Origin of the sequence: Chelativorans petroleitrophicus, from assembly GCF_025398195.1 — a bacterium.
Classification (GTDB): Bacteria; Pseudomonadota; Alphaproteobacteria; order Rhizobiales; family Rhizobiaceae; genus Chelativorans; species Chelativorans petroleitrophicus.
Window position 1 is genome coordinate 1 of the sequence record NZ_JAODNV010000018.1, and the last position, 57,404, is coordinate 57,404.

Sequence of the window (57,404 nt, forward strand, 5' to 3'; positions counted from 1 at the left end):
CTCAACCAGCGCCTCGCCGCCCTTGCCGCGGCCCTCGACGATCTACCGGGGCAGGCCCGCCGCTTCGCCCGCTGGAAGGCGCGCCGCGATGCGCGGCTCACCCGCCGCGTCTCGCCGCTGAGGCTCGGTCGGCCGCCAGGCGTCCGCGCCGCCGCCTTCGCGGCCGAGCTGCGGCAGCGGTCGTGGCGGCCTGGGCGGCGGGGGAAACATGAGGTGATCGAGATCCTCGCCGAGGCGCACGGCCTGGCGCTCTATGCGCTCGAACGCCCGGACACGTCATGACGCGTCGGCGCGAACTGCCTTCCGGCGGACCATTCCGATAGCCCTTTGCGGGAGCGCCGATGCGGCCGCTTCAGACCTTGGCGCGCGCCCGCTGGCATTGCATCTTCCCCTTATCCCGCGAGCTTCTTCCGCTCCGTCCGGCGGAAGGCGCCGGGCGTCATTCCCGTCGCCCGCTTGAAGAAGCGGTTGAAATAGGCCGGGTCCTGAAAACCCAGAGAATAGGCGATCGCCTGAATGGGGCTGGGCGTGAAGACGAGATCGCGCCGCGCCGCGCGCAGGAGATGCCGCGCGGCCAGCTCCTGGACGCTCGCCCCCGTCTCCCGGCGGGCGATGCGGTTGAGATGCGCCGCGGAAACGCCCAGCCTCTCGGCATAGAAGCCCACCGGCCGGTGCTCGCGGCAATGGGCGGCGATCAGTTCCCCGAGCGCGCCAATGCGCTGGCGGTCGCGCTCCCGTCCGGCCTCCTGCCCCGCCGGACCGGCCGCGCGCGCGCCGAGCCGCCCGAGCCGCAGCAGGAGCTCCGTCACCATCGCATCGAGCAGGATGTCCCGGCCCGGCGCGTTGCCGTGCAGCTCCTCGTGGATGCGCCGCGCAAGATCGGCCACCAGCGGACCGTCCGGCCTCGCCTCCGCGTCCAGCGGCGCTGCCCGCACCCCGGCGAGGAAGGCCGCGATGGCCGGATCGGCCGCCCGGACGGCAGGCAGCCGGTCCGCCAGCACCGTCAGCACCAGCCCGTCCGCATCGCGCGAGAAGCGGAAGCCATGCGTGGCACCCGGCGCGATGTAGAGCGCCGCAGGCGCCCGGAAGGGCCGCGTCCCGGCCTCTCCCAGCAACTCCCCCTCACCCGCTGTCACCAGGAAAACCTGCAGGAGGGCCGGGTGCCGGTGAAGGGAAATCTCCCAATTGTGCAGGCGGCTGCGCAGCGGCAGCGTTTCGCTGTGAAGCCAGAAATCCCCGGACTCTCCTGTTTTTTCTCGATAAAGCCGGTAATTCGGAACCTGCCTGATATTCATAAAGCCTCCCGTCCGTGCGCGGAAAGTGCAATAATTGGCGATAAAAGTCCATTGCCTGCGATGCTCTGGCGGCCCAATCTCCTGAACGAGAGGAGAAGCTCCATTGCGTACACAGGTCGTCATCATCGGTTCAGGCCCGGCTGGATTGCTGCTCGGTCAGTTGCTCACCAATGCCGGGATCGACAACGTCATCCTCGAAAGAGCCTCGAAAGCTCACGTGCTGGAGCGCATCCGCGCGGGGGTGCTCGAGGAAGGCACCGTCCACATGCTGGAACAGGCCGGCGCGGCGGACCGGCTGCACCGCGAGGGCCTTCCGCATGACGGCTTCGACATCGCCTTCGACGGCAGGCGGCACCGCGTCGATCTGTTCGGCCTTACAGGCAAGCGCGTGATGGTCTACGGCCAGACGGAGGTCACGCGCGACCTGATGACGGCGCGCGAGGCTGCGGGTGCCCTTTCCGTTTACGAGGCGGAGGACGTCCAGCCGCACGATTTCGACAGCCAACGCCCCTTCGTCACCTATCGCAGCGCGGGCGAGAGTCACCGCATCGACTGCGACTTCATCGCCGGCTGCGACGGCTATCACGGCGTCTGCCGCCGCTCCGTGCCGGAGCGGTCGATAGCGGTCTACGAGAAAATCTATCCCTTCGCCTGGCTCGGCATCATCGCGGACGTTCCGCCCGTCAGTCACGAGCTCATCTATGCCAATCATCCTCGCGGCTTTGCGCTTTGCTCCATGCGCTCGCCCACGCGCAGCCGCTACTATGTCCAGGTGCCGCCAGACGAAAAGATTGAGAACTGGCCGGACGACCGCTTCTGGGACGAAATCCGCCACCGCCTGCCCCCTGCCACCGCGGAGGCCATGACCACCGCACATACGGTGGAAAAATCCATTGCCCTGATGCGGTCCTTCGTCGCCGAGCCTCTGCGCTTCGGGCGACTGTTCCTGGCGGGTGATGCGGGCCACATCGTGCCGGCCACGGGCGCCAAGGGCTTGAATCTGGCTGTGAGCGACGTTCACTACCTCTTTGAAGGCCTTAGGGAATATTATTCCGAAGGGTCCGGTGCGGGGCTCGACGCCTATTCGGAAAGGGCGCTTGCCCGCGTATGGAAGGCTGAGCGCTTTTCATGGTGGATGACTCACACGCTCCACCGCTTCCCCGATCAGGGTGCCTTCGGCCAGAAGATCCAGCATGCCGAGCTGGACTATCTTTTCAGCTCCCGGGCCGCCCTTACCATGCTGGCGGAAAACTATGTCGGCCTGCCCTTCTGAGCAGGCATGGAGGAACGATGAGCGAGAAGTCCAGACGATACACCGAAGGTATGGCAACGCGCCGTTCGGTGCTCGGAGATGCCTGGGTGGACCGGGCCGAGGCGAACAAGACGGAATTCGATGACGCTTTTCAGGAGCTGATCACCGAGGCCGCTTGGGGCCATGTGTGGTCACGGCCGAACTGGACCAAGCGCTTGCGCTCCGTCGTCACCATCGCGCTTCTCGCCGCCCTCGGGCACGATGAGGAGCTTGCCATGCATGTGCGCGCCACCGCCCGTACAGGTGCCACCGCCGACGATCTGCGCGAGGCCATGCTGCATGTGGCGATCTACGCAGGCGTGCCCGCTGCCAATCGCGCAATCAGGATCGTCAAGCAAACGCTTGCCGCAATGCAATCGGGAGAGACGCAATGAGAAACATAAAGCCGGAACTTGGCGGCTTCTTCCAGCGGGACAGGAGCTGGCATCCCCCGGCCTTCGCGCCGGGATACAAAAGCACCGTCGTGCGCTCACCGCAGCGCGCGCCGATCGCCTTTTCGCACACGCTCTCGGAAATTACCGGACCGGTTTTCGGGCATTCGATGCTGGGTGAGCTCGACAACGATCTGACGGTGAATTTCGCGCGGCCCGGCGAGAGCGCCATCGGACCGCGCATCATCGTCTACGGCAAGGTTCTGGACGAGAACGCGCGGCCGGTGCCGAACGTGCTGGTCGAATTCTGGCAGGCCAATGCCGGAGGCCGCTACCGGCACAAGAAGGACGGCTATTTGGCGCCGCTCGATCCCAATTTCGGCGGCTGCGGGCGCACGGTCACCGACGAGGACGGAAACTACTGGTTCCGCACCGTTCAGCCGGGCGCCTATCCCTGGCCGAACGGCATCAATGACTGGCGCCCCGCGCACATCCACTTCTCCATCTTCGGACATGGCTTCGTGCAGAGGCTGATCACACAGATGTATTTCGAGGGCGACCCCATGATCTGGCGGTGCCCGATTGTGCGCACGATTCCGGACAAGCGCGCCATCGAGACGCTGATCGCGAAACTTGATATGGAATCGACGGTGCCGATGGATGCGCGCGCCTACAAGTTCGATATCGTGCTGCGCGGGCGGCGCCAGACAATGTTTGAAAACAAGCTGGAGGGCAACTGATATGGTGCAGCCACTGCCAAGACTTAAGGAAACTCCCTCCCAGACGGCCGGCCCGTATGTCCATATCGGCCTGACGCCCAATTACTGCGAGATTGGAGGGGTTTATCCCGAGGATCTCGGCATCCGCATGGTCAACGAGAAGACCAAGGGCGAGCGCATCACGGTGAAGATGCGGATCTTTGACGGCACCGGATCCGTCATCAAGGATGCCGTGATCGAGATCTGGCAGGCGGATGCGGACGGGCTTTACAACTCGCCTTCCGAACCGCGCGGGAAGGCCGATCCGAACTTCACCGGCTGGGGCCGTCAGGCCTCCGACGAGGAAGGCGTGTTCACCTTCGAAACCATCAAGCCGGGCCGTGTGCCCTTCCCCGATGGCCGCCTTCAGGCGCCGCATATCTCGCTCTGGATCGTGGCTCGCGGCATCAATCTGGGCCTCCAGACGCGCATGTATTTCGGCGATGAAGAGAAGGCGAACGCAGAAGACCCGATCCTCACGCGGCTGGAACACCAGAACCGGGTACCGACGCTGATCGCGCCGCGCTCGGGCAACACCTACCATTTCGATATCCACCTTCAGGGCGAGAAGGAAACGGTGTTTTTCGACGTGTGAAGACGTTGAAGCGGCCCTGCAGGCCAGCGGCCTTTTCGCCGACCCTTGCGAGGCGGGGTGTGCAAGTCCCGACTCGCTTTTTTATATCCTGCCTCCGAGGCTGAGGACGGGCACACAAGCCTCTGCTAGAACCGGAAGTGAATGAGGCGTCAGGGCGAGCTATGACCATCTCTGTCTTCGACCATCCTTTCCTTTCCGGCCTGCTGGGCGACGAGGAGCTGGCGGAGCTCTTCTCCGCCCGGTCCGCCATCCAGGCCATGCTGCGCTTCGAGGCCGCCCTTGCCGAGGCGGAGGCGGAGGAAGGCGTGATCCCGAAGGAATCCGCCAGCGCCATTACCAGGGAGCTTGCCGACTTCACGCCGGATATGGCCGGACTCAAGGCCGGGGTGGCCAAGGACAGCCTCGTCGTTCCGGTGCTCATTTCGCAGCTACGCGAGACTCTCGGCTCCGAGCACGGGAAATACGTTCATTTCGGCGCTACAAGCCAGGATGCGATCGATACGGGACTGGCACTGCAGCTGGCCGAAGCAGCCGGTCTGCTCGGTCAGCGGCTGGACCGGGCGGTGGCCGCCCTCGACCTTTTGGAACGGCGCGACGGCGCCATTGAAGTGATGGCGCATACGCGCATGCAGGCCGCCATTCCGGTGACGGCTTCGCGCAAGATCCGCTCCTGGCGCGAGCCTTTGATGCGCCACCGCGCCCGGCTGGAGACGGCGCGCAAATCGGTGGCCATCCTCACCTTCGGCGGCGCCGCCGGCACGCTCGACAAGTTGGGCGAGAAAGGTCCGGCCGTCGCGGCCCGGCTTGCCAGAACACTCGGCCTCGGCCTTGTGGCCCATGCGCGCCACTCCGAGCGGGACTGGATCGCCGACTTCGCTTCCCTCCTGTCACTCATCACGGGAAGCCTGGGCAAGATGGGGCAGGACGTCGCCCTGATGGCGCAAAGCGAGATGGGCGAAGTGAAGCTTTCCGAAGGTGGCGGCTCGTCCGCCATGCCGCATAAGCAGAACCCGGTGAAGGCCGAAATGCTGGTCACGTTCGCCCGCTTCAACGCCACGCTCGTCTCCGGCATGCATCAAGCGCTGGTTCACGAAAACGAGCGGTCAGGCGCGGCATGGACGCTGGAATGGATGCTTCTGCCGCAGATGGTCGTCGCGGCAGGAGCCGCACTCAGAATTGCGGCAGAGCTTGCGGGAGAAATTTCCTTCGTGGGCCGGAAAAGCTGAAAGCCCCCGCGGATGGCCTGCAATCCCCTGCTATTGGGTTGATATCCGGAGCGCTGTCTCCCCGACGGCGCTCCGGATAGGCCTTATGCGGCGGCCAGCGCCCTGACTGGATGAATGGCCTGGAACGGCACGCAAAGCCGGTTCCACACATTGATCATGCCGATAGCGACGGAAAGCTTCACCAGCTCTTCTTCGCTGAAATGTTCGCGGGCGGCCTCGTAGTCCTCGTCCTCCACCATGCCGGTTTCGGAAAGCTTGGTCAGCTTCTCCGTCCAGGCAAGAGCGGCGCGCTCACGCTCGGAAAAGAGCGGCGACTCCTTCCACGCCGAAACAAGAAGCACGCGCTGCAGGCGGTCGCCATCCTCGAGGGCCTCTCGGCTGTGCATGTCCACGCAATAGGAGCAGCCATTGATTTGGGAGGCGCGGAGCTTGATCAGATGCAACAGGCTCTTTTCGAGACCGCAAGTCTCGACCGCCTGATTGAGAGTTCGCACGGCGGCGATGATTTCCGGCGCGGCCTGATAGAAATTGAGACGCGGCTGCATTCACTTTCTCCTTTCTTCTACTTGCACATGAAACGGATTCAGCCCTGCGGCCGCTGATGACGGGCCACGAAGGCGCAGGTGAAGGCGATGGCGCGGGGATCCGCGTCCGCCTGGTATCCCTCGAGAATGTCGGAAAGCTTGGTCTCGGCGAGCACGGCACGCCAGGCCTTCTCAGCCTTAAGCATGGCCACCTTGATGCCGCACGGCTTCACATAGGCGGCTGGCTCAAGCGCGCCGGGTCCGCGCTGCCTGATCTCTGCGCAGCGGAAGGCCGGTTCGGGCCCTTCCACGGCGAGCACAATATCGAGAAGACTGATGCGCTCCGGCGCCCGGGCGAGCCGGTAGCCGCCGTGCGGGCCCGGCACGGACTCCAGCACCTTGGCGGCCGCCAGCGCCTGCAGATGCTTGAGCAGATAGCTCTGCGAAAGGCCGTGCAGCTCCGCGAGCGCGCTCGCCGGCAGCGTCCGCCCTTTTTCCAGTTGCGCCAGAATGGCGGCACAGTGAATCGCCGCCTCAACCCCTTCGCTCAGTCTCATTTCCAACCTCAATCATGGATAAAGAATATCATGGATATTATGTATCTACAATATGCGGAATGCGCAGTCTGCGATCAACGCCATCTCGCCCCGGAAGCCGCATCCATCTCGTCATCCCGCGAGCCGCGTAGCGGCTATCCGGGACCCAGTTGCTGCCATTTCCTTATCTTCCTGGTCCCGGAACTCGCTTCGCTTGCCCGGAAACGGCAGGCATCGTTGTACGGGCATAGAGATGAGCGCTTGAATGAAGAAGCGGAAATGCCGGCGGCGTCGGATGGCAGCGCTGCCTCCTCTCTTTTTCCTCCTCGCAAGCCAACGCGCCCAATACGGCATCATCTGCAAGCCACGGCGCTCAATGTCGTGTGATCCGGAAGCCCCTCACCAAACCAGCGTCATCCCCGGAAGCCGCGAAGCGGATATTCGGGACCCGGTAGCGTCACCTCGACCGCATCCCTGGGTCCCGGGTCTCGCTTCGCTCGCCCGGGATAATGGCCGGTGGGTGCGAGATTACGGTAAGTTGTGATCCGAAAGGATGACGGAGGTGGGCCGGCGGGAAGCCCCCTACTCCGCCGCCTCTTCAAGCTGAATGACGGGCTCCATGCGCTTGAGCACGTCCTCCCCCAGCCAGCACAGGCTGCGATGGCCGTCGCCAAGATCGACAAAGGGCGGCAGTTCGCGCTCGCACTTTCCATCCGGCACCAGTTGCTTGTAGCGGCAACGTGTCTGGAACGGGCAGCCGCTTGGCGGGTTCATGGCCGAGGGTATGTCCCCTTCCAGAACGATGTGCCGCTTGCGGACGGACGTGTCGGCAATGGGAATCGCCGAAAGCAGCGCCTCCGTATAGGGATGGTAGGGCGGCGCGAAGATCTGGTCCGTCGTGCCGCATTCGACGATGTGGCCGAGATACATGACCACCACCCGGTCGGCGAGATAGCGCACTACCGAAAGGTCGTGGCTGATGAAGAGCATGGTGGTCCTGTTCCGGCGCTGGATGTCCATCAGGAGCTCAGTGACCGCCGCCTGAACCGAGACATCGAGCGCGGAAACCGGCTCGTCGGCCACCACCACCTTCGCGTTGCCGGCAAAGGCACGGGCCACACCGATGCGCTGCTTCTGCCCGCCCGAAAGCTGGCGCGGCATGCGATCGGCAAAGGCACGCGGCAGCTTCACCAGATCGAGCAGCTCGTACATCCGGTTGCGGCGCTCCTCCACCGTGTTGCCGACCTTGAACTTCTCCAGCGTGCGCATGATCTGCGCGCCGACCGAATGGCTGGGGTTGAGCGTGTCGAACGGGTTCTGGAACACCATCTGGATCCCGGCCACGGTCTCCGTGTCGCGCTCTTCGACCGGCGTGTCCTGAATCTCCGTGTTGCCCAGGGTGACGATGCCTTCCGTCGCCGTCTCGAGGCCCAGCAGCACCTTGGCGAGCGTGGACTTTCCGCAGCCCGATTCACCGACGATCGCGACCGTCTCGCTCTCGCGCGCCTCGAAGCTGATGGATTCATTCGCCTTGACGGTGCGCTTCTCCCCTCCGCCGAACACGGCGTTGGCGGCGATCTGGTAGTGCTTCTTCAGCCCGTCGATCTTGAGCACCGGTGCTCCGGGCTCGATGGGCGCGCGTGCGGTCTGCGCCCCCTCAGGAAGTTTCGCCCAGTCGATCTCGTCGAAGCGCACGCAGCGTGAGAAATGGTTCTCGTGCCCCTTCACGCTGATCATCGGAATGTCGGCGGCATTGCACACGCCATCCACGAAATGCTGGCAGCGCGGGCCGAAATTGCAGCCCATGGGCCGTTCGTGCGGCAGCGGTAGCTGGCCGGGGATCGCGATCAGCGGGCGGGCATTCTTATCCGCCCCCGGCAGCGGGATCGAGCGGAAAAGCCCCTGCGTGTAGGGATGGCGCATGCGGTCGAATACGTCCTTGACGCTGCCGGTCTCCACCGCCTCGCCCGAATACATGACCGTGATACGGTCGCACGTCTCCAGGATGAGCCCCAGATTGTGCGACACGAAGATCATCGACGTGCCGTATTCCTTGCCGAGCCCCTTCACCAGCTCCACGATGCCGGCCTCGACCGTCACGTCGAGCGCGGTGGTCGGCTCGTCAAGAAGCAGCAGAGAGGGCTTCGACAGAAGCGCAATGGCGATGACGATGCGCTGCTGCTGGCCGCCGGAAAGCTGATGCGGATAGGAGCGCATGATGCGCTCGGGGTCGGGAAGGCGCACGGAGCGTACCATCTCCAGCGCCCTGTCCCAGGCCTCCTGTTTGGAAACCTTCTCATGGATGAGCGGCACTTCCATGAGCTGCTTGCCGATCTTCATCGCGGGATTCAGGCTCGCCATCGGCTCCTGATAGATCATGGCGATTTCGTTGCCGCGTATCCGGCGCAGCTCCTCCTCGCTCATCTCGGCCATGTCGCGGCCCTTGAACTTGATCCGGCCGCCGACGATCTTGCCGACATTGGAGAGGTCGCGCATGATGCCGAGCGAGACGGTGGATTTTCCGCAGCCGGATTCACCCACAATACCCATGGCTTCGCCCGGCATGACGGTGCAGGAAAAATCCATCACCGCCGGGATCTCGCCCGCCCGCGTGAAGAAGGAGATGGATAGGTTCTCTATCTCCAATATGGGTTCCACCGCCTTCTGAACCCGCTCGTTGCCGATGGCTTCGTTCATGGCGTTCACCCTCAATCCTTCAGCGATTGCTCGCGCAGCGCATCGGCAAGCAGATTGAGCCCCAGCACGAATGACATCAGCGCCACAACCGGCGGCAGGGCCGGATGGATATATAGCCTGAGCAGCCTGCTCGATTCCTTGATGCCAGTGCCCCAGTCGGGGCTTTCGGGCGCCAGCCCTAGGCCGAAATAGCCGAGCGTGCCAAGCAGGATGGTCGTGTAGCCGATCCTCAGGCACACATCGACAATGAGCGGTCCGCGCGCGTTGGGCAGCACCTCCCACAGCATGATGTACCAAGGGCCTTCGCCGCGCGTCTGTGCCGCCGCCACATAGTCGCGCGTCTTGATGTCCATGACGAGCCCCCGCACGATACGGAAAACACCGGGGCTCGACGCGAAGACGACGGCGACAAAGATGTTGAGTTCGTTGGGGCGGATGGAGATGATGCCGAGCGGGTCAGCGTCAAAGACGAGCCCGATATAGATCCAGCCGCCGATCAGCAACGTGGCGGCAAGTTGTACCGCGAACAGCCGCGGCCGCCCGCCATAGCGGGTGTAGAACAGGGTCGAGAAAAAGATGATGGGGAAGATGAAGAAGATGCCCGCAAGCCATTGCGGTATCGAGGTTTCGCGGATTCCGGGAGTCACCAGCAGGTAGAAGAGCAGGATGACCGGAAAGGCGAGCACGAGATTCGCCAAGAAGGACAGGACGCTGTCGATCCTACCACCGTAATAGCCGGCAGGCAGGCCCAGCGTGGTGCCCACCATCAGGGCGAAGAGCGTCGCCGCGGGCGCGATCACGAGCACGATCTGGCTGCCGAAGACCATCCGGCTGAAGACGTCCCGCGCGAGCCGGTCGCCGCCGAAAAGAAAAGCCATGCCCGATTCCGGCTCGATCGAGCCGGGCATGGCATCCTTCATGACTGGAAACTGCCGCAGCGGATCGAAGGGCGCGATGGTGTCGGCGAAGATCGCCGTGAACAGCCAGAACAGGCAGATCGTCAATCCGGCAATTCCGACGCCGGAATCGTACAGATGCCCGTAGAGCCCCAGGCGCTTCTTGTAACGCATGCTGAGCGCAAGCACGACGGCGAGCGCTGCCCATACGGGCCAGAAGCGCTCGATAACGCCGAAAAGGATGCCGAAGAAACCGATCGTTTCGAGTTGCATCCGCCCTCCTTCTATCGGACCCGTATGCGCGGGTTGAGCAGCGCATACCCGACATCGGAGATGAGCTGCGTGGAAAGCACGACGAAGACGGAAATCAGCGAGCAGGCGAGCAGCAGATCGATGTCATTGTTGGCCGCCGCCTCGACCAGCGCGAAGCCGAAGCCCTGGTAGCGGAACATCACCTCCACAATGACTACGCCGGTCAGCAGCCACGGAAATTGCAGCATGATGACCGTGAACGGCGCGATCAGCGCGTTCCTGAGTGCGTGCTTGATGACGACGGCATTGAAGCTCAGGCCTTTCAGCCTCGCCGTGCGGATATATTGCTGCGTCATGACCTCGACCATGGACGCGCGGGTCATGCGCGCGATGTAGCCGGTTCCGTAAATCGCCATGGTCATGACAGGCAGGGTGAAGTTGTAGAAGGTCACGCCCTGATTGGTGGCCGAGGCGGCCGATCCGTTAAGCCAGCCGAGCCAAGACGCGAAGATGACGGTGAAGATGACGCCCGAGACGTATTCAGGCGTGGCCGTCGTCGTGATGGAGGCGACCGAGAGCGTCCGATCCAGCCGGCTCCCCTCGCGCATTCCGGCAAGAACGCCCACGATCAGCGAGACGGGCACCATGACGGCCATGACCCAGAACATGAGAATGCCCGTGGCCCCGAGCGCGGGTAGCAGCTTCTCGGCCACGGGCACCTTGAACTTGGTCGAACAGCCCAAATCCCCTTGAAGGACACCCGAATAGCGCACCGTGGCCGGCTCATCGCAAAAGGAAAAGCGCGGTACGGCCCTACCCGTGTTGGGGTCGATATTGGGCTGCTTGGGCAGCACGCCGAGCCATTGCCCGTAGCGCACGAAGAAATTCTGGCGGTAGCCGTTGCGCTGCAGCCAGCGTTCCTGGTCCTCGACGGAGGCTCGCATGTCGAGCTGGCTGATCGCCAGCTTCCGGAGATTCGGTTCCAGATTGATGAGGAAGAACACCACCAGCGTCAGACACAGCATGGTCAGTGCCATGACGCCCAGGCGTCGGATGATGAAACTCAGCACCGTTTCCCCTCCCCCTTTGTTTTTTGGGGGTGTGTTTTTCATTGGATGCGAGGGGTCCGCCGACCCCTCGCATCATTCTACTGCAACTCAGGCTTCGAGCCACACGTCGTGCAGATCGATCTCGAAGGTTTGATGCATGCCGTAGTTCTTTACCTCCGGAGACGCATGATTGACGAGCTTGCGCCAGTAGGGCTGGATGATGATGCCCGCATCCTGGATGTGCTTTTCGATCTTGGCCATCACGTCGCGGCGCTGGTCGGGATCGGGCATCGTCAGCGCCTGGTCGATCATCGCGTCGAGTTCCTCGTTGGAATAGGCGGACTCGTTCCACGACGATCCGGTGCGATAGGCGAGCGCGATCACCTGGATGCCCAGCGGGCGCATGTTCCAGTTGGTCATGGAGAAGGGATATTTCGTCCAGTCGTTCCAGAAGGTGGAGCCGGGCAGAACCTCGCGCCGCACCTTGAAGCCGGCCTCGCGGATCTGAGCCGCGATGGCATCGCCCGTGTTCTTATGCCAATCCTCATCCACGGTGATCAGCACATGCTCGAAATCCGACTGGCCGGCCTCCTCCATCATCGCCTTGGCCGCGTCCACATCGCGCGAGATCGGCGGAAGCTCCGCATATTCAGGATGGATCGGGCAGACATGGTGGTTCTCGGCCACCTCGCCCGCACCGCCATAGCCGAGGGCCAGCACTGTCGCATTGTCGACCGCAAGCTGCAGCGCCTTGCGCACCTTCTGGTCGTCATAGGGTTTGTTGTCGACATTCATCCGCGCCACCAGCGTAGTGGCCGTCATCACCTCGGACTTCACCAGGCCAAGGCTGTCGAGAATGTCCACGTAGTCGGCGGACGTCTCGTAATTGGCGTGCACCTCGCCCGCCTCGAACATGCTGACCATGGCGGATGGATCGGGGCCGTAATCGATGAACTCGATGCCGTCGAGATAGGGCTCGCCGCCCCACCACTTGCCGTCCTCACGGCGCTTGTAGACCACGCGGTTACCCACTTCGTAGGAAACCAGCTCGAAAGGCCCGGTGCCGATGGGATTGGCAACGAAATCGCGACCCGTCTCGTCAAAGCTCGGATGCACGAGAAGGCCCGGATAGTCGGCGAAGCCCGCGATGATCGAGATGTCGGGCGAAAGCAGGTGCAGGCGGACCGTATAGTCGTCCACCTTCTCGATGGCGCCCTCACGCGCCTTGTTCGTATCCGGATCGATCAGCGCGGCAAGGCGCGTGGCCATGGAGTTGCCTTCGATCGATCGGTCGCACCAGCGGGTCAGGTTGTAGATGACGTCATCGGCGGAGAAGGAATCGCCGTTGTTCCACGTCACGCCCTGCCGGACTTTCAGAATATATTCGGTTGCGTCCTCATTGATCTCCCAGCCTTCCAGAAGCCGGCCCTCAAAGGTGAAGTCGCGCGTGTATTTGACGAGCGGCTCCAGCGTCTGGCGCATCGCGTTGGCGATTTCTGACCAGTCGGCGGTCATCGGGTCTTTCGGATCCTTGATCCACATGGCGATGCGGAGGATGCCGCCTTTGACAGGCTCCTGGGCGAGAGCGCGCTTCGGCGCGGCCAGCCCCGCCATGGCGTAGGCGCCCGCCGTCGTCGCGCCAAAAGCACTTGCCAGCGCGAGAAACTCGCGACGGTCCATTTTCCCGGCGCGCGCCTTTTCGGCCAAAGCCGCGATCCGTGCCGGCACGCGGTCGCTGTTGCTTTTGAAGAATCTCATGGACGCACTCCCATTTTTTCCGTTTCCCTTTTTCACCCGTCTGGTGGTCTCCACTAAAAGACCGCATTCTCAGCGCCATGTCAAAAACGCCGAGCCAGATGCCCCTCCGAGGTGCCGGAAATTAATTTGCTGGTTCAGGCAGGCGGATAATGCCGGAAACGCGACAAATTTGTCGCAATTCCGATAGAGCCGGATATTTTTGCGCGACTTGGCAATGCCAGCAACCGGGTCCCGGATAGCCGCTCTGCGGCTTCCGGAATGACGGAGTGTTGAGCGCCGCGGCGTCTGGATGACGGGCATTGGACGCCCGGGCTATGCCGCGGGCTGATCCTCCGGCTTGAAGCTCCGTCGCTGACGCTCGAGATAATGGCGGTCGATGTCAGGCAGAGGCTCGCCCCTGATGCTCGCCTCGAACGCCTTCAGGCGCTTGTAGATCGACATCAGCTCCACGATCGTCGTCCACGAATTCACCAGATACTGGAACGAGCTTTCCACGCGGGTGAACGCCCGGATGATCTGCTGCATGACGCCAAGCGTGATTGCCCCGCCGACGATCGATGGCCCCAGCGCGATGTAGGGCACCAGATTTCCGATCTGCAGATAGAAGATGCGCACGAGATTGAAATACATGTAATTGAGGTAGAGACGGAAATAGTTCCGGCGCACATCATCGAAGAGCTCGCGGACCGTGGGCGGCTGCGCGCGGTCGGGATGGTCCTCGCCATAGACCAGTTCCTTGCGGTAGGCCGCCTCCACGCGCTGGTTGCGGAATTCGAGACCGGGCAGGTGAACACCTGCGATCGCCACCAGCGCAGTTCCCAGCACCGACCAGAGGATCGCGACGAAAACGAGACCCTGGCTCACTTCCCCGACGATCGGCAGTTCCCGCACATGCGCCGACAGCCCCCACAAAAGCGGCAGGAAAGCGATCAGCGTCATGAGCGAATCGATCAGGCTGATGCCCAGGCTTTCGGCAATCGAGGCAAAGCGCATGGTGTCTTCCTGCACGCGCTGTGCGGCGCCCTCGATGTGGCGCAGCTTCTGCCATTGAGACATGTAATAGCCGTTCATCGCCGTACGCCAGCGGAAGATGAAGTGGCTGACGAAGAAGCGGAACAGCGTGCCGAAGAAGACGTAGACGAGCGCAATGCGCAGGAAGGCAACGATCTGCCAGTAGAAGTCTCCGGCCTCCACCGCCCCCGGGGTGCCGAGTGCAGTCTGCACCATGTCGTAGAAGGTGCCGAACCACTCGTTGATCATCACGTCAAGCTGGACGAGGAACCAGTTGACGAAGAGGATGAGCGCGGAGCCCGCCACCGACCAGATCGCCCAAGGATGCGGGGAGAACCACATCCAGCCACCCGCGAAGATCGCGATCACGGCAATGAAGTACTGGTAGAACCAGAAGCCTTCCGCCGACGACAGAGCCTCGGCCGCCACCGAGCGCGCCGCCTCATCGGCTTCCGCGCCAAGAGCGGCCGGATACTCGTAGCCGAAAAAGCCGCCGAGACTGAGCGAGGGTCCGAGACCCTTGATGAATCCGTACCAAAGGACAATGCAAAGAAGCGTCCACACGACGAAGCTGGCAAAGAAGAGGCGCGGTCGGGGAAAGAAGGAGACGAACATGATGCACCCTTGAGGCCGGGTGTGGCACAACCCGGAAAGCGTTGTCGGTCACGCGGCATCCGCAAGCCGGCGCGTGCTGCACATTAAGGATGCGGACGATTCATCACAACATACGATTCTGTAAGGTATGCGCATGCCAAAGAAGCGGTGCGCCAATGGACCTTTCGTGCCGGCGGCGCTTATCCAAGACGAAATGGCACACGGCAAGGTGAAAATGGCGGCGAGGTGGTGAAAATATGAACGAAATGCGGACTGTCCGAAAAGATTTACGCCGGTTAACGGTCTGTTGGTTGACGAAGCAAACACTTGCGTAGAGGATCGCCACCGCCGCTCTCGGGAACAAATCGCCATATTTGCGAATTTGTCCCCGGCGCAGTGCCATATTGGAGAGACCCATGAAGAAGCTTGTTCTTTTGACTCCGTTGCTGATCGCCATCGCTGCCTGCACGCCCACCCAGCAGGGGGCAGCCGTCGGCGGACTAGGCGGCGCGGCGATCGGTGCAGCCGTGGCTGGTAATGAAGTGGAAGGCGCGATTATCGGCGGTGCCGCGGGCGCAATCGCCGGCGCTCTGATCGGACGTGCGGCCGAAGGCAGCAATCAGTGCGTGTACCGCGACCAGTATGGCCGCAGATACACCGCCGCCTGCCCGAGAGGTTACTGACCGGAAATTCTTCGGACCCGGCCCGCCGGGTCCCCGCTGCGATCGAGGCTGGAGCTGCCCGCTCCAGCCTTTTCTTTATTTCAGCCTTCTATTCCTTGCTCTCCAAGACGGGATCGAGAATTGACTTTTGTCAATCGTGGCGAATAATGTCTAGCTGGAGGAGACAGATGACACCTCGCCCGGCAGATCAGATCGTGCACAAGGCCGCATGGCTCTATTATACCCACGGGCTGCGCCAGGACGAGGTGGCGCAGCGGCTCAACATCTCGCGCGCCTCGGTGGCGCTCTATCTTCGCCGGGCGCGGGAGGCCGGAATCGTCAACATCTCCACCTCGACGCACCTGTTCTGCACCGACATGATGGCGCGGCGGCTGGAGGACGCGCTCGGCCTCGATACGGTCTGGCTGGTGAGCGAAGGCCGGCTCGCGCCTGACCCGGCGGCGGAAGTACCGGTTCTGGCCGCAAGCGTCTTCCTCGAGATGGTGAAGAACGGCGACCGGGTGGGCGTGGCCTGGGGCCGGACCGTCTATGCCATTGCGGACGCCATGAGCTATGCTGACCGCCACGGCGTGTCGGTGGTGGAATTGTGCGGCAATCTGGGCTCTCCCTACGCCTACCGGCCCGATCAGTGCACCATGGAGATCGCCCGACGGCTGAATGCGCAGGGCCTCAACGTTTATGCGCCGCTGGTGCTGAGCAGCGATGCGCTTGCGCGCGGTTTGCGTGAGGAGCCGGTGATCCGCGAACAGCTCGACCGTGTCAGCGCCTGCGACATGGCGCTCTTCAGCGTCGGCACGCTGGCCGAGGACAGCCATGTCGTCCGGTGCGGAGCGCTGAGCCCGAAGGAACTCGCCGCGATCAAGGAAATGGGCGGCGTGGGCGTCATCGCGGGCCAGGTGATCGCCGCCGATGGCACCTGGCTTGATTGCGACTACAACCGCCGCATCATCTCGGCCGATTTCGATGCCATCCGGGCTATTCCCAGGCGGCTCATGGTGGTGCAGGAGGACGAAAAGCTCGAGCCGCTGCTTGCCGCCATCAACGGCCGCTTCTTCACCCACCTGGTCACGACCGCGCGCATCGCGGAACGGCTGCTTGAGCGGCTCAACGCAAAGGCGGACGAAGGCGAGCCAGCCCGCATTTCCGCCTGAAGACGGACCGGCTTGCCGCCGGCACCAACAGCAACAGGAAGTCAAATGCAGAATCTCTGGAACGACAGCGAAGCCGAAAAACTCGTCAGCGACTATGCCGCCAAGGGCGTATCCCGCGATCTCGCGCTCAGGGTCTACACCACGCGGCTTCTGGGTGGCGAACCGCGGCTTGTGCTGCACGGCGGCGGCAACACCTCGCTGAAGACCAAGGCGAAGGACATTCTCGGCCAGGAATGGGACGTACTCTGCGTCAAGGGCAGCGGCTGGGACATGGCCGTGATCGAGCCGGCCGGCCTGCCCGCGGTGAAGATGGACGCGCTTCTTGCCGCGCGCAAGCTCGACAGCCTGTCCGACGAGGACATGGTGGCACTGCAGCGGGCGAACCTGATCGACCCCTACGCGCCCAACCCGTCCATCGAGACGCTGCTGCACGCCTTCCTGCCGCACAAATATGTCGATCACACCCACTCGACCGCCATCCTGGCGCTGGTGGACCAGAAGGAAAGCGAGGCGCTCTGCCGCGAGGTCTTCGGCAAGCGGCTGGGCTTCGTGCCCTACATCAAGCCCGGCTTCGACCTCGCCAAGGTGGCGGCCGACATCTATGACGCCGACCCCTCCGTCCAGGGCCTGATCCTCGACAAGCACGGCATCTTCACCTTCGCCGACGACGCGAAGGAGGCCTACAGCCTCATGATCGAGTTCGTGACCATGGCCGAGGAACATGTGGCGAAGCAGGGCAGACAGCCCTTCGTTTCGGTCGCCCTGCCTGCCGCGCTCGCCAAGCCCGCGGAGATCAGCCCCTATCTGCGCGGGGCCGTCGCGGTTGACCACGGCGAAGGCCGTTTCGACCGCATGGTCTCCGATTTCCGCACCTCGCCGAAGATCCTCGATTTTGTGAATGCCGAAACCGTCGAGGAGCTGGCAAAGCGGGGCGTTTCGACGCCGGACCTTTCCATCCGCATCAAGACCGGGCCGATGGTGCTGCCCGCGCCTGAGGCCGGAAAACTCGACGAGTATGCCGGCATCATCCGCGAGCGCGTGGCGGAATTCGCGAACCGCTACACGGAATACTTCCGCACGAATGACGCGCGCGACGATGTCAAGCGCACTATGCTCGACCCGATGCCGCGACTCACCCTCGTGCGCGGCCTGGGCCTCTTCGGCCATGGCCGGAGCCTCAAGGAGGCGAAGATCGCCGCCGATGTGGGCGAGATGCTGATCGAGGCCGTCACCGGAGCCGAATCCATCGGCTCGTTCCATCCGCTCGCCCTTTCGGACCTCTTCGAGCTCGAATACTGGTCGCTGGAGCAGGCGAAGCTCGCCTCGCTGAAGCCCAAACCCCTTTCCGGGCAGGTAATGCTGATCACCGGCGGCGCTGGTGCCATCGGCGCGGCAACAGCGAAGCTCTTTGCCTCGCAAGGCGCCCATGTGGTCGTCGTGGACCTCGATGCCGCGCAGGCCGAGGCCACGGCGAAGGAAGCCGGCAACAGCTCCATAGGCGTGGGAGCCGACGTCACCGATCCCGCCCAGGTGCGCGGCGCGTTCGACCGGGCGGTGGCGGTCTATGGCGGCGTCGACATCGTCATCTCCAACGCGGGGGCGGCCTGGCAGGGCAGGATCGGGGAGCTGGACGATGCGACGCTGCGCAAAAGCTTCGAGCTCAACTTCTTCGCTCACCAGAGCGTGGCAAGCAACGCCGTGCGCATCTTCCGCATGCAGCGGACTGGCGGCGTGCTTCTCTTCAACACGTCGAAGCAGGCCGTCAACCCGGGCAAGAACTTCGGCGCCTACGGCCTGCCGAAGGCTGCCACGCTGTTCCTCTGCCGGCAGTATGCTCTTGACTATGGTTCCGAGGGCATCCGCTCCAACGCGGTGAACGCCGACCGCATCCGCTCCGGACTCCTCACCGACGAGATGATCGCGAGCCGGGCCAAGGCCCGCGGTGTTTCCGAGAAGGAATACATGAGCGGCAACCTGCTTGGCCTCGAGGTCCGCGCGGAGGATGTGGCGCAGGCGTTCCTCCACCAGGCGCTCGCCGAGCGCACCACGGCCAATGTCACCACGGTGGACGGCGGCAACATCGAGGCGGCGCTCAGGTAGGAAAAGCACACCGTCATCCATCCCGTGCCACTTCTCCCCGTCATCCCCGGGAGAGCGGAACGCGACCCCGGAACCCAGAGCGACATGGAACGCAAGCACTGGGTCCCGGATAGCCGCTACGCGGCTTCTGGGATGGCGGGGTGGTGGGTGCTGCTTCCAGGATGACGCGGTGAGGGGCGTAGCGGCTTTCGACCGAAGGATAGAGCAAACAGAAAGGGCGGCCCGGAGCCGCCCTTTTTTGCTTCCACCTAGAAAGTCGCCCGATCAGTCCCGCGGGGGCAGCGGCATCCACGCCGGCACGGCGACGTCGGCATGGGCGAACTGCGGCAGCTTCTGCGCGAGCTCGTCCATGTTCTTGATGTCCTGGTCGTTGAGGTCTTTCTGCGTGATCAGCGTGGGCGGAACGATGACGTTGTGGCCCGGGTCCTCGCCCGCAAGCAGCATGGCGAGCGCGCGCACCGAAACTTCGCCCACCACGGCGGGGTTGGTCGCGGCCGTGGCGGCCCAGGCGCTGCCCGGCTCGCGCATGGCGGCAATGTCCGCCGTCGAAATGTCGGCCGAGTAGATCTTGATGCTGCTCGAAAGACCCGCCTCGTCCACGGCGATCTTCACGCCCTTGGCGAACTCGTCATAAGGAGCGAAGACGACCTGAATGTCCGGATTGGCCGAAAGGACCGAACGGGCCTGGTTGGCGACGGAGTTCGCGATCGGATTGTCGAGCGTGCCGAACTGCGCGACCTCGTTGATCCCCGGATATTTCTCCTTGAACTCGACCCAGGTTTCGTTGCGCCGGTCTAGCGGAGCGATGCCGGGCACATAGACATAAGCCGCGGTCCACTCCTCCCCGTTATCCTTTATGGCCTGCTCAAGCGCCAAGCGCGCAAGGTCGCGGTCGGACTGTTCGATCTGCGGGATGGCGTCGTTCTCCACGTTCACGTCAAAGGCCACGACCTTGATGCCGGCATCCACCGCGCGCTGCGCCGCCTCCTTCATGGACTCGGTCAGCCCGTGCTGGATGATGATACCGTCCACGCCGAGCGCGATAGCCTGATCCACCATATCGGCCTGGAGGGCGGCATCCTGCCGGCTGTCGAAGACTCTGAGATTGACGCCCAGTGCCTTCGCCTGCGCCTCCACGCCCGAAAGATAGGCCTGGAAGAAATCGCCGGTCGAGAGATAGCGCACAAGTGCGATCTCGACCTCGCCCGGATTGTCGAAAGGCGCGGGCATATCCTGCGCAGACGCGGATACCGGCGCGAGCATGCTCGCCCCAAGAAGGGCAAGCCCCAGCCTGCCCAGGCCCCGACGTGTGAAAGTCATGCTCATTCCTGCTACCTCCCAATGGTCTAACGGCCGTTGCGGCCGAGCAACGAAAATGTGAAGACGAGCGCGATGACGAGCACCGCTCCCTTTATGAAGTCCTGCGTGTAGTAGGGCACGTTCATCATCGTGAGGCCCTGGAGCAGCACGCCGACGAATAGCGCACCGACCGCCGTGCCGAAAGCATTGGGCTTCGCCGCACCCAGCACCGCAAAGCCAATCAGTGCTGCCGCCACCGCATCCAGCAGAAGATTATTTCCCGAGGCGATGTCGCCGCGCCCGAGCCGCGCTGCCAGCAATATGCCCCCGATGGAGGCAAAGACGCCGGAAATCACATAGGCCCAGATCTTGTAGGCCTTGACCGGCGCGCCCGCGAACTCCGCCGCGCGCGGATTGGAGCCCACCGCATACATCATGCGGCCGAAGCGCGTGTATTCGAGGAAGAACCAGATCACCACCGCAAGCACGATGAGCACCACCACCGAAGACGGCACGAGATCCGGTATGATGACGTCGAAGCGGTGGCGGCCGAGCGCGAGAAAAGCGGGGCTGAAGGTGCCCTCGGCGGTCGAACCGTCCGGCAAAGTCATCCCGGCGGCGATCGAGCGGCCCTCCGTGGGAATGCGCTGCAGGCCGATCAGAAGGAACATCATGCCGAGCGTGGCAAGCAGGTCCGGCACGCGCATGTAGCAGATGATGAGACCATTGATGAGCCCGACCAGCGCCCCGATGGCAAGGCATATGAGCACCGCGACCAGCGCGTTCTGCTCCATCACTACCATGGCATAGGCCGCCGCCATCATGGCGCTGGTGGCGATCGAGCCGATGGAAAGATCGAACCCGCCGACGACCAGTGTGGCCGTCACCCCCAGAGCGAGAATGCCGGTGATCGACACAGACTGGAGAATGAAGACTGCCGCCTGAGGCGAGGCAAAGCCGCGCGTGGCGAGCGAGAAGAAGACGATGAGCCCCGCCAGCAGTAGGAGAAAGCCGTAGCGGATGACGATCTCGCGCGGCGAAAGACCCGCGCGGGCCGCCTCCCGCCCTTCGAGGCTTGCCGGCGGTTCCTGCGCCATCCCGCTATCCATGTGCCGGCACCTCCGAAAGCGTCGGCCGCCCTGCCCCGGCCACTTCGGCGAGCAGCCGGTCCATGTCGATCTGCGCGTTTCGATGCTCTCCCACGATCGTATGTTCCGACATCACGAGTATCCGGTCTGCCGTCTCCAGTGCTTCATCAAGTTCAGTGAGGAAAATCAAAGTGGCGCGGTCGGCAGCGCTTTCGCGCAGCTTCGCCGCTATGTCGTGCCGGGCGGCGATGTCCACACCCTGGAAGGGCTCATCGAGGATCAGCATGCGTGAGGGTTGCGACAGCCAGCGCGCCACCATCACCTTCTGCTGGTTGCCGCCCGAGAGCGTGGCAAGATCGTCCCGCTCCGACCGGCAGACGATGCGCAGGCTGCCGATCTGCTCCTTCGCGGCCGCCCGTTCGGCACGCCTGTTGATGAGGCTGAGCGGCGAAAAGCGGGGCAGAAAGGGCAGGCTCATGTTCTGGTAGATGTTGAAGTCCGGCACTATGCCGGTGCGCGCCCGGTCCTTCGCCACCAGGAAGACGCCCTGACGGATGGCGTCGGCCGGATTTCGCGGTGTATAGGGGCTGCCGGCCAGCTCCATGGTGCCCGCAACCGGGCGGTGGATGCCGAAAAGCATTTCAGCAAGGCGCGTCTTGCCGACGCCGACCAGGCCGGTGACCGCCACGACCTCGCCTGCGCCGAGCGTGAGGGAGAACGGCCGAGCCCCCGGAACGAGCTGCAGACCCTCAGCCCGGAAGATGGGGTGCGTTGCCGCCTGCGAGACAACGCTGCCCTGGCGCAGCGTGCGCCCGAGCATGGCGTTGACGGCGCCCTCGTAGTCGAGCGGCCTGCTCTCGAACAGACCCACGATCTGCCCGTCCCTAAGGCTCACGATCCGATCCGCGAGCCGCCTGATGTCCGACATGCGGTGGGAAATGTAGAGGATGGCAACGCCGCGGGCGCGCAGCCGGTCTATCAGCTCGAACAGCCGTGCCGCCTCATGCGCCGAAAGGGACGACGTGGGCTCGTCGAGAATCATCACCTTGGGTTCGTGGGCCATGGCGCGCGCGATGGCCACCATCTGCCTGTCAGCCAGCGGCAGTTCCGTGACATCCGCCGTCAGGTCGAGGTCGAGGCCCATGCGCCCCGCCACCTCGAGCGCCGTGCGGCGTACCCGGCGCGGGTTGAAGAATATGCTGGCGCCCTTCCCGCTCAGCCGGTCGAGCACGAGATTGGTGGCCACGTCGAGCGAGCCAACCACGCCGTCATCGATGTTCTGATGAACCGTCACCACGCCCGCGCGCATGGCCTCGGCGGGGGTCGCCGGGGCAAAGGGGCGTTCGCCCAGCGTCATCTCGCCGGAATCGGCCTGATAGACGCCGCTCATGATCTTCACGAGGGTGGATTTGCCCGCGCCGTTCGCTCCCAGCAGCGCGGTCACCTCGCCCGCCCGCAGCTCCAGCGAGATGCCGCGCAGCACCTCGTTGCTGCTGAACGATTTTGCAAGACCGGCAATACGAAAGACGGGACTTTCCGCCATGGCTGTCCTCCCCGGGGAGACGCTAACACCCTTCCGGCATTTGTCAACATCATTGACAAATGACAGAGCGTTGGTAGCGTGATCTCCAATGCTGGCGCGTCCGGAAAAGGACAGCGGCGGATGCCCCGCAAAGGCAAGAGCAGCACCCGGCACGGGCGAACATACCGGGTGCGCGCGTGCCCTGCCGGGAGGCCTCGCCGCGCAAGATATGTCAGGTCAGCAAGGAAGGATGCCGGGAGGAAAAAGGACATGCACGAGACCGCCTTCAAGCCGCTCACCGTGGAAACGCTCCCCGCGCGCCTGGGTCCGATAGCCGCGGTGGCGGAACGCGTGGGAGGCAGCCCCTCGGCCTGGAAGGTGCGGGAGGTGGGTGACGGCAACCTCAATCTCGTTTTTATCGTGGAGGGGGAGAAGGGCGCTGTGGTGGTCAAGCAGGCCCTGCCCTATGTGCGGCTGGTGGGCGAAAGCTGGCCGCTGCCGCTGAAACGCTCCTTCTTCGAGTATCACGCCCTTGTCCGGCAGGAAAAGCGCGCGCCCGGCCTCGTGCCCGCGATTTACCACTTTGACGAAGGGCAGGCGCTCACAGTGATGGAATATCTTTCGCCCCACATCATCCTGCGCCGGGCGCTGATCCAGGGCTGGCAGCTTCCGAGGATCGCGGAGGATCTCGGCCTGTTCATGGCCCGCACGCTTTTCCGCGGCTCCGACCTCTCTATGGAGGCGCGGGAGCGCAAGCAGGACCTCGCGCTCTTTGCCGACAATGTCGAGCTTTGCGACATCACGGAAAACCTCGTCTTCACCGATCCCTATTTCGCGGCGGAGATGAACCGGCACACGCCGGAGCTCGATCCGCTGGTGAAGGAGCTGCGCGCGGACCGCGACCTCAAGGTCGAGGCACAGAAGCTCAAGCACCTGTTCGCAGCCAAGGCGGAGACGCTGGTGCACGGCGACCTGCATACAGGCTCCGTGATGGTGACGGAGTCTGACACGCGCGTCATCGACCCGGAATTTGCCTTCTACGGCCCCATCTCCTTCGATGTGGGCATGCTGCTTGCCAATTACTGGATGGCCTTCTTCTCGCAAAAAGGCCACGAGGCGCAGGGTTCACGCGAGGAAATGCGCGCCTATCTGTTGAAGGTGATTGAGGAGACCTGGACGGTCTTCCGCGAGGAGTTCTCCAGGCTCTGGCGCACCGAGCGGACAGGCATGCTCTATCATCGCAGCCTCTATGAGGATCAGGGCGACCATCTGGGCGCCGAGCAGGCCCTCAACCACGTCCTGCACGACATCTGGACGGAGATGCTGGGCTTTGCCGGGGTGGAAATCCACAGGCGCATTCTGGGCCTTGCCCATAATGCGGACTTTGAGATCATCGACGACACCGGGTTGCGGGCGGCATGCGAGGCGCCGGCCCTGACGTTCGGGCGGCACATCGCCGTTAACCGAGAGCGCATCACCTCGTTCGGCGAGCTTCACGCGCTGGCCCGGATGCTCGATTCAGAAAACAGGAGGTAAGCCATGAAGGTCGGGACCAGGCACTACCGCACGATCTGGCTCAACGAGGACGGCTGGTCGGTGGACCTTATCGACCAGCGCTGGCTGCCCCATGAATTCCGCATCGAGAACGTGCGTACGGTGGAAGGCATCGCCACTGCGATCCGCGACATGTGGGTGCGCGGGGCGCCGCTCATCGGCGTGACGGCGGCCTATGGCGTCGCCATCCGCATGCGCGAGGACCCCTCGGACGCGGCGCTCGACGACGTGTGGGAGAGGCTGCATGCCACGCGTCCCACGGCCATCAACCTCCGCTGGGCGCTGGACGAGATGCGCAACCGCCTGCGGCCCCTTCCCGAGAAGGAGCGCGCCGCCGCCGCCTACAGGCTAGCGGCCGAGATCGCGGACGAGGACGTGGAGCTCAACCGGGCCATCGGCAGGCATGGACTCGAGATCATCAGGCAGATCGCGGCGCGGAAGAAGCCGGGCGAGCCTGTCAACATCCTTACCCACTGCAATGCTGGCTGGCTCGCCACGGTGGACTACGGCACAGCCACCGCGCCCATCTACCTGGCGATGGAGGAAAACATTCCCGTCCATGTCTACGTGGACGAGACGCGCCCGCGCAACCAGGGGGCGCATCTCACCTCCTGGGAGATGGCCGGGCACGGCGTGCCGCACACGCTGATCGTTGACAATGCCGGCGGGCACCTGATGCAGCACGGCATGGTGGACATGGTGATCGTGGGCACGGACCGGACGACTGCCACGGGAGACGTGTGCAACAAGATCGGCACCTATCTCAAGGCTCTGGCGGCGCGCGACAACGGCGTGCCCTTCTATGTTGCCCTGCCCTCGCCCACCATCGACTGGACGGTACGCGACGGCGTGAAGGAAATCCCCATCGAGGAGCGCTCGGCGGACGAGGTGTCCTATGTCTGGGGACGGACGGCCGACGGGAAGGTCACGCAGGTCCGCATCTTGCCCGATGCCACGCCTGCGGCAAACCCGGCCTTCGACGTTACCCCGGCCCGGCTCGTCACCGGCCTCATTACCGAGCGGGGCATCGCGGAAGCGTCCGAAGACGGGCTTCTGAAGCTGTTCCCGGAGCGGGCGAAGGCGGCTTAGGTATTCGCAGAGAAGAGAAAGGCCTGCGCCCCAGGCTGTGCCTGTTCCGCCTTGCGCGTTTCCGCGTAGACGTGCTGGCCTCATCCGGCAGCCGAGGAGAGGCTATCAGGGACGTGTGCTGGCTGGCTGCCTTGGCTTCCGGCAGTGAGAGGCGTGGCTACATCACCGCGCCGATCTGCCAGGGCACGAATTCGTTGTCGCCATAGCCGAGCAGTTCGGACTTGGTGCGCTTGCCGGAGGCCACGGCGAGGATTTCCTCGAAGATCTGGCGGCCCTTTTCCTGCAGCGGCACCCCGTCGAGGATATCGCCGCAGTTGATGTCCATGTCCTCCTCCATGCGCTGATACATGGGGGTGTTGGTGGCAAGCTTGATCGAAGGCGTGGGCTTGCAGCCATAGGCCGAACCCCGGCCGGTCGTGAAGCAGATGACATTGCAGCCGCCCGCCACCTGGCCGGTCGCCGAAACCGGGTCGTAACCCGGCGTATCCATGAACACGAAGCCCTTCTCGGTGATGAGCTCGGCATATTCATAGACCGCCATGAGCGGCGTGGAGCCGCCCTTGGCCGCCGCGCCCAGCGACTTCTCGAGAATTGTCGTAAGCCCGCCCGCCTTGTTGCCGGGCGAGGGATTGTTGTTCATCTCGCCCCTGTGCCGGGCGGTGTATTCCTCCCACCAGCGGATGCGCTCGACCAGCTTCTCGCCGACCTCGCGGGAAATGGCCCTGCGGGTCAGAAGATGTTCGGCGCCATAGATTTCCGGCGTTTCGGCCAGCACCGCCGTGCCTCCGTTCTGCACCAGAATGTCAGCGGCCACGCCGAGCGCCGGATTGGCGGTGATGCCCGAATAGCCATCGGAGCCGCCGCATTGCAGCGCCAGCTTGATTTCGGAGGCGGGCACCGTCTCGCGCTTAGCGGCGGCCACCGCACCCAGCATCTCCTTCAGGCGCTCAAGCCCCGCTTCGATGGTGCGCCGCGTGCCGCCCGTTTCCTGAATGGTCATGGTGCGGAACGTGTCGCTCTCCTCGATGCCATAGAGCTCCTTGAAGCGAGCGATCTGAAAGACCTCGCAGCCGAGCCCCACCACGAGCACGCCGCCGAGATTGGGATTGGCCGCATAGCCCCACTGGGTCCGCTTCAGAAGATCGAAGCCTTCGCCCGAAGCAGCCATGCCGCAGCCCGTGCCATGGGTGAAGGCGACCACGCCGTCGATTTCGGGATAGTCATCGAGCAGACCGGAGCGGTTGGCGGCCTCGGCGATGAAGCGGGCGACGGAGGCCGAGCAGTTCACGCTCGTCAGGATACCGATATAGTTGCGCGTGCCCACCTTGCCGTTCGCGCGGCGGTAGCCCTGAAAGGTTGCCTGCTCCTCGGGCGGCAGCACGTTCACGGGCCGCGCCTCCTCGCAAAAGCGGTAATCCCGCTCGAAGTCGTGCATTTCGATATTGTGCTCGTGCACCCACTCGCCGGGCATGATGGGCGTCTTGGCAAAGCCGATGATCTGGCCGAACTTCCGCACCGCTTCGCCAGGCGCGATCGCAGCAAGCGCGACCTTGTGGCCAAACGGGATGCGCGCGACGGCCCGCACGCCCCCGGGAAGTTCGGTGTCCTTTTCGATGGCGCGCGCCGCTACGGCGATATTGTCCTCGTCGGAGAGGCGGAGAAAGGGCGGACGTTGGCTGAGGTCGTTCATGATCTTCCCTGGCTGATTGCTGCGGGAGGCCCCTCACCGCATCATCATCCCCCGGATGAAAGGCCCGAGGACCACGCCGGAAAGCCATAGGCCGCCGCGCAAAAATCGGCAAGCATAAGGGTGTCCCGGCATCCTGCTGCGTGGAACTTGGTCCCGTTTCGACGCAGCGTCAAGCATCCGCCGTCTGCAGACGGTCCTCGATGCACCCGCCCTCACGATCGAAGGCATGGAGGTGCCTGGGATCGAATTTGAGCGCGAGACGTGCGCCAATGACCTCGACCGGACCAAGGCCGCAGGTCACATTGTCCGAGACGGCCAAATGCGGCCGGATGCCCTCCTTCTCCCAAGTGCTTAGCGCGATATTGCCAAAGGCGTCCGTGCCGATCCGCGAGATGAAGGCGACCTCGGCGCCCACGCGCGCGGCGGCGACCGCCTGGTTGGAGCCCTTGCCGCCCGGCCCCATCTTGAAGCCGGAGCCAGCGATGGTCTCGCCCATACCGGGCATCCGCCCGGCGCGAAAGGCCAGATCGGCCACGAAGATGCCGAGAATGGCGACGCCCTTGCCAGCTATGGACGTGCCGCCCTATTCCGCCTCGGGCGGAATGACGCCTTTCTTGAGCACGAAACAGCCGTAGAAGCGGCACTCGCCCGTCTGCACCACGCAGAAGGACTTTTTGGCGAGATCGTAGAAGGCAAAACGCTCGATGGAACCCATGGGCCAGGAGCGCCCCTCGGCCCTGTCGATCTCCGCCTGCACCTCAGCCTGAACCGCGGGGATTTCGTCCGGCTTGCCCACCACTTCCATGCGCATCGCGGGATGCTCCACGAAAGAGTCGAGCGGCATGACGGAAAGGATGGCGCGCACGACCCGCGGCGCGCTTGCGTCGATGCGCAGGAGACGCCCGAGCACCGTCTGGCGCGCGACAGACTCGGCCGGGAAATTGGTGTCGCAAACGATGAGATCGTCGCCATGGCCCATGGAGCGCAGGGCGTAGAGAACATCAGCGTTGAGAATGGGATCGATCCCCTTGAGCATGCTTTCCTCCCTCTTCCGGCCGGCGCGGCGCAGCCTTCGTATCGACCACACAGAGGCTTTGAGCGCAAGCGGCCCCTATTCCGTCGGTGCGTCCTGTCGCATCAGCTCTTCCGCCTTCAACTCCGCCCAGAGTCCAGCGGGAATGCGGGCGTCAAGAATTTGGCGGTTGCTCTTCACCTGCTCGACGCTCTGGCCGCCGGGGATGACCGAGACCACCTGCGGATGCTTGAGCGGGAAGCGCAGTGCCGCCTCGATAAGCCGCACGCCATGGCGCTGGCAGACCGCCTCGATGCGCGCCACCCGATTCAGTATCTCCTGCGGCGCGGTGTCGTAGTTGTAATACGCGCCGGGCACAGCGCCGGTCGCGAGAATGCCGGAGTTGTAGGGGCCGCCGAGCACGATGCCGATGCCGCGCTGCTCGCAGAGCGGCAGGAAGGTTTCGAGCGCCTCCTGCTCTAAAAGCGTGTAACGGCCGGCCAGCAGAAACAGGTCGAAATCGCCCCGCTCCGCCATCCACTGGCAGGGCTGCCATTCGTTCACGCCCGCGCCGAAGGCCTTGATGACGCCCTGATCGCGCAGGGAAAGCAGCGCGTAATAGCCCGAGCGCATCAGCTCGTCGAGCTTCTCCTGCAGGGCTTCCTGCGAGCCGTGATTGAAGATGTCGAGATCGTGCGCGAAGAGGATGTCGATCCGATCGACCCCGAGCCGCTCCAGCGAAGCCTCGAAGGAGCGCATCACCCCGTCATAGGTGTAGTCATAGACCTCGCGGCGGGACGGAGTGTCGAAGAATTTGCCGATCCCCGTGCGCTCCTCCGGCGCGCACACCTTCAGAAGGCGGCCCACCTTGGTGGAAAGCACGTAGTCGTCGCGCTTCTTGCCGCGCAGGAAGCGGTTGAGCCGCGTTTCAGAGAGGCCGAGACCGTAAAGCGGCGCGGTGTCGTAGTAGCGGCTGCCGGTCTCCCATGCCGCCTCCAGCACGAGATGCGCCTCTTCGTCGGAGATGGCGCGGTAGAGATTGCCGAGCGGCGCCGTTCCGAAGCCAAGCTCGGTGAAATCAAGTCCGCCATTGCCGATGCGATCGAAATGCCTGATGTCCATGAGCGCCCTCCGAGTCCGGCGACGATAGCATATCCGGCACGGATGGCACCTCAAGCGGCTTCCCGCAAGACCGGCCCGAATTTTGCCGCCCTCGCCCGCCCGCTGAATGCGCATGCGCCCCGGCGGCTGGCACGGCTGCGCCGAGCACAGCTATATTGAAGCAAAGAGAACCTTTTCCGGCGCGTGCCGTTGAACAGCCATGACGAACGTGATCGAGCCCAGAATCCTGCATCTTGAGGAAGATGTGGAGATGCCCAACCACCCGAGCTTCCCGGTGCTCATCTATGCGGGTGTGTTCGCCCAAGATGAGGCCGGAATGGACAGGGCGTTCGAGGAGCGCTTCGCGCAGAACGGCTGGCGCGGCATCTGGCGCAACGGCATCTTCGGCTATCACCACTTTCACCCCGACGCCCACGAGGCGCTCGGCGTGGCGCGCGGAAGCGCCGAAGTGCAGCTCGGCGGCGAGAGCGGAGAACGCCTGAGAATTGAGGTCGGCGACCTTCTGGTGCTGCCTGCGGGAACCGGGCACAAACGGTTGTCGGCAAGCGCGGACTTCCTGGTGGTGGGCGCCTACCCGAAGGGTCAGGAAAACTACACGATCCTGCGCAGCAAGGTCCCGCGCGACGTGGTGGCGCAGGTGCCACGGCCGAGAACCGACCCGTTCTATGGGAACGACGGCCCGCTCTTGAGACTGTGGTGAGGCGGTGGTGCTGGCCGGCCGGTGTCACAATGCCTCATCTTCGTGCCCTCCATCGGCGGCATCAGCCATGCGCCGGCGGAACAGACCGCTGGGCCGATATCGAGACCGGCACCATTCTGCTGCTTCATACAGCGCTGCGCTGTGGCGACGTTCTGAACATCTGCGCCATCCCAGCCGAAGCGTTTTCCGCTCAGCACACGTGGCCAGTCTGCGTTGCTGATCAAGGCCGGGAAACTTTAGGGCGGTTCGGGCAATGAGCGCGGACGTGTCGGCTGCTTGGCCGCCTGTGTCGGCTGCTCCGTGAAGCCCTCTATGGCGGAGATTTCCTCCACATCGCGTTCGATCTCCAGCGGGCTCGTCACATAGGCGGTCACAAGCTCCGCGACCGAACGCAGGGCGTGCATGTGGATGCGCTCGTACCCATGCGATGCGTCGACGCCAAAAGCGATGAGCGCCGTGCGTATGTCGTGCCCCGCTTCAAGGGCAGAAGCTGAGTCGGAGCGGTAGTGCCGGAAGATGTCCTTCTGAAACCGGATATCCTCCTCCCGACACAAATCGACCAGCTTCCTTGTGGTGTGATAATCGAAAGGGCCGGACTGGTCGGCCATGGCGATGGTGACACCGAATTCGGAAGAGTTCTGCCCGGGCGCTGTGGTGCCGTTGTCGATGGTGACCATGGAGGCGATCTCCGGGGTCACGATGGCCGCCGCGCCGACGCCCACTTCCTCGGAGATCGTGAACAGCCAGTGGGTATCGACCGGCGTTTCGGCCTCTTCGCGCCGCAGCGCCTGCAGCGCGGCAAGAGCGGATGCCACGCCTGCCTTGTCGTCCAGATGGCGTGACACGATGAAGCCGTTGTCAAGAAATTCCGGTTGCGGATCGATGGCGACATAGTCGCCCACATCAATCCCCAGCGCGATCGTTTCGCTGCGCGAGAAAGCAAGCGCATCAGGCCGCAGTTCCACATGGTCCCAGCCCACGGGCTGTTCGTCCACACCTTCGTTGAACGCATGGCCAGAGGCCTTGAGCGGCAGGATCGAGCCGCGAAAACTGCCCTTTTCCGTATAGATCGTCACGCGCGCGCCCTCGGCAAAGCGGGCGGACCAGTGGCCGATGGGCACCAGCTCCAGGCGGCCGTTCTCTTTTACGCGCTTGACCTGCGCGCCCAACGTATCGACATGGGTGACGATGGCCCGAGCGCCGCGGCGGCGGGCACCCCGCCAGATCGCGCGAATGGCGCCGCGGCGGGTAAGCACCGGCTCCAACCCAAGCCGCTCCAGCTCTTCCGTGACGTAGCGGACGATCGTGTCCGTGTAGCCGGTCGGGCTGTCGATCGCCAAAAGCGCCTTTAGCTGGCCGGCGAGATAGTCAACATCGATCTTCAGACGCGGCATAAATTTTCCTCAAAGGAGGAAGTGGCCCATTTCGGCTGCGGGGTCAAGGAAACGGGGCGTATTTGCCAGCTGACAGCGAAGCGGGTGCCTGGATTCCGCGTGCACGGCGGCTCCTCCGTTTTTGGCCGGAGCGATGATGAGATGGGGCCAATCCGGGTGCGCTGGATGCGCGCGACCAGTCGAGCCCCATGAATTCTGGACCATTCGCCGGGGTGCCGCCTTTCCGCTCGATAGACGCTGCGAACGGGACCGGGATGCAACAAGCAGCTTCGAGAATTGAGGCACGACGCGAAAAATCTCAGCCAAGCGCCCGTTTGGCCGATTGAAATCCGGTGCGCGGAAACAGAAGGTCAAGGAAGCGTTCAGCCGTGGGCTGCGGCTCATGATTGGCCAAGCCTGGTCGCTCATTCGCCTCGATGAAGACATACTCTGCAAGGCTCGGCGATCGCACCATGAAGTCGATGCCGACCACGGGAATATCGATTGCGCGGGCAGCTTTGCACGCTGCCTCCACCAGCGCCGGGTGGACCTCCTCCGTCACGTCATGGATGGAGCCTCCCGTATGCAGGTTCGCTGTCTTGCGCACGATCACTTCTCGGCCCTTAGCGGGCACGGAGCGAAGTTCCAGGCCCTGACTGGACAGGCAGCGTCGCGTCTCCGCATCCACGGGAATGGTGCTTTCTCCACCAGTAGCAGCCGCACGGCGGCGGGACTGATGCCGGATGAGATCTTCGATCGTACTGGCACCGTCTCCCACAACGCGCGGGGCCCGCCGTACGGCAGCGGCGACGAGACGGTCGTCAATTATTACCAGCCGCAGGTCCTCCCCCTCGAAGCATGCTTCCAAAAGAACGCGGCTGGAGATTTCTCGCGCCGCCTTGACAGCACGCTCCACCTCGTCAACCGTCTCCAATCCCACGGCCACCCCGTGGCCCTGCTCACCGCGGGCAGGTTTCACCACGACGCGACGGTGCTTCTTCAGAAAGGCCGCGATGGCCTCGCTTCCCGCGGCCGCGTCCATCTGTTCCGGCACGTTTAGGCCTGCCCTTTCCACCACGCGACGGGTAACGGCCTTGTCATCACAGATGGACATGGCAACGGCGCTGGTCAGCTCCGACAGGCTTTCGCGGCAGTGGATCGACCGGCCGCCGAAGGAAAGGCGGAAGAAGCCGCCCTCCGCATCAGTGATTTCGACAGCGACGCCTCGCCGGTGCGCCTCATCGACAATGATGCGGGCGTAGGGATTGAGCCGCTCGTAGCCTTGCGGCGGATGGGTGAACAGCTTCTCGTTGATGGGATTCCGGCGCTTGACGGCGAATACCGGAACACGCTGGAAGCCCAGCTTTTCGTAAAGACCGATTGCATGCTGGTTGTCGTGCATCACGGACAGGTCCAGAAACGCCGCACCGCGGGCTTGAAAGTGCTCGGCGAGCCTCCTTACCAACAATTCGCCGACACCGGGATGCGGGCAGCGCGGATCGACCGCAAGACACCAGAGGGAAGAGCCGTTCTCGGTATCGTTGAAGGCGCGCCGATGGTCGACACCGGTGACGGTGCCGATGACGTCTCCCGTGGCTTCGTCCTCCGCCACCAGATAGACAACCGCCCGGCTGTCCCGATTGCGCCAGAAGAAGTCGGGCCGGACCGTGACCATACCGCGGCTCTGGTAGATGGCGTTGACGGCATCCGCATCGGATTCGGAAGTGAGCCGGCGGATGAAGAAGCCACGCGGCTGGCGCCGTCCGGCACGATAAGTGGAAAGATTGAGCCGATAGGTGTGGGAGGGATCCAGAAACAGCTCCTGCGGCGCGAGCGAGAGCAGTACATGAGGGTCGCGGATATAGAAGGCGATGTCGCGCTTGGCCGGCCCCTCCTGGCGCAGCGCCTCCACTATCTCGTCGTTGCCGGGATAGGTTTGGGCGAAAAGCAAACGCCCCCACCCTAGGTCCAGCGCCACCGATTCCGACCGCTCCTCCTCTGCGTCTCCGTGCACGATGGCCGGCTTCATCGCCTGGGCGCGCATGCGTTTCAGGCGATGGCCGAGTGCCTTTTCGGAACGGACCCTCTGGGTCCGCGTCGCTGCTTCATCCCGCTTCGGCATGGCTCAAATCCTGTGGGTCTGGAGCCACAATTCCAGCAGGCCCGCCTGCCAGAGCGCGGAACCGCGCAGCGGCGTGATGTGTTTGGCAGGCGCCGCATAAAGTGTCTCAAGATAGTCTTGGCGAAACAGTCCGCGTTCCCGCGCCGGGCGCGAGCTTAGCGCGTCGCGCACCATATCAAGGTAGACACCATCGATATATTTGAGCTGCGGAACCGGGAAATATCCCTTGGTGCGGTCGATTACCTCGTGCGGAATCACCTGTCGGGCGACATCCTTGAGTACGCCCTTGCCTTCGCCACGCAGTTTCTCCTCGGGCGGAATGCGGGCGGCAAGTTCCACCAGCTCATGATCGAGGAAAGGTACGCGCGCTTCGAGGCCCCATGCCATGGTCATATTGTCCACGCGTTTGACCGGGTCATCGACCAGCATGACCGATGAATCGAGCCTTAACGCCGCATCCACGGGCGTGTCCGCTCCGGGCTGGGTCAGATGGCGTGCGACAAAGGCACGGCTTAGGTCTTCCTCCGTCAGCCACTCCGGCGCGAGCTCCTCTTTCAGGCGCGCATGCGGCCGGTCGAAGAAGACCTTCGCGTAATCATCCACCACGTCATTGGAGTTCATCAGCGGCGGATACCAGTGATAGCCGCCGAAAACCTCATCCGCGCCCTGGCCCGATTGCACGACCTTGATGTGCTTCGACACTTCCTGGGCAAGAAGGTAAAAGCCGACATTGTCATAGGAGACCATCGGCTCCGACATCGCCTGGAAAGTGCCGGGTAGCGCATCCAGAAGCTTTTCAGAGGGCACGAAGATCTTGTGATGATCCGTGCCGAAATGCTCGGAGATGAGATCGGAATAGACGAACTCGTCGCCCTTCTCGCCATTAGCTTCCTCGAAGCCGACAGAGAATGTGGAAAGGTCTGCCTGACCTTCCTCCGCGAGAAGCCCGACGATGAGGCTCGAGTCCACGCCGCCCGATAGAAGGACGCCCACCGGCACGTCTGCCACCATGCGCCGCCGCACGGCGAGACGCAGCGCCTCATGCACCCGCTCGGACCACTCCTCGGAGGTGAGGGACGCCAGCGCCGGATCGCGTTCGTAAGCCGGGGTCCAATAGATACGATCCTTTTTGGCACCGTCCGCCTCGATGATGCGGATGGTGGCGGGCGGCAGCTTCTTCACCCCGTTGAGGATCGTGCGCGGCGAAGGCACGACGGAGTGGAAGGTCATGTAATGGTGCAGTGCCACCTTGTCGATGGAGGTATCCACGTCGCCGCCCGCCAACAGCGCCGGCAGAGAGGAGGAAAAGCGCAGTGCCTCTGGCGTTTCGGAAAAATAAAGCGGTTTGATGCCGAAACGATCTCGCGCCATGACGAGCCGCCCTGAATCGCGCTCATGCAGGACGAAAGCGAACATGCCGTGGAACCGGTCCACGCATGTTTCTTTCCAGGCGTGCCAGGCCTTCAGGATCACCTCCGTGTCGCCATTGGAAAAGAAGCGGTAGCCCTTTTCCTCCAGTTCCACGCGCAACTCGGGATAGTTATAGATGCAGCCGTTGAAGCTGATCGTAAGCCCAAGCTCCGGGTCTTCCATCGGCTGGCGGGCCTTTTCCGAAAGATCGATGATCTTCAACCGCCGGTGGCCAAAGGCAGCGTTCCCGTGCAATACGACGCCGGCTCCGTCCGGTCCGCGCACCGAAAGACATTCCATCATTCTGGACAGAGCGAGGGGTGATGGCTGGAGGCCGTCAAACCTCAGCTCTCCGCAGATTCCACACATGAGTTGGGGGTGACCTTCCTTGTTCACGGCGCCGGGATGGGCGATGGTTACAGTTCTAATACTTTGATTGTCAAATTATCGGCGGCCTTGCCTGCATTGGCCGACAACGCTTACGCGACCCGCTGGTTCCCGCCGGAAGGGCTGCACTGCCCTGAAAGAGCGCTGCGCAATATCATCCGTTTCAGCGCCTTGGCTCACGGGCGCTCATCCGACTCGCCGGAGCGGCTGCGTGGCGCTCCCATGGTGAGCTTGGCCCATAGCGTAAGACAAAGACGCCCCATCCAAGCCTGAGATCAAACATCAAGACGGCACCTTGCAGCCCCGATCTCTGAAGCTGATTAGTTTTGGGTGCATCCACGGGGTTCAAAAACTATGGGCGCAGAGAGTACCGCAAGCGTGCCGGGCTGATTGTCTCTGAATTCCAGCGTTCCTCCCAGCTGGTGCACAAGAGAATCGAGCATGCGTGAGCCAAAGCCCGTGCTCGAGCCAACGCGCCGCCCCATACCCTGATCGGCGACCGCCAGGCGAAAACTGCCGTCATTTTCCGTGAGCGTCACCTGCAACGGACCTGGGGCGCCAGAATAGGCGTATTTGTGCGCATTGATGAAAAGCTCCGTCAAAACCAGCCCTACACTGACGGCGCGGTCGTTCGGAAGCAGCACGGGCTCCAGGTTGCGCGTCAGCTGCGCGCCCCACCCCTTGTCGGTCGACGCAAGAAGATCGTCCAGAAGATCGTCGATGTACCGAGCGCCATCGACCGTGTGGAACTTGTCCGATCCGTAGAGCCGCCGATGCACCAGAGAGACTGCTGCAATGCGCCGGCGCGCCTCATCAAGTGCGTGGCGGGTGGCGTCGTCCCCCGTTTCCCGGGACTGCACGGAGAGAAAGCTGGAAACGATGGTCAGGCTGTTCTGTACCCGGTGATTCACTTCGCCGAGCAGAAACTCGCGCTGCTTCAGAAGCGTTTCCTTCTGTTCCACCAGTCTCACGAGCTTCCTGTTCAACTCGTGAATCCGCCGCGTCTGCCACACATTCTGGATCGCAACGGCCAGGCGTTCGGCGGCTTCAATTTCAGGAACGGTCCACCGCCTGGCCTTGCCGCGCACTGTCTCGCTCCAGGCGATGAAGCTCGCTCTTGGCGTGAGCGTGCCGTCAGCTTTTGCAGTCGCAGCTTTATGGGGATTTCCCGCCCAGTTCACGACCTCTGTCGCCTCTGCGCGAAACCACAACACGAACCATGCCTCGGACCGTGACAGCGCCATTGCCAGAAGGCCAGCCGCGAGCGGGGACACGGGCTCGAGCGGAACGCCGGTCGCCGACAGCTCGTTCGTTGCGAAGACAGTCTGGTGGCCTTTTCTTTCCACCCATTCAACCAATGCGCGGATATCAGCCATCGCAGGACAGCGTCCAGCCGTCACCACCTCGTCGCCGCGCACGACCGCGACGCCATCGGCGTCGAGCATCTGCTGCACTTCAGGAAGGTGCCGAGAGAGAGCACTATCAAGCGATCCTTCGCGCGAAAGAAGCTCGATGATCCGATCCTCGAAGGTCCTCAGCCGGACGCGCTCCCGATAGGTGTCGGTGTCCTCCCTCGCCTTGATGTGGCGTGCAAGCGCGGCGGCGAGCGCCCGGCATCCGATCCTTACGTCCAGCGCAAGATTCCGAGGCATGAAATTGTGGCAGGCGACAAGCCCCCAAAGAACCCCGTCCTTGATGATCGAGAATGACGCCGATGCCACCACGCCCATGTTCTTGAGGTACTGGATGTGCACTGGCGACACGCTGCGAAGGCCGCAGTCACTCATGTCCAGGGGATTGTCCGCAGAACGTACCGGCCGCAGCGGGGCCGGCGCGTAACTTACATCCGGGATGACCCGTACGAGATTGCGGGCATAGAGTGCACGCGCCTGCGCCGGAATATCGCTGGCCGGGAAGTGATGGTTCAGGAACGAATGCCGACCCGGCACCGCATCCTCCGCGATCACCTTTCCGGCATCGTCCTCCAGAAAGCGATATACCATTACCCGGTCGAACCCGGTGAGATCGCGAAACGCCTGCGCGGCCGCCGCCACAAGTTCGGCCATTCCGGCAGCCCTATCGAAGCTCTGAGCTGCCTTTTCAAGCCTCGGCAGCAACGCGTGGCAAGCTGCGGACTGGCCGCTGGCTCAAGCTCGATGAGACATTCGCTATCTCCCCGCGTGATGCTGATGTCGAACGCTTCGTCAGCAAGCGGCGGCACGACATGCCTGAGAAACGTCACGTCAGCTGTGAGAGCGGCAGATGCCGCATCCTCTCCCAAAAGCGCCTCCAGCGGCGCATTCTGCCAGTCCGTGACGCCAAGCCTGCCTTCGACGTCTCCGGCGACATGGAGCACCTTCAGGGTGGAAGCATCCGTCACAAGAAGCAGACCATGCGGCTGGATCGATCCCGGAATGTGAATCGGCTCGCGGTCGCACCCGCTCAAATCAAGTTCATGCAAGGTCACTCAACATCCCCGCAGAGAACACGTTCGGCAAAGAGAAAGCCCCGGGCCGCACCGCGACACATGCGCTCAAGCGCAGCCGGGTCACGCGCTCCTTCCCGTTCGAGAACCCCGATCAATGAGCGCCACATTGACCCGGCGACTGAACCGTAGGGATCCAGAAAAGAAAGTCCTGCGTCTTCGACACCGAGCAGACGCAGCTGGCGAAGAATGTACCGTCCCCCAAGCATCGAACCCTCAACGACGTAATACAGGCCGAGAGCCTCCGATCGGTCCGATGGACGAGGGAAGACGGATAGCGTCTGGGTCTCAAGCTGCTCCGACAGTGCCGCTCGCCAGAGTGCGCTGCGCTGGTTGTAGTCAAGTCCATGCACGGTCTCGAGATCACCGGCCAACGTTCTGTGAGCCGGGTAATAGAACGCTGCGTAGCGGCGAACGATGCCGGGTCGGCGCGACGGCTCCGCAAGTTCTGCGACGGCATCGAAACGCTGCTCGATACGGCGGTGTAAATTTGATGTGGCCTGGCGAAGGCTGGTTATGACCGGCCCTGCCGCGCTCTGGCCTTGCATACCCATGAAGCCCCCCTTCAAGATCCTCGCCCTTTGTGAGATCAGCAAGCATAAAAGACTGATTGCCCGGCTGAATCAGCTCACGACCGGCAGACAGCTGCGGAAATTCGTCTGCCGCATGAAAAGTTCCGCGACCATTGCAGAAAGGCTCAAACTTCTGAGAAGCGGAATTTCACGCCAACAGCCATCCCACTGACGCTCAGAGGTGGCGATGAACCTTTTCCGCCACGATGCCAGCAAGGGTCCCGCCGGACTGGTCCCGCCCAATCCTTTGCAACGTCTTGTCGAGACACCGACTGTAGCGCAACGGATCCGGGCAGTGCTCCGAAGGGCTACCGCATCGGACACAAGACAGGGACAGGTGGCCACAACACCAGCAACGACATGGGCATCATATGGCCGGCGCTTGGACTTTCTCAAGGATTTTAAGGATTTGAAAGCTGGCTGGGGAACCTGGATTCGAACCAGGACTGACGGAGTCAGAGTCCGCTGTTCTACCGTTAAACTATTCCCCAACGGTGAGCGCCTTGCCGCGAAGATCGAAGCGGCAGCGGCCAAGCTATTTAGCCATGCCCCTTTAATAGTCAACCCCGAACCTTTCTCAAGAGCCCGCGCCTCAAAATCTGTCTCATCCGCGCAAAAATCGGCCCGAACCAAGCTGCGCGCATGCGGATTCTGAACCCACGGATATGAACCGCCGGCCAACCGTGAGTGGCCAGCCAACCAGCGGACAGCCCGCGTGAAATCTCAAGATCATTGAACGTTATGAGCAACACGGGCGCCAAGCCAACTCGCGGGCGTCCCGTGCGGCTTTTCAAGGTTATCGGGCTTTCTGAGCGGCCCAAAATAGCGGCGCGCCACCGGCGGCGCCCCTGGCGGATTCCAATCCGCGGCGCAGAGCTTCGCGGAAAGAACAGATTAGCCCGCCCCGCAATTCCGATTTGCGCATGCCCGCTCTTGGTGAATGCCGCGCCGGCTGCTAAGCTGTCGGCCAACTTGAAGATGTCGAGCGCCTGCAGTGCGCCAGCGGGCTGCGCGCGGCGCCAAAGGATAACGGTGGACGACCACGAGGACTGTGCCGCGCCACCGGTCGCAGAGTTTGCTTGCGATCACCTCTCGGCCGGGGGCGGCGGGGCCGAAACGGAGCGTCAGGCGGACAGCGCGCCCGCCGCGGTTCGAAGCGCTACGCCTGTGCGCAAGCGCAAGCGGCGCAGAAAGCGCCGCCGCGGCGTGTTCGTGCGGGACGCAGAGGCCGGCGCTTCCGGCGCGCCATCAGGCCGCCCGCCGAACGGTGCCGAGTCTTCCGCGACGCCATCTCGCCTCCCCCTACCCGTGCACGAGGATGACGCCCAGTCGCGCCGCCGCAAGGCCTATGCGGCGCGCCTAGCCTTCGGCACGGAGCAGGAGAGCGCCTATGCCGCACTCGACCTCGGCACGAACAATTGCCGCCTTCTCGTGGCCGTGCCCGGCAAGCCGGGGCGCTTCCGCGTGGTGGATGCGTTCTCCCGCATCGTGCGCCTGGGCGAGGGCCTTGCCACGAGCGGACGGCTTGGCGAGGCGGCCATGGACCGGGCGGTGGCGGCCCTTGCCGTATGCGCGCAGAAGATCGGCGGCCGCCAACTCGCCGGCCTGCGCATGATCGCCACGGAGGCCTGCCGCTCGGCCGAAAACGGGGCCTGCTTTCTGGATCGCGTCTACCGGGAGACGGGGCTCAGGCTTGAGGTGATCGACCGGCGCACGGAAGCGCGGCTTGCCGTCTCCGGCTGCAGTTCACTGATCCCGCGCGATACGGAAGGCCTCGTGCTGTTCGATATCGGCGGCGGCTCCTCGGAGATCGCGCTGGTGGATCTCTCGCGTCGCCGTACGCCGCGAATCTCCGACCACATCGTGTCCTGGACCTCGCTGCCCACCGGCGTAGTGACCCTGGCCGAGCGCTATGGCGGGCGCGACGTGACACGCGAGACCTTCGAGGCCATGGTGGCGGAAGTGAGCGCGATGCTTTCGCGCTTCGAGGGCAGCACGCGCCTTGCCCATGTGGCATCCGGCGACCGCTTTCACCTGCTCGGCACCTCCGGCACCGTCACCACGCTGGCCGGCGTGCATCTCGGCCTCAAGCGCTACGACCGCAGACGCGTGGACGGGCTGTGGATGGAGAGGGCGAGCGTTGACCGCATGATCGAGACCATCCTCGGCTGGAGTTTCGACGAGCGCAAGGCCAATCCTTGCATCGGCTCGGAGCGGGCCGACCTCGTGCTTGCCGGTTGCGCCATCCTCGAGGCGATCCGCCGTCAATGGCCGGCCGAGCGGCTGCGGGTGGCCGACCGCGGCCTGCGCGAGGGGATGCTCAACGAGATGATGTCGCGCGACGGGGTGTGGCGGCACAGAAAGCGCATCGGAGTGCACGCGCCGTGACGAAGAAGGACGGCGGGATCGGCGCCCGCGGGCTCAAGACGCGCGTGAAGAAGAAGCGAGGGCTCAAAAGCTCCTCGCGCCGCTGGCTGGAGCGGCACCTGAACGATCCCTATGTGCGGCGCGCAAGCCAGGAAGGCATGCGCTCGCGCGCCGCCTACAAGCTCGCCGAAATCGACGACAGGCACCATATCCTGGCGCCGGGCATGAAGGTGATCGACCTCGGGGCCGCGCCCGGCGGCTGGTGCCAGGTGGCGGCCCGGCGCGTGAAATCGGATCCGGAACGTCCGAGTGTGGTGGGAATAGACTATCTGGAGATGGACCCGGTGCCGGGGGCCGCAATCCTGCAGGCGGACTTTCTCGACGAAGGAGTGCCGGAGCGGCTGATCGAGATGCTGGGCGGTCGGCCCGATGTGGTGCTGTCCGACATGGCCGCGCCCACAACCGGGCATCGGCGCACCGATCATCTGCGCACCATGCATCTCGTGGAGGCCGCGGGGGACTTCGCCATTGCCGTGCTCAAGCCCGGCGGGCATTTTCTCGCCAAGGCCTTCCAGGGCGGCGCGGAGAACGAGCTTCTCGCCAGGCTGAAGCGCAATTTCCGCTCCGTGCATCACGTCAAGCCGCCCGCTTCGCGCGCCGAATCGGTGGAGCTCTATCTGCTTGCCAAGGGTTTTCGCGGCGGCGAGGAGGAGCACACAGGCTCCACCCATGCGCAGGAGGCCGGAGAACCGGAGCGTTAGACACTGCGCTCGGCCGCAAGCGCAGTGTCCTCCTGTTCGATGCGCCGGCCCCGCCTGTGCCCCGAGACCGCGCTTCCCGTGTCCGCGGGAAGCGTGAGGAAGGGCAGAACCGACAGAGCCGAAAATGCCGCCACGGAGAGGAAGGCGATCATGAAATGATCGAGCGTCAGCGGCGTATCCGTCATGTAGCTCGAAACCTCCAGTATGCCGCCCGCCAGAGCCACGCCGACAGCGATGCTGATCTGCTGGGTGGCGGCGGCGATCGCCGTGGCCTGGCTTGCCTGCCTGTCGGCGATCTCGGCGAAGACCAGCGCGTTGGCTGACGTAAAGAACAGCGAGCGGAACAGGCCTCCCGCCACCAACACGGCGATGATGAGGCCGTGGGGCGTTGCGGGGGTGAACAGCCCGTTGATCCCGATGAAGGCGCTGCCTAGCAATGCCGTAAGCAGAAGCACGAGCCGGAAGCCGCCTGCCCGCAGCGTCGTGCGGGCGATGAATTTCATGGCGATGGAGCCGAAAGCGGCGGCGAAGGTGAGCAGGCCGGACTGGAAGGGCGTGAGCCCGAAGCCGATCTGGAACATCAGCGGCAGAAGAAAGGGCGTGGCGCCGACGCCGATGCGGAACAGGCTTCCGCCGATGATCGCCGCGCGAAAGGCGCGGTTGGAGAACAGGCTCAGATCGAGGATCGGGCTTGGCGTGCGCCGGGCATGGCGCACATAGGCCCAGACAGCGGCAAGCCCCGCCAGCACCGTCGCAACGCCGACCACCGGTGGCAGAGCCGGAAGGCTCACGACGGAAAGGCCGAAGACGAGGCCGGATGCGGCCAGCGCCGCAAGCGCGAAGCCGATCACGTCAAGCCGCCCGCGCATATCGGGCTCAAAATCGGGCAACACCCGCCCGGAAACCAGGATGCCCGCAAGCCCGATCGGCACGTTGATCAGGAAGATCCAGTGCCAAGAGAAATAGGTCGTGATGAAGCCGCCGAGCGGCGGGCCGATCACGGGGCCGACGAGCGCGGGTATGGAAAGCCAGGCCATGGCGGAGACGAGCTCGCTTCTCGGCGTCGCCCGCACCAGAACGAGGCGCCCGACGGGCGTCATCATCGCTCCACCCATGCCCTGAACGAAGCGTGCCAGCACGAAGGCGAGAAGCGAATCGGAAATCGCGCAGCCGATGGAACCGGCCACGAAGACGGCGATGGCCGACCGGAAAACCCGCTTTGCGCCGAATCGGTCCGCCATGAAGCCGCTGACGGGAATGAAGATCGCAAGCGCCACCAGATAGGTGGTCAGCGCCAGCTTCAGCGTTACCGGATTGGTACCGATGTCCTCGGCGATCGCCGGCAGCGAGGTGGCGATCACGGTGGAATCCATGTGCTCCTAGTCGAGAGCGGCAACGACATGAAGAGCGCAACGGCGAGGACCATAGGCAGCGTGCGGTTCAAGGCAATGTCTTTCCGGTGCACGGATGGGACGGTAAGGCCGGACAACTCCCGCCTCCCGCGGATGGACCTGCAGAACGAGCTTGGGCATATCACAGTTGAACCACGGGACAAGACGCACCGCTCACCGTGCCGCCAAGAGGAACGGTGTCGAAAGCCCCCTACCCCATCTTTTCAAGTTCCGCCGGACGTGGTACGGACCGGCGCCAATCCTGAAAGGGGGAACATGACGAACCGGCCCGTCCGGCAAGGACGGCAGCCCTATCTTTTCTCATTCCCAATGGTCGGCCATGGCTAGAATCATCGAAACCGCTACCGGCGTAGAAGCACTCACCTTCGACGACGTCCTCCTGCAGCCAGGCCATTCGGAGGTGATGCCGGGCGAGACGGATGTTTCCACGAAGATTGCCGGCGACATCGAGCTGAACATCCCCATCCTTTCAGCCGCCATGGACACGGTGACGGAGGCGAAGCTCGCCATCGCCATGGCCCAGGCGGGCGGGCTCGGCGTCATCCACCGCAACCTCTCCCCCGCCGAGCAGGCGGAGGAGGTGCGGCAGGTGAAAAAATTCGAATCGGGCATGGTCGTGAACCCCCTCACCATCGGGCCGGACGCGACGCTGGCCGATGCCCACGCGCTGATGAGCGCGCACCGCATTTCGGGCATCCCGGTGGTGGAAAATGGCGGCTCCGGCGGCCACACCATCGGCAAGCTCGTGGGCATCCTCACCAACCGCGACGTCCGCTTCGCCTCCAACCCGTCACAGCCCGTGCGCGAGCTGATGACGCACGACAATCTCGTCACCGTGAAGGAGGGCGTGAGCCAGGACGAGGCAAAGCGGCTCCTGCACCAGCACCGCATCGAGAAGCTTCTCGTCGTGGACGATGACGGCAACTGCGTCGGCCTGATCACGGTCAAGGACATCGAGAAGGCCCAGCTCAATCCCTTTGCCTGCAAAGACGGGCAAGGAAGGCTCCGAGTCGCAGCCGCCACCGGCGTGGGGGACGACGGCATCGAGCGCGCCGAACGGCTGATCGACGCCGGGGTGGATCTCCTGGTCATCGATACGGCCCACGGCCATTCGCAACGGGTTCTGGATGCCGTCGCTCGCGCCAAGACGCTGTCCAATGCGGTACGGATCATCGCCGGAAACGTGGCCACCGCCGAAGCCACCAAGGCGCTGATCGATGCCGGCGCGGACGGCGTGAAGGTGGGCATCGGTCCCGGCTCCATCTGCACCACGCGAGTCGTGGCCGGTGTCGGCGTGCCGCAGCTTGCCGCCATCATGGCCGCTGTGGAGGCAGCTCAGAAAGCCGGCGTTTCGGTGATTGCCGATGGCGGAATCAAATTCTCGGGCGACCTCGCCAAGGCGCTCGCCGCCGGCGCCAGCGCCGCCATGATCGGCTCGCTGCTGGCGGGCACCGACGAGAGCCCGGGCGAAGTGTATCTCTATCAGGGCCGCTCCTTCAAAGCCTATCGCGGCATGGGCTCCGTCGGCGCCATGGCCCGGGGATCGGCCGACCGCTACTTCCAGGCGGAGGTGCGAGACACGCTGAAACTGGTGCCGGAGGGCATCGAGGGTCAGGTGCCCTACAAGGGGCCGGTGAGCGGCGTACTCCACCAGCTTACCGGCGGCTTGCGGGCCGCCATGGGGTATGTGGGAGCGCGCAGCCTCGCGGAACTCAGGGAAAAGTCGGTCTTCGTGCGCATCTCCGGTGCGGGTCTGCGCGAAAGCCACCCGCACGACGTGACGATCACGCGCGAAAGTCCGAACTATCCGGGTACACGCTGAGCTGAGCCAAGAGAGGGATCACTTCCCCGTAACGGATCAACGCTCCGCCGCAACGGCGTTGTGCCGCGGCGAGCGCCAGGGCTTCGCGGCGCGCGTTGCTGCGCAAGGCGTCAAGGTGGATGCGTCTGAGAAGTGCTGCCAGGGCCGCACCTTCGGCGCTCTCATCGCCGTCGAGCGCCCGCAACATGTGCCAGGAGACCTCCTGGGGACCTGCGATGCGCCTACCCACGGCGACCTCGCGCCAGATCTTCAGCGCTGTGAGAACGGGCGCGTGGGAGACGGGGCTCAGTTCCGCTCGGGAGAGGAGTGCCGAGAGCGCCGCATCGCGCCCGCCGGCAAGCAGCGCGCGCACGCGCGCCTCGCTCTGGCCAGACAGTGAAACCAGAGCGGCGCCGAAGAAATCGATCTTCCCGTACGCAACGGCGCGGATCAGGAAGGAGAGCGTGAGATCGCCGCTTAGCCGCAGATGCTCGACCAGCGCGGCATGCTCGCTTCGGTCGGTGGCGTCGATCAGCGTCAGGGAGGCGTTCGCGCAGGCCTCGCGCGCGAGCTTTTCGGCGCGGCTCGCCCCCATCAGCGCCCGCACGAAGGGGGCAGCCGAGAGCGCCTCCCCCACCCGCCGCAAGAGCAAGTGCCGGCAATCGGCAGGAAGGCGGCGGTCGGCCGCCAGCGCGGCGCGCAGCGCGGCGTGGCCGCCATGGCGCTCAATCATGCGGCGGTAGCTCAGGCCCGCAATACGGGCGGACGGGTTCCGCACCAATTCCAGGCAGGCCTCCGCTGCTCCCACCTCGGCGATCGCAGCTGAAACCGGCAGGGAAAGCTGCGGCCGCGAGGCGATCAGCACCTGAACCTTCGGCACGCCGGAGGCAACCCGGTCCACAAGATCGCCGTCCGAAAGCAGCGGCGAGCGCACCAGCACGGGAGCGGCCACCTCGACCTGGTCGGCGGCAAGCGCGGCGATCACCTGCGCCGGCGCGCGATGGCTGAGCGACAGTGTCTCGGAAAGCGCAAGCCGCACCTTGGGCGACGGATCGTCCAGAAGCAGCGTCAGCGCCGCCTCCGCCGAAAGCCGCTCCTCGAAAGTGAGTTCCTGGCGCAGATAGGCGTGAGCAAGAGCGACAGCCGCGGCGGCCCGCTCCGCAGCCTTCGCGCTTTTGATCCATTTCAGGAAATATTCGATGACCGTCACTTCATGCCCCCCGGCTCGTCACGCAAGCTAGCGGGACTTGGTATAGAAATGGTTTACCATAAGGTTTGCTTGCGAAGCGTGTGGGCCCCGGCCTAGAACGGGCGGAGCGGAGGAAAGGAATGACCGGCCTTTATCTTGAGGACTTCGCGCCGGGAATGGTGTTCCGGCACGCGCTGCGCAAGACCATCACCGAGAGCGACAATGTGCTCTTCTCGGTCATGACGCTGAACCCGCAGCCGCTTCATATCGACTTCGACTTTGCCGAAAAGACCGAATGGGGCCGGCCGCTGGTCAATTCCCTTTTCACCCTGGGCCTGATGATCGGCATTTCCGTCCACGACACCACCTTCGGGACGACGATCGCCAACCTGGGTATGAAGGAGACCATCTTTCCCCATCCGCTCTTCCACGGCGATACGCTGCGGGTGGAGACCGAGGTCAGAAGCGTGCGCGAATCGCGTTCGAAGCCGGACCGCGGCATCGTCGAATTCGAGCACCGGGCCTTCAACCAGAACGATGTGCTGGTGGCGCGCTGCCTGCGGCAGGCGATGATCATGAAGAGGCCGGACGGGGAAAACGCCTGATGCGCTCGCTGCTCTTCGTGCCCGCCGATTCGGAAAGGAAGCTCGATAAAGCGCGTAAGGCGGGCGCGGACGCTCTCATCCTCGACCTGGAGGACTCGGTAGCTCCGGAGCGCAAGTCCGAGGCACGCCGACTTGCCGCCGCGTTCCTTGCCGAATGGGACACCCCTGCCCCGGTCTATGTACGCATCAATGGCCTTACCACAGGCCTGGCCGATGACGATCTGATGGCGGTGATGACGGCGCGGCCCATGGGCATCATGCTGCCCAAGGCCGAAGGCGGCAGGGACGTGGCGCTGCTTGCAGCCAAGCTGCGGGTGCACGAGGCCGAAAACGGAATTGAGGACGGTGCAACGCGCATCCTGCCAATCATCACGGAGACGGCGGCCGCGGTCTTTTCTGCCGGTACGCTTGCGGGATCAAGCGAACGGCTTTCGGCCCTCACCTGGGGCGCAGAGGATCTGTCCGCCGCGCTCGGCGCGCGGACCACGCGCGACGAGGCGGGCCGCTATACGCCCGTCTTCGCGATGACCCGGGCCGTCACATTGCTTGCGGCAAGCGCGGCGCAGGTGCCGGCCATCGATACGGTCTTCCCCGCTTTTCGTGACGCGGAAGGCCTTGCACGGGATTGCGCCGAGGCGGAGCGCGACGGCTTCACAGGCAAGATGGCCATCCATCCAGCGCAGGTGCCAGTCATCAACGCCGCCTTCACGCCTTCGCAGGAGGCCATCGATCATGCCCGGCGCGTGGTCGCTGCATTCAAGGATGCCGGGCAGACCGGCGTTGCGAGCCTGGGCGGCGAGATGATCGACCGGCCGCATCTTTTGCGGGCCGAGCGCATTCTGGCGCGCGCACGTCTGGCCGGATCGGCGTGATCACCGGTCCTGCCAGCGCGGGCGCCTCATGGAAAAGATTTCGCCCGGCGCGGCATAGTCCATGTAGCCGAGCCGAGACAGATTTTGGGCCGTGGCGACATCGAACAGCCCTTCCTTCAGCATGGCCTCATCGATGTGCACGCCCACGACCTCACCGATCACGACGGTCGCATCAACCGGATCGCCGTTCAGATCACGCGGCTCCAGAACCTCGGTCACCCGGCATTCAAGCGCCGCCGGAGCCTCGGCGACGCGCGGGCAGGCGACCAGGTTGCAAGGAGCGGGCGTCAGGCCGGCAAGCTCGAATTCGCTCGTTCCGGGCGGCGCGTCGATCGAGGTCTCGAGCATCTTTTCCGCAAGACGGCGGCTCACCAAATTGACGGTGAATTCGCCCGTTTCGCGCGCGATGACCGCACTGTCCTTCACGCCATCCGAGGAGAACCACACCAGCGGCGGACGGCTGGATATTGCGTTGAAGAAGGAATAGGGCGCGAGATTGAACGCGCCATCTTTCCGGCGCGTTGAAATCCAGCCGATGGGGCGAGGCGCCACAATGGCCTTGAAGGGATCGTGCGGTAGCCCGTGGCCGTGGCGCGGTTCGTAGAACATTGCAATCCTTCCTATCCCTCTTGCGGGCCCGTATATTCGCTTACGAGGCTCGCCACATCCGGGCGCGGGCGATCGGGCGTGCCGCCTGGATGAGTGCCGATATGCACGAAGCCGATCACACGTTCATGGGGTGCCAGCCCGAGGAGGCGCCGGCCCTCCTCATCGTCGGAATACCAGTTGGTGATCATGTGCGTCCTGTAACCCATGGCGTTTGCAGCTATGATGAGGTTCATGGCCACCATGCCGCCCGACAGGAACATCTCCCATTGCGGGATTTTCCGGCTTTCCTTCGGGCTTGAGATCACGCCGATCACTAGGGGCGCGCGCGAAAAGCGGGTGAGCTCCTGCTTGCGGCGCTCCTCACTCAAGGGGCCCTCGCGCTTTTCCGCCAGATCCGCCAGCAACTGACCAACCCGCTCGCGCGCCTCGCCCCGGTAAAGGATGAAGCGCCAGGGCGTGAGCATGCCGTGATCGGGCACGCGCGTCGCCGCTCTCAGGATGATGTCGAGCTCTTCCGCCGACGGCGCGGGATCGCCAAGCTCATGGATGGGCGGTGAGCGGCGGGCAAGCAGAAGGTCGATCACAGATCTGTTCAACGATAGGCTCCTCTGTGTGGAAGGAAGAATGCGCGCCTCAGCCTAGAGGCCGCGGCAAATGCTTCGTTGGCTACAGCCTTGAAATTGCCATCGCCTTGGGGTTCAAGGCAAGCATGCGGTTGGCGATCAGGCGATTCTTGGGGGTGATTTTCGTTGCGGCGGGATGCGGCCTGCCGGCGAATGCCCAGGAAAGTTTCGGGCTCGACGATCTGCGCCTTCCGGGTCTCAGCGAATATGCCGCGCCGCATGAAGAAAATCCGCTTTCGCTGCAGCGCGCTCAAATCACGCTTGCCGCCCAGCTTACCGAAGATTCCCCGGAGATACCGCACGGACTGGTCTGGCGTGTCTTCGCGCCGGAGCCGGGCCCCGACGGCAAACTGCCGCTCGTCGCCACCGCCCGGGGCGGCACCAGCACCTTTTCCCTTCTTCCGGGAAGCTATCTGGTGCATGCCGCCTACGGTCGGGCCGGCGCCACCAAGCGCATCTCCGTGGGCAACGACGTGCGGCAGGAAAAGCTGGTGCTTGACGCCGGCGGGCTGAAACTCGACGCTGTGCTGCCGGGCGGAATCAGCATTCCGGAAAACCGATTGCGCTTTTCCATCTATGAGGCCGAGCCCGACATCACCGGAGAGCGCCCGCTCATCATTCCGGACGTGCGGCCCAACGCGGTGGTGCGCCTGAATGCCGGGACCTATCACGTTGTCTCAACCTTCGGCTCCGTGAATGCCATCATCCGCGCCGATATCCGGGTTGAGGCCGGGGAGCTCACCGAGGCAACGATGGAGCACCGAGCAGCCCAGATCACGATGAAGCTGGTGCGGGAGCCCGGCGGCGAGGCCATCGCCGACACGGCCTGGTCCGTGCTGACGGGCACCGGCGAGATCGTAAAGGAGGCCGTAGGCGCCTACGCCTCCATGGTGCTGGCCGAGGGCGAATACACCGTCGTGGCCAAGAACCGGGACCGCATCTACCAGCGGGACATCACCGTTGCCCCGGACGTGCTCGACCAGAGGGTCGAGCTGTTGCCCGAAGACCTTATCCAGCCGACAGCCGACCTGTCCGACGCCGAACTGGTGGATTAAGCAGCCGCCCGGCGGCGCCGCAGGTCGGGCGGTGTCGCCTCGTCCGCAAGCTGGCTTACGGCTTCCTCCAGCGTGAGGGAAACCTGATCGCGGCTGCCGAGCCGGCGCATGTTCACCGTCCCCTCCTCCGCCTCGCGCTTGCCGCACACGAGAATGACCGGAACCTTGGCGAGCGAGTGCTCGCGCACCTTGTAATTGATCTTCTCGTTGCGCAGGTCCGTCTCTACGGCAAGGCCCGCAGCCTTAAGCTGCCGGGCGACCCTGCCCGCATAATCGTCCGCGTCCGAGGTGATCGTTGCCACGACCACCTGCAGCGGCGCGAACCAGAGCGGAAAATGGCCTGCGTAGTTCTCGATCAGGATGCCAAGGAATCGCTCCATGGAACCGCAGATGGCGCGGTGGATCATCACCGGCTGCTTCTTCTCCGAATCCTTGTCGATATAGAAGGCGCCGAACCGCTCGGGCAGATTGAAGTCGATCTGCGTCGTGCCGCACTGCCATTCGCGGCCAATGGCGTCTTTGAGCACATAGTCGAACTTCGGCCCGTAGAAGGCGCCGTCCCCGGGATTGATGGCCGTCTTGATCCGGTTGTCGGAGCGCTGGATGTCCTGAAGCACGCCCCGCATGATCTCCTCCGCGTGATCCCACAGCGCATCGGAGCCTACCCGTTTCTCCGGCCGGGTGGAAAGGAATACCTTGATCTCCTCGAAGCCGAAATCGGCATAGGTCGAGAGGATCAGATCGTTGATCTTCAGGCATTCCTCGGCAAGCTGCTCCTCGGTGCAGAAGATATGCGCATCGTCCTGCGTAAAGCCGCGCACGCGCATGAGCCCGTGCAGCGCACCGGATGGTTCGTAGCGGTGCACCGTGCCGAATTCCGCAAGCCGGATCGGCAGATCGCGGTAGGACTTCAGACCGTGCTTGAAGATCTGCACGTGGCCCGGGCAGTTCATCGGCTTCAGCGCGAAGACACGCTTGTCCTCCGCCTCCTCGTCCGCGCACTCGACCTTGAACATGTTCTCCTTGTACCAGCCCCAGTGGCCAGAGGTTTGCCACAAGGAGTGGTCAAGCACCTGCGGCGCGTTGACCTCCTGATAGTCGCCGTCGAGCCGGCGGCGCATGTACGAGACAAGGTTCTGGAACATGCGCCAGCCCTTGGCGTGCCAGAAGACGACTCCCGGCCCCTCCTCCTGGAAGTGGAAGAGGTCCATCTCGCGACCGAGACGGCGATGGTCGCGCTTCTCCGCCTCCTCCAGCATGTGGAGATAGGCGTCGAGCTGTTCCTGATTGGCCCAGGCCGTGCCGTAGATGCGGGTGAGCATGGCGTTGTTGGAATCGCCGCGCCAATAGGCGCCCGCCACCTTCATCAGCTTGAAAGCCTTGCCGATCTGGCCGGTGGAAACCATGTGCGGGCCGCGGCAGAGATCGAACCATTCGCCCTGACGGTAGATCTTGACGTCCTCCCCTTCGGGAATGGCGTCCACCAGCTCGACCTTGTAGCTCTCGCCCTTTTCGGCAAAGACCTTCTTCGCCTTTTCGCGCGGCCACACCTCCTTGGTGAAGCGCTCGTTGCGGTCGATGATCTCCCGCATCTTCTTTTCGATGCGCGGCAGGTCTTCCGGCGTGAAAGGCTCGTTGCGGGCGAAGTCGTAATAGAAGCCGTTCTCAATGACCGGTCCGATGGTCACCTGCGTGCCAGGATAGAGCTCCTGCACGGCTTCGGCCATCACATGCGCCGCATCGTGACGGATGAGCTCCAGCGCGCGCGGGTCGTCACGCGTGACAATCTCGATGCTGCCTGACTGGCCAACCGGGTCGGACAGATCGCGCAGAGTGCCGTCGAGCGCGTAGGCGACGGCCTTCTTGGCCAGCGACTTGGAGATGGATTCGGCGATATCGGCTCCGGTGGTCGCGGCATCAAACTCGCGAACCGAGCCATCGGGGAATGTGAGGGAAACGGCGTGAGCCATGGGAATTTCTCCTATCCAGTCCCGCCAACGAACGCGGGTGGTGATTGACATGAGGCGTCGCATGTAGCGCCCGAGGAACGCCACGTAAAGGCCTTTGCGGCGGGTTCGGCGCTAAAGCCTCCAGTAGCGCCAGGGCGCCCACCATTTGTGATGGGGCTGCAGCACCTCCGGCACAGGATCGATACCATGCGTGCCGCCCGGCCCGCAGCGCATGAGGCGGAACAACCCCATCCAACCTCCGGCCCAAAGGCCATGGCGGGCAATCGCCTCATAGGCGTATTCGGAACAGGTGGGGAGATGCCGGCAGGAATTGCCCACGAATCCGGAAAGCGTGAGCTGATAAAGCCGGACGAGCGCCGTGCCCACGACCCGCCCCGGCGTCTTGGGCCAGGGGCCGGACCAGTTTCTCGACTGAGCGCTCATTGGTTGTTCAAAAGATTTCTGATGCGGATCGCTGGTTGCGGAACGTCATTGCGGGCCGTACGCCATACAGTAACCCAGTTGATCGACCCGTAACCGTGCGACAGCCGATTGGTCCGCAAAATCGAGCATGTCCCGGAGCAGTTCCTGAACGGCGCTTTCCGGTACGGGCATCACAAACGCCGCTCATCGCGGGACACACGCTGTGCCACTGCCGCGCTGAAATCTCCCGGTGTCCGGATGTCGAACTTCACGCCCAAAAGCGCCTCGAGCTTCAATTCCAATGAAGCAAGGTCGAACGGAGAAAGGTTCTCCGCCGTACTCCACCAGAATGTCCACATCGCTTTCCTCCGTCTCCTCGCCTCTCGCCACGGAACCGAAGATGCGGGGATTGCGCACCGGGTACCGGGAGATGATCTCCAGCACCTCCTCGCGATGTCTTGCCCGGGCTTCCGTCGGACGCACCGTCGCGTTCCTCAGGCGGCCTTGCCCGCCTGCTTCTTCTCGATCTGGTCAATGCAGTCGACCACCGCATCAAAGGTGAGCATGGTCGAGGCGTGGCGCGCCTTGTAGTCGCGCACCGGCTCCAGATATTTGAGGTCCGCGAAGCGGCCCTCGGGCGGCGGCCCGTTTTCCTTTAGCATGCGACGCATCGTCTCGCGCACCGCGCGCAGTTCCTCAGCGGTGGCGCCGATAATGTTGCGCGCCATGATGGAGGATGAAGCCTGGCCGAGCGCACAGGCCCGCACCTCATGCGCAAAGTCCGTCACGACGCCATCGGCCATCTTCAGATCGACCGTCACGGTGGATCCGCACAGCTTGGAATGCGCGGTGGCCGTCGCGTCAGGCGCCTTCAGGCGTCCGATGCGGGCGATGTTGCCGGCGAAACCAAGAATTTTCGCGTTGTAGACGTCGTCGATCATGAATTTCCGCCTGACGGCGCGTATCAAGCATCCCTTGTCGCTGAGGTTACTTTCATTCGCGCACCACCGGAACTATATAATGAGCGTATCCGGCCTAGGGCAAGAAGGGGTTTGATGCCCGGCCGGTGCCAGGCCGCTTCGGGCGGAACTGACGCCAGTTCCCACGAGACCCGCGAAAGGCTAGAACCGTTCAACTCGCCCCTGCGCGACAGGGGCTACGGGAGCCGCCTCGATATGGACGCGATAATCAGGAATTTTCCGCACCGCCCGGAGCCGCAGGCGAAGTCTGCCGACACGTCCGCCTTTCTCGACAGGCCAGTGACGGACCGGCCAAGCCGCGAGGAGGCGGAGGCGGCCGTGCGCACGCTGCTGCGCTGGGCAGGCGACGATCCCGACCGCGAAGGATTGAGGGATACGCCCGCGCGCGTCGTCAAGGCCTATCAGGAGCTGTTCTCCGGGTACGACCGCTGCCCGGCCGACGAGCTGGGACGCACCTTCGAGGAAGTTGCCGGTTTTGACGACATGGTGCTCCTGAAGGACATCTCCTTCCACTCCCACTGCGAGCATCACATGGTGCCGATCATCGGCAAGGCCCATGTCGCCTATCTACCGAACGGAAAGGTGGTCGGCCTGTCGAAGATCGCCCGAGTGGTCGACATCTTCGCCCGGCGCCTTCAGACGCAGGAATCGATGACGGCGCAGATCGCCACCGTTATCCAGGAGATCCTCAAGCCGCGCGGCGTGGCCGTGATGATCGAGGCGGAGCATCTGTGCATGTCGATGCGCGGCATTCAGAAGCAGGGCTCCACCACCATCACCACCACCTTTACCGGCGCCTTCAAGGAACAGCCGGAGGAGCAGGTGCGCTTCATGACGATGGTGCGCGATCCCCGCAAAGGCTGATTTCATGGCAGGGATTTCCTTCTTACCGCCTCCGGCGGAGAAATCCGCGCTCGAGGAAGGAACCGAATTTACTCCGCGCTTCGACTCCCGGGGGCTGATTACCGCCGTCGTGACCGACGCCGACGACGGGACGCTTCTCATGGTCGCGCATATGAACGCAGAGGCCCTGGCAAAAACGCTCGAAACGGGCATCGCCCACTACTGGTCGCGCTCGCGCGCAAGCCTCTGGAGAAAGGGTGAAACATCCGGGAACGAGCAGCACGTAGTGGAAATCCGCACGGACTGCGACCAGGATGCCGTTCATCTTCGCGTGAAGGTCGCGGGCCAAGGCGCAACCTGTCACACGGGTCGGCGTTCCTGTTTTTACCGGAGCGTGAATCTTGAGAACGGCCGCCCAGTCCTTACCACTATTCCTTGAGGACAAAGGCAGTCAGATCATCTTTTTGACGAATCGTGCTGCTCTCGCATTCATGATTTTGATACGATCCCCCGCCACACTCTGGCCGGGGGTGAGCACGAGGAGTTCATGATGCTCGATTGGCCGCGCAAAAAGGCCGATAACAGGCGCGACACCACTGCATTCGAGCCACCATCCACAGAACCCGCACCGGGCAACGGAAACAGCGCAGCCATCGCCCTCGCGCTCGGCGGAGGCGCGGCGCGCGGCTGGTCCCATATCGGCGTGCTGCGAGCGCTCGACGAGGCTCAAATCCCCGTATCGATGATCGCCGGCACATCCATAGGCGCGCTGGTCGGCGGCTGCTACCTGGCCGGCAAGCTGGACGAACTCGAAGAGTTCGCGCGCTCGCTCACGCGCCGGCGGATACTCGGCCTGCTCGACCTCAATCTGGGCGGCAGCGGCCTCTTCGGCGGCATGCGCCTGACGAGCCGCATGCAGGAGCATCTGGAAGGCGTCACCTTCGCAGACCTTGCCAAGCCCTTCGTCTGCGTGGCGGCCGAAATCCGCACCGGACATGAGGTCTGGATATCAAGCGGTTCGCTGATCACCGCCATGCGGGCCTCCTATGCCCTGCCCGGCGTGTTCGAGCCCGTGGTCTGCAATGGGCGGGTGCTCGTGGACGGAGCCCTCGTCAACCCGGTCCCCGTCTCGGTCTGCCGGGCTTACGAGCAGCCTTTGGTGGTTGCGGTCAACCTGCACTACGACCTGTTCGGCCGCGCGGCGGTGATCAAGCATTCAGCCGATCTGCCGGAACGGGAAGACAAGGCGACGAATGGCAGCCCCACGCCGCTCATCGTCGACAAGGGGCCGAACCGGCGTGAGGCCCGGCTCGGGATCACCGGCGTGATGGTGGAAGCTTTCAACATCATCCAGGACCGCATATCGCGCGCGCGGCTTGCGGGCGATCCGCCCGATCTTTCCATCCAGCCGAAGCTCGGACATATCGGGCTTACGGAATTCTACCGGGCGGAGGAGGCGATCCGGATCGGCTACGAGACGACCAAGGCGCAGCTGGCGGACATCGAGCGGATGCTTTCCGTACTCGTTTAGATTTGATCCTTTGCGGCGTCGGTGACGCGGAACTGGACAGAGCGCATGCCATTCCAGTGATTGGCAACGAGCTGGCCCGCCACATGCACCGAGGCGCCGCGGTGCTCGAAGAGGAACCTGCCGAGCTCGGTTTCAGCGGCTCGAAAGGCAATCGCCTGAAGTCGCGCGCCTGTCTGCGACCGCAGATCTATACGAACGTGACCATTGCCGACGGCTTGCGCGTCGGCAAGCCGGTGGCGCGGCAGCGCGAGGACGGGAGCGGGATGCCCCGAGCCGTAGGGGCCGGCCGCCTCCAGCGTGTCGATGAGGTCGAAGGTCGCGCCGTCCGCCGAAAGCGCCGCGTCGATCTTCAGGCTTTCGGCCTGGCGCAGCGCTGCAACCTTCTCGACCGCCCGTTCCTCGAAAAAGGCGCGCAGCGCGCCCAGCTTTTTTCGCTCAACGGTAATGCCGGCGGCCATGGCGTGACCTCCGCCCTTCACGAGTAGGCCTTCGGAAACCGCCTCGCGCACGAGCCTGCCCAGGTCGAAGCCGGATATGGAGCGTCCCGAGCCGGTTCCCATACCGTTGGGATCGAAGGCGATAGCAAAGGCCGGGCGGCGCGCGAGATCCTTCAGCCGCGACGCGATGAGCCCCACTATGCCCGGATGCCATGACGAACCCGCCGTGACCAGAATCGCCGGCCCGCCGCCCGCCATGAGCTCCGCATCCGCCTCCGCCCGCGCCTCGGCAAGCATGGCGGCTTCCATGTCCTGGCGCTCCCTGTTCAACCGGTCGAGCGTGGCCGCAATCGCCTCGGCTTCGCTCTCGTCGAGCGTGGCGAGCAAATTGGAGCCGAGCGAGGCATTGCCGATACGCCCGCCGGCATTGATGCGCGGGCCGATCAGGAAACCTAGGTGATAGGGATTGAGCGGCTCCCCGATGCGCGCCACGCGGGCAAGGGCGGCGAGCCCGGGCGTCTTCAGGCTGCGCGCGGCAATAAGGCCCTTGGCGACGAAGGCGCGGTTGACGCCGATGAGGGGAACGACGTCACAGACGGTGGCGAGCGCTACCAGGTCGAGCAGCGAAAGAAGATCGAAGGGCTCTCCAGTCACCTTCCTCTCGCGCAGAACGCGTGCGGTCTGCACGAGCGCCAGGAAGACGACTCCTGCCGCGCAGAGATGCCCCTGCCCTGAAAGATCGTCCTCCCGGTTGGGATTGACGACCGCCAGAGCGTCGGGAAGCGCGCCGCCCACCTGGTGATGGTCCAGAACCACGACATCCGCACCCGCCGCATTCGCAGCCTCAATCGCGGCGGCGCTGTTGGTGCCGCAGTCGACGGTTACGATCAGGCTTGCGCCGCGCCGCGCCAGCTCGCGCATGGCTTCGGGATTGGGGCCATAACCTTCGAAGATGCGGTCCGGGATGTAGATTTCGGCAGGCACGCCATAATGGGCGAGGAAGCGCTTCAGCATGGCCGAGGAGGCCGCGCCGTCCACGTCATAATCACCGAAGACGGCCACGCGTTCCCGCGCCGTAATGGCCTGCGCGATGCGGGCGGCCGCCTTTTCCATGTCGGTGAGCGTAGCCGGATCGGGCAGCAGGTCGCGAATGGAGGGTGCGAGGAACCGCTTTGCCTCCTCGCCTGGTATCCCGCGGCCTGCCAGCACGCGCGCGACGATCTCCGGCATTCCGTGGCTCTGCGCCATGCCCAGAGCGATATTCTCGCCGCGCAGGTCCAGCCGGTGCTCCCACGAGACACCGCGCGCCGATTTCCGGACATTGAGAAAAAAACGCCGCTCGCCGCTCACACCTATCCTCCAGGATTCGGGAGGATAGCCCGATGGCGGCGCGAATTGGACAGGTTTCAGAACTTATCCAAATCCTGATGCTTTGCCTTTATTTCGCGCACCGTGCGCGAAGAGGAGCGCATGACGATCGTGTGGGTCTGGATCGACTCGCGGCCGAACTTGACGCCCGAAAGCAGGTTGCCGTCCGTCACGCCGGTGGCCGCAAACAGCACGTCGCCGCGCGCCATCTCCTCCAGGCTGTAGATCTTCTTGGGATCGGTGATGCCCATCTTCTCCGCGCGGGCGATCTTTTCCTCGGTATTGAGCTGCAGCCGCCCCTGCATCTGCCCGCCGATGCAGCGCAGCGCCGCCGCAGCCAGCACGC

General features: G+C 63.9%; 49 protein-coding genes, 1 tRNA gene and 4 pseudogenes (1 of these 54 running past the window's edge). 21 read left to right on the plus strand and 33 right to left on the minus strand.

Going from position 1 to position 57,404, the window contains the following annotated elements; all coding sequences use genetic code 11:
- Positions 1-282 (plus strand): annotated as a pseudogene (locus tag NYR54_RS15450) (hypothetical protein); the annotation flags it as partial.
- 110 nt (positions 283-392) lie between these two features.
- Here NYR54_RS15450 and NYR54_RS15455 read toward each other — a convergent pair.
- Complete coding sequence (locus NYR54_RS15455; protein WP_261516602.1) at positions 393-1,295, minus strand: helix-turn-helix domain-containing protein; 903 nt, start codon at positions 1,293-1,295, stop codon at positions 393-395.
- Between the two features lie 103 nt (positions 1,296-1,398).
- Between NYR54_RS15455 and pobA the strand changes: the two genes are divergently transcribed.
- From pobA to NYR54_RS15480, 5 genes are all read left to right on the plus strand, one after another.
- Positions 1,399-2,568, plus strand: coding sequence for a 4-hydroxybenzoate 3-monooxygenase (gene pobA, locus NYR54_RS15460; RefSeq protein WP_261516603.1), 1,170 nt, complete (start codon positions 1,399-1,401; stop codon positions 2,566-2,568).
- A gap of 17 nt (positions 2,569-2,585) precedes the next feature.
- Positions 2,586-2,981 carry a 4-carboxymuconolactone decarboxylase gene (pcaC, locus tag NYR54_RS15465; protein ID WP_261516604.1) on the plus strand — a complete coding sequence of 132 codons (396 nt, stop codon included), beginning with the start codon at positions 2,586-2,588 and terminating at the stop codon, positions 2,979-2,981.
- A complete protein-coding gene (gene pcaH / locus NYR54_RS15470) occupies positions 2,978-3,718 on the plus strand; it encodes a protocatechuate 3,4-dioxygenase subunit beta (RefSeq protein WP_261516605.1) in 741 nt (246 codons plus the stop codon). The genes pcaC and pcaH overlap by 4 nt, the downstream gene beginning before the upstream one ends.
- 1 nt (position 3,719) lies before the next feature.
- Positions 3,720-4,331: a protocatechuate 3,4-dioxygenase subunit alpha gene (pcaG, locus tag NYR54_RS15475; RefSeq protein WP_261516606.1), complete on the plus strand. Its 612-nt coding sequence runs from the start codon at positions 3,720-3,722 to the stop codon at positions 4,329-4,331.
- Positions 4,332-4,492: 161 nt separating this feature from the next.
- Positions 4,493-5,557, plus strand: a complete 1,065-nt coding sequence (locus tag NYR54_RS15480) for a 3-carboxy-cis,cis-muconate cycloisomerase (protein WP_261516607.1) — start codon at positions 4,493-4,495, stop codon at positions 5,555-5,557.
- 83 nt (positions 5,558-5,640) lie between these two features.
- Here the strand turns inward: NYR54_RS15480 and NYR54_RS15485 are convergent, their stop codons facing one another.
- From NYR54_RS15485 to sbmA, 7 genes are all read right to left on the minus strand, one after another.
- Positions 5,641-6,102, minus strand: coding sequence for a carboxymuconolactone decarboxylase family protein (locus NYR54_RS15485; protein WP_261516608.1), 462 nt, complete (start codon positions 6,100-6,102; stop codon positions 5,641-5,643).
- Between the two features lie 38 nt (positions 6,103-6,140).
- The gene (locus NYR54_RS15490; protein WP_261516609.1) at positions 6,141-6,638 is read right to left on the minus strand and encodes an RrF2 family transcriptional regulator; all 498 of its coding nucleotides are present in this window, start codon (positions 6,636-6,638) and stop codon (positions 6,141-6,143) included.
- Positions 6,639-7,199: 561 nt separating this feature from the next.
- Positions 7,200-9,314, minus strand: coding sequence for a dipeptide ABC transporter ATP-binding protein (locus NYR54_RS15495; protein WP_261516610.1), 2,115 nt, complete (start codon positions 9,312-9,314; stop codon positions 7,200-7,202).
- A gap of 11 nt (positions 9,315-9,325) precedes the next feature.
- Positions 9,326-10,483, minus strand: coding sequence for an ABC transporter permease (locus tag NYR54_RS15500; RefSeq protein ID WP_261516611.1), 1,158 nt, complete (start codon positions 10,481-10,483; stop codon positions 9,326-9,328).
- A gap of 11 nt (positions 10,484-10,494) precedes the next feature.
- The gene (locus NYR54_RS15505) at positions 10,495-11,532 is read right to left on the minus strand and encodes an ABC transporter permease (RefSeq protein WP_261516612.1); all 1,038 of its coding nucleotides are present in this window, start codon (positions 11,530-11,532) and stop codon (positions 10,495-10,497) included.
- A gap of 87 nt (positions 11,533-11,619) precedes the next feature.
- Positions 11,620-13,269 (minus strand): ABC transporter substrate-binding protein, encoded by a 1,650-nt coding sequence (locus NYR54_RS15510; RefSeq protein WP_261516613.1) that lies wholly within the window; start codon positions 13,267-13,269, stop codon positions 11,620-11,622.
- Between the two features lie 312 nt (positions 13,270-13,581).
- Positions 13,582-14,895: a peptide antibiotic transporter SbmA gene (gene sbmA, locus NYR54_RS15515; RefSeq protein WP_261516614.1), complete on the minus strand. Its 1,314-nt coding sequence runs from the start codon at positions 14,893-14,895 to the stop codon at positions 13,582-13,584.
- Positions 14,896-15,290: 395 nt separating this feature from the next.
- Here sbmA and NYR54_RS15520 point away from each other — a divergent pair, with 395 nt between their 5' ends.
- The 3 genes from NYR54_RS15520 to NYR54_RS15530 all read left to right on the plus strand — a co-directional run bounded on the left by NYR54_RS15520 (position 15,291) and on the right by NYR54_RS15530 (position 18,808).
- Complete coding sequence (locus NYR54_RS15520) at positions 15,291-15,557, plus strand: YMGG-like glycine zipper-containing protein (RefSeq protein WP_261516615.1); 267 nt, start codon at positions 15,291-15,293, stop codon at positions 15,555-15,557.
- A 167-nt stretch (positions 15,558-15,724) separates the two neighbouring features.
- Positions 15,725-16,708 (plus strand): sugar-binding transcriptional regulator, encoded by a 984-nt coding sequence (locus NYR54_RS15525; RefSeq protein ID WP_261516616.1) that lies wholly within the window; start codon positions 15,725-15,727, stop codon positions 16,706-16,708.
- Positions 16,709-16,753: 45 nt separating this feature from the next.
- Positions 16,754-18,808: a bifunctional aldolase/short-chain dehydrogenase gene (locus tag NYR54_RS15530; protein ID WP_261516617.1), complete on the plus strand. Its 2,055-nt coding sequence runs from the start codon at positions 16,754-16,756 to the stop codon at positions 18,806-18,808.
- A 264-nt stretch (positions 18,809-19,072) separates the two neighbouring features.
- Here NYR54_RS15530 and NYR54_RS15535 read toward each other — a convergent pair whose 3' ends face one another.
- From NYR54_RS15535 to NYR54_RS15545, 3 genes are read right to left on the minus strand one after another with little or no spacing between them, the layout of a single operon-like run.
- Positions 19,073-20,128, minus strand: coding sequence for a substrate-binding domain-containing protein (locus NYR54_RS15535; protein ID WP_261516691.1), 1,056 nt, complete (start codon positions 20,126-20,128; stop codon positions 19,073-19,075).
- 26 nt (positions 20,129-20,154) lie between these two features.
- Complete coding sequence (locus tag NYR54_RS15540) at positions 20,155-21,204, minus strand: ABC transporter permease (protein WP_261516618.1); 1,050 nt, start codon at positions 21,202-21,204, stop codon at positions 20,155-20,157.
- A 4-nt stretch (positions 21,205-21,208) separates the two neighbouring features.
- On the minus strand, positions 21,209-22,738 hold the full coding sequence (locus NYR54_RS15545; protein WP_261516619.1) for a sugar ABC transporter ATP-binding protein: 1,530 nt from the start codon (positions 22,736-22,738) through the stop codon (positions 21,209-21,211).
- A gap of 249 nt (positions 22,739-22,987) precedes the next feature.
- Between NYR54_RS15545 and mtnK the strand changes: the two genes are divergently transcribed.
- Both mtnK and mtnA read left to right on the plus strand, forming a co-directional pair.
- Entirely contained in the window at positions 22,988-24,253 is a 1,266-nt protein-coding gene (gene mtnK / locus NYR54_RS15550) for an S-methyl-5-thioribose kinase (RefSeq protein WP_261516620.1), read from the plus strand.
- Between the two features lie 3 nt (positions 24,254-24,256).
- The gene (gene mtnA, locus NYR54_RS15555; protein ID WP_261516621.1) at positions 24,257-25,360 is read left to right on the plus strand and encodes an S-methyl-5-thioribose-1-phosphate isomerase; all 1,104 of its coding nucleotides are present in this window, start codon (positions 24,257-24,259) and stop codon (positions 25,358-25,360) included.
- A gap of 157 nt (positions 25,361-25,517) precedes the next feature.
- Here the strand turns inward: mtnA and NYR54_RS15560 are convergent, their stop codons facing one another.
- The 4 genes and pseudogenes from NYR54_RS15560 to NYR54_RS15575 form a co-directional block, all read right to left on the minus strand.
- Positions 25,518-27,050 (minus strand): UxaA family hydrolase, encoded by a 1,533-nt coding sequence (locus NYR54_RS15560; RefSeq protein WP_261516622.1) that lies wholly within the window; start codon positions 27,048-27,050, stop codon positions 25,518-25,520.
- Between the two features lie 289 nt (positions 27,051-27,339).
- Positions 27,340-27,621: pseudogene (locus tag NYR54_RS15565) on the minus strand (PfkB family carbohydrate kinase); the annotation flags it as partial.
- Between the two features lie 12 nt (positions 27,622-27,633).
- Positions 27,634-28,086 (minus strand): RbsD/FucU family protein, encoded by a 453-nt coding sequence (locus tag NYR54_RS15570; RefSeq protein WP_261516623.1) that lies wholly within the window; start codon positions 28,084-28,086, stop codon positions 27,634-27,636.
- Between the two features lie 75 nt (positions 28,087-28,161).
- Positions 28,162-29,184: an aldo/keto reductase gene (locus NYR54_RS15575; RefSeq protein WP_261516624.1), complete on the minus strand. Its 1,023-nt coding sequence runs from the start codon at positions 29,182-29,184 to the stop codon at positions 28,162-28,164.
- A 199-nt stretch (positions 29,185-29,383) separates the two neighbouring features.
- On the opposite strand from NYR54_RS15575, the gene NYR54_RS15580 reads away from it, so the two are divergent.
- The gene (locus tag NYR54_RS15580; protein ID WP_261516625.1) at positions 29,384-29,884 is read left to right on the plus strand and encodes a cupin domain-containing protein; all 501 of its coding nucleotides are present in this window, start codon (positions 29,384-29,386) and stop codon (positions 29,882-29,884) included.
- Positions 29,885-30,120: 236 nt separating this feature from the next.
- Here the strand turns inward: NYR54_RS15580 and NYR54_RS15585 are convergent, their stop codons facing one another.
- The 7 genes from NYR54_RS15585 to NYR54_RS15620 all read right to left on the minus strand — a co-directional run bounded on the left by NYR54_RS15585 (position 30,121) and on the right by NYR54_RS15620 (position 38,724).
- Complete coding sequence (locus tag NYR54_RS15585) at positions 30,121-31,278, minus strand: osmoprotectant NAGGN system M42 family peptidase (protein WP_261516626.1); 1,158 nt, start codon at positions 31,276-31,278, stop codon at positions 30,121-30,123.
- Positions 31,279-31,576: 298 nt separating this feature from the next.
- A complete protein-coding gene (gene ngg / locus NYR54_RS15595; RefSeq protein ID WP_261516628.1) occupies positions 31,577-33,379 on the minus strand; it encodes an N-acetylglutaminylglutamine synthetase in 1,803 nt (600 codons plus the stop codon).
- Between the two features lie 3 nt (positions 33,380-33,382).
- A complete protein-coding gene (locus NYR54_RS15600; RefSeq protein ID WP_261516629.1) occupies positions 33,383-35,158 on the minus strand; it encodes an N-acetylglutaminylglutamine amidotransferase in 1,776 nt (591 codons plus the stop codon).
- A gap of 338 nt (positions 35,159-35,496) precedes the next feature.
- A complete protein-coding gene (locus NYR54_RS15605) occupies positions 35,497-37,242 on the minus strand; it encodes a histidine kinase dimerization/phosphoacceptor domain -containing protein (RefSeq protein WP_261516630.1) in 1,746 nt (581 codons plus the stop codon).
- Complete coding sequence (locus NYR54_RS15610; RefSeq protein WP_341484315.1) at positions 37,179-37,643, minus strand: hypothetical protein; 465 nt, start codon at positions 37,641-37,643, stop codon at positions 37,179-37,181. The genes NYR54_RS15605 and NYR54_RS15610 overlap by 64 nt, the downstream gene beginning before the upstream one ends.
- On the minus strand, positions 37,640-38,215 hold the full coding sequence (locus NYR54_RS15615; protein WP_261516631.1) for a biliverdin-producing heme oxygenase: 576 nt from the start codon (positions 38,213-38,215) through the stop codon (positions 37,640-37,642). Before NYR54_RS15615 ends, NYR54_RS15610 begins: the two co-directional genes overlap by 4 nt.
- Positions 38,216-38,650: 435 nt before the next feature.
- A tRNA-Gln gene (locus NYR54_RS15620) sits at positions 38,651-38,724 on the minus strand.
- Positions 38,725-39,265: 541 nt separating this feature from the next.
- Here NYR54_RS15620 and NYR54_RS15625 point away from each other — a divergent pair.
- Positions 39,266-40,621, plus strand: coding sequence for a Ppx/GppA phosphatase family protein (locus NYR54_RS15625; RefSeq protein ID WP_261516632.1), 1,356 nt, complete (start codon positions 39,266-39,268; stop codon positions 40,619-40,621).
- Positions 40,618-41,361: an RlmE family RNA methyltransferase gene (locus NYR54_RS15630; protein ID WP_261516633.1), complete on the plus strand. Its 744-nt coding sequence runs from the start codon at positions 40,618-40,620 to the stop codon at positions 41,359-41,361. Before NYR54_RS15625 ends, NYR54_RS15630 begins: the two co-directional genes overlap by 4 nt.
- On the opposite strand, the pseudogene NYR54_RS15635 reads toward NYR54_RS15630, so the two are convergent.
- Positions 41,358-42,805: pseudogene (locus NYR54_RS15635) on the minus strand (MFS transporter). The gene NYR54_RS15630 and the pseudogene NYR54_RS15635 overlap by 4 nt on opposite strands.
- A 287-nt stretch (positions 42,806-43,092) precedes the next feature.
- On the opposite strand from NYR54_RS15635, the gene guaB reads away from it, so the two are divergent.
- Positions 43,093-44,595: an IMP dehydrogenase gene (guaB, locus tag NYR54_RS15640; RefSeq protein ID WP_261516634.1), complete on the plus strand. Its 1,503-nt coding sequence runs from the start codon at positions 43,093-43,095 to the stop codon at positions 44,593-44,595.
- On the opposite strand, the gene NYR54_RS15645 is transcribed toward guaB, so the two are convergent.
- Positions 44,558-45,784, minus strand: coding sequence for a DUF2336 domain-containing protein (locus NYR54_RS15645; RefSeq protein WP_261516635.1), 1,227 nt, complete (start codon positions 45,782-45,784; stop codon positions 44,558-44,560). The two genes, guaB and NYR54_RS15645, sit on opposite strands and share 38 nt — an antisense overlap.
- An 80-nt stretch (positions 45,785-45,864) precedes the next feature.
- Between NYR54_RS15645 and NYR54_RS15650 the strand changes: the two genes are divergently transcribed.
- Both NYR54_RS15650 and NYR54_RS15655 read left to right on the plus strand, forming a co-directional pair.
- Entirely contained in the window at positions 45,865-46,368 is a 504-nt protein-coding gene (locus NYR54_RS15650; RefSeq protein ID WP_341484318.1) for a MaoC family dehydratase, read from the plus strand.
- Complete coding sequence (locus NYR54_RS15655) at positions 46,368-47,240, plus strand: HpcH/HpaI aldolase/citrate lyase family protein (protein ID WP_261516637.1); 873 nt, start codon at positions 46,368-46,370, stop codon at positions 47,238-47,240. Before NYR54_RS15650 ends, NYR54_RS15655 begins: the two co-directional genes overlap by 1 nt.
- Here NYR54_RS15655 and NYR54_RS15660 read toward each other — a convergent pair whose 3' ends face one another.
- Complete coding sequence (locus NYR54_RS15660; protein ID WP_261516638.1) at positions 47,241-47,849, minus strand: flavin reductase family protein; 609 nt, start codon at positions 47,847-47,849, stop codon at positions 47,241-47,243. It lies immediately after the preceding gene.
- 11 nt (positions 47,850-47,860) lie between these two features.
- Positions 47,861-48,445: a nitroreductase family protein gene (locus tag NYR54_RS15665; RefSeq protein ID WP_261516639.1), complete on the minus strand. Its 585-nt coding sequence runs from the start codon at positions 48,443-48,445 to the stop codon at positions 47,861-47,863.
- Between the two features lie 113 nt (positions 48,446-48,558).
- On the opposite strand from NYR54_RS15665, the gene NYR54_RS15670 reads away from it, so the two are divergent.
- Positions 48,559-49,527, plus strand: coding sequence for a hypothetical protein (locus NYR54_RS15670; RefSeq protein ID WP_261516640.1), 969 nt, complete (start codon positions 48,559-48,561; stop codon positions 49,525-49,527).
- On the opposite strand, the gene thrS is transcribed toward NYR54_RS15670, so the two are convergent.
- From thrS to NYR54_RS15690, 5 genes and pseudogenes are all read right to left on the minus strand, one after another.
- Entirely contained in the window at positions 49,524-51,497 is a 1,974-nt protein-coding gene (thrS, locus tag NYR54_RS15675) for a threonine--tRNA ligase (protein WP_261516641.1), read from the minus strand. The genes NYR54_RS15670 and thrS overlap by 4 nt on opposite strands.
- 111 nt (positions 51,498-51,608) lie before the next feature.
- The gene (gene yidD / locus NYR54_RS15680) at positions 51,609-51,920 is read right to left on the minus strand and encodes a membrane protein insertion efficiency factor YidD (RefSeq protein ID WP_261516642.1); all 312 of its coding nucleotides are present in this window, start codon (positions 51,918-51,920) and stop codon (positions 51,609-51,611) included.
- A 170-nt stretch (positions 51,921-52,090) separates the two neighbouring features.
- Positions 52,091-52,258 (minus strand): hypothetical protein, encoded by a 168-nt coding sequence (locus tag NYR54_RS15685; protein WP_261516643.1) that lies wholly within the window; start codon positions 52,256-52,258, stop codon positions 52,091-52,093.
- Positions 52,259-52,283: 25 nt separating this feature from the next.
- Positions 52,284-52,382, minus strand: a pseudogene (locus NYR54_RS19365) (nucleotidyltransferase); the annotation flags it as partial.
- An 11-nt stretch (positions 52,383-52,393) separates the two neighbouring features.
- Entirely contained in the window at positions 52,394-52,840 is a 447-nt protein-coding gene (locus NYR54_RS15690) for an iron-sulfur cluster assembly scaffold protein (protein WP_261516644.1), read from the minus strand.
- A gap of 234 nt (positions 52,841-53,074) precedes the next feature.
- Here NYR54_RS15690 and folE point away from each other — a divergent pair, with 234 nt between their 5' ends.
- The 3 genes from folE to NYR54_RS15705 all read left to right on the plus strand — a co-directional run bounded on the left by folE (position 53,075) and on the right by NYR54_RS15705 (position 55,253).
- Positions 53,075-53,743: a GTP cyclohydrolase I FolE gene (gene folE, locus NYR54_RS15695; RefSeq protein WP_261516693.1), complete on the plus strand. Its 669-nt coding sequence runs from the start codon at positions 53,075-53,077 to the stop codon at positions 53,741-53,743.
- A 4-nt stretch (positions 53,744-53,747) separates the two neighbouring features.
- Positions 53,748-54,161 carry a phosphoribosyl-AMP cyclohydrolase gene (gene hisI / locus NYR54_RS15700; protein WP_261516645.1) on the plus strand — a complete coding sequence of 138 codons (414 nt, stop codon included), beginning with the start codon at positions 53,748-53,750 and terminating at the stop codon, positions 54,159-54,161.
- Positions 54,162-54,272: 111 nt separating this feature from the next.
- The gene (locus NYR54_RS15705) at positions 54,273-55,253 is read left to right on the plus strand and encodes a patatin-like phospholipase family protein (protein WP_423738626.1); all 981 of its coding nucleotides are present in this window, start codon (positions 54,273-54,275) and stop codon (positions 55,251-55,253) included.
- Here NYR54_RS15705 and recJ read toward each other — a convergent pair.
- Complete coding sequence (recJ, locus tag NYR54_RS15710) at positions 55,250-57,040, minus strand: single-stranded-DNA-specific exonuclease RecJ (protein ID WP_261516647.1); 1,791 nt, start codon at positions 57,038-57,040, stop codon at positions 55,250-55,252. The two genes, NYR54_RS15705 and recJ, sit on opposite strands and share 4 nt — an antisense overlap.
- A gap of 56 nt (positions 57,041-57,096) precedes the next feature.
- Positions 57,097-57,404, minus strand: partial view of a class II fructose-bisphosphatase gene (glpX, locus tag NYR54_RS15715; protein WP_261516648.1) — the 3' portion only. The gene runs 670 nt beyond the window's last position; 308 of the gene's 978 nt are visible here — the last part of the coding sequence; its start codon lies off the right edge, out of view — the gene reads right to left on this strand; the stop codon is at positions 57,097-57,099.

Bases quoted from the DNA above. Each gene is read 5' to 3' on its own strand.
- NYR54_RS15455 (WP_261516602.1), bottom strand. From the start codon at position 1,295: ATGAATATCAGGCAGGTTCCGAATTACCGGCTTTATCGAGAAAAAACA.
- pcaC (WP_261516604.1), top strand. From the start codon at position 2,586: ATGAGCGAGAAGTCCAGACGATACACCGAAGGTATGGCAACGCGCCGT.
- pcaH (WP_261516605.1), top strand. From the start codon at position 2,978: ATGAGAAACATAAAGCCGGAACTTGGCGGCTTCTTCCAGCGGGACAGG.
- pcaG (WP_261516606.1), top strand. From the start codon at position 3,720: ATGGTGCAGCCACTGCCAAGACTTAAGGAAACTCCCTCCCAGACGGCC.
- NYR54_RS15480 (WP_261516607.1), top strand. From the start codon at position 4,493: ATGACCATCTCTGTCTTCGACCATCCTTTCCTTTCCGGCCTGCTGGGC.
- NYR54_RS15485 (WP_261516608.1), bottom strand. From the start codon at position 6,102: ATGCAGCCGCGTCTCAATTTCTATCAGGCCGCGCCGGAAATCATCGCC.
- NYR54_RS15490 (WP_261516609.1), bottom strand. From the start codon at position 6,638: ATGAGACTGAGCGAAGGGGTTGAGGCGGCGATTCACTGTGCCGCCATT.
- NYR54_RS15495 (WP_261516610.1), bottom strand. From the start codon at position 9,314: ATGAACGAAGCCATCGGCAACGAGCGGGTTCAGAAGGCGGTGGAACCC.
- NYR54_RS15500 (WP_261516611.1), bottom strand. From the start codon at position 10,483: ATGCAACTCGAAACGATCGGTTTCTTCGGCATCCTTTTCGGCGTTATC.
- NYR54_RS15510 (WP_261516613.1), bottom strand. From the start codon at position 13,269: ATGAGATTCTTCAAAAGCAACAGCGACCGCGTGCCGGCACGGATCGCG.
- sbmA (WP_261516614.1), bottom strand. From the start codon at position 14,895: ATGTTCGTCTCCTTCTTTCCCCGACCGCGCCTCTTCTTTGCCAGCTTC.
- NYR54_RS15520 (WP_261516615.1), top strand. From the start codon at position 15,291: ATGAAGAAGCTTGTTCTTTTGACTCCGTTGCTGATCGCCATCGCTGCC.
- NYR54_RS15525 (WP_261516616.1), top strand. From the start codon at position 15,725: ATGACACCTCGCCCGGCAGATCAGATCGTGCACAAGGCCGCATGGCTC.
- NYR54_RS15530 (WP_261516617.1), top strand. From the start codon at position 16,754: ATGCAGAATCTCTGGAACGACAGCGAAGCCGAAAAACTCGTCAGCGAC.
- NYR54_RS15535 (WP_261516691.1), bottom strand. From the start codon at position 20,128: ATGACTTTCACACGTCGGGGCCTGGGCAGGCTGGGGCTTGCCCTTCTT.
- NYR54_RS15540 (WP_261516618.1), bottom strand. From the start codon at position 21,204: ATGGCGCAGGAACCGCCGGCAAGCCTCGAAGGGCGGGAGGCGGCCCGC.
- NYR54_RS15545 (WP_261516619.1), bottom strand. From the start codon at position 22,738: ATGGCGGAAAGTCCCGTCTTTCGTATTGCCGGTCTTGCAAAATCGTTC.
- mtnK (WP_261516620.1), top strand. From the start codon at position 22,988: ATGCACGAGACCGCCTTCAAGCCGCTCACCGTGGAAACGCTCCCCGCG.
- mtnA (WP_261516621.1), top strand. From the start codon at position 24,257: ATGAAGGTCGGGACCAGGCACTACCGCACGATCTGGCTCAACGAGGAC.
- NYR54_RS15560 (WP_261516622.1), bottom strand. From the start codon at position 27,050: ATGAACGACCTCAGCCAACGTCCGCCCTTTCTCCGCCTCTCCGACGAG.
- NYR54_RS15570 (WP_261516623.1), bottom strand. From the start codon at position 28,086: ATGCTCAAGGGGATCGATCCCATTCTCAACGCTGATGTTCTCTACGCC.
- NYR54_RS15575 (WP_261516624.1), bottom strand. From the start codon at position 29,184: ATGGACATCAGGCATTTCGATCGCATCGGCAATGGCGGACTTGATTTC.
- NYR54_RS15580 (WP_261516625.1), top strand. From the start codon at position 29,384: ATGACGAACGTGATCGAGCCCAGAATCCTGCATCTTGAGGAAGATGTG.
- NYR54_RS15585 (WP_261516626.1), bottom strand. From the start codon at position 31,278: ATGCCGCGTCTGAAGATCGATGTTGACTATCTCGCCGGCCAGCTAAAG.
- ngg (WP_261516628.1), bottom strand. From the start codon at position 33,379: ATGCCGAAGCGGGATGAAGCAGCGACGCGGACCCAGAGGGTCCGTTCC.
- NYR54_RS15600 (WP_261516629.1), bottom strand. From the start codon at position 35,158: ATGTGTGGAATCTGCGGAGAGCTGAGGTTTGACGGCCTCCAGCCATCA.
- NYR54_RS15605 (WP_261516630.1), bottom strand. From the start codon at position 37,242: ATGGCCGAACTTGTGGCGGCGGCCGCGCAGGCGTTTCGCGATCTCACC.
- NYR54_RS15615 (WP_261516631.1), bottom strand. From the start codon at position 38,215: ATGGGTATGCAAGGCCAGAGCGCGGCAGGGCCGGTCATAACCAGCCTT.
- guaB (WP_261516634.1), top strand. From the start codon at position 43,093: ATGGCTAGAATCATCGAAACCGCTACCGGCGTAGAAGCACTCACCTTC.
- NYR54_RS15655 (WP_261516637.1), top strand. From the start codon at position 46,368: ATGCGCTCGCTGCTCTTCGTGCCCGCCGATTCGGAAAGGAAGCTCGAT.
- NYR54_RS15660 (WP_261516638.1), bottom strand. From the start codon at position 47,849: ATGTTCTACGAACCGCGCCACGGCCACGGGCTACCGCACGATCCCTTC.
- NYR54_RS15670 (WP_261516640.1), top strand. From the start codon at position 48,559: ATGCGGTTGGCGATCAGGCGATTCTTGGGGGTGATTTTCGTTGCGGCG.
- thrS (WP_261516641.1), bottom strand. From the start codon at position 51,497: ATGGCTCACGCCGTTTCCCTCACATTCCCCGATGGCTCGGTTCGCGAG.
- yidD (WP_261516642.1), bottom strand. From the start codon at position 51,920: ATGAGCGCTCAGTCGAGAAACTGGTCCGGCCCCTGGCCCAAGACGCCG.
- NYR54_RS15685 (WP_261516643.1), bottom strand. From the start codon at position 52,258: ATGTGGACATTCTGGTGGAGTACGGCGGAGAACCTTTCTCCGTTCGAC.
- NYR54_RS15690 (WP_261516644.1), bottom strand. From the start codon at position 52,840: ATGATCGACGACGTCTACAACGCGAAAATTCTTGGTTTCGCCGGCAAC.
- folE (WP_261516693.1), top strand. From the start codon at position 53,075: ATGGACGCGATAATCAGGAATTTTCCGCACCGCCCGGAGCCGCAGGCG.
- hisI (WP_261516645.1), top strand. From the start codon at position 53,748: ATGGCAGGGATTTCCTTCTTACCGCCTCCGGCGGAGAAATCCGCGCTC.
- NYR54_RS15705 (WP_423738626.1), top strand. From the start codon at position 54,273: ATGCTCGATTGGCCGCGCAAAAAGGCCGATAACAGGCGCGACACCACT.